This is a genomic window from Rhizobium sp. NLR22b (assembly GCF_019685295.1).
Classification (GTDB): domain Bacteria; phylum Pseudomonadota; class Alphaproteobacteria; order Rhizobiales; family Rhizobiaceae; genus Rhizobium.
Genome location: NZ_JABDWM010000015.1, coordinates 1 through 55,895, shown reverse-complemented (window position 1 = coordinate 55,895; position 55,895 = coordinate 1). Strand labels below are relative to the sequence as shown.

At 60.5% G+C, this 55,895-nt stretch carries 56 protein-coding genes and 4 pseudogenes (1 of these 60 running past the window's edge); 29 read left to right on the top strand and 31 right to left on the bottom strand.

Annotated elements, in window-relative coordinates; genetic code table 11:
• Both HJC00_RS22940 and HJC00_RS22935 read right to left on the bottom strand, forming a co-directional pair.
• On the bottom strand, window positions 1–28 hold the beginning of the coding sequence (locus HJC00_RS22940; RefSeq protein WP_221164645.1) for an exo-alpha-sialidase. It extends 1,163 nt beyond the left edge of the window; 28 of the gene's 1,191 nt are visible here — the first part of the coding sequence; it begins with the start codon at window positions 26–28; its stop codon lies off the left edge, out of view.
• 11 nt (window positions 29–39) lie between these two features.
• Complete coding sequence (locus HJC00_RS22935; RefSeq protein ID WP_210633711.1) at window positions 40–945, bottom strand: dihydrodipicolinate synthase family protein; 906 nt, start codon at window positions 943–945, stop codon at window positions 40–42.
• 323 nt (window positions 946–1,268) lie between these two features.
• On the opposite strand from HJC00_RS22935, the gene HJC00_RS22930 reads away from it, so the two are divergent.
• The 7 genes from HJC00_RS22930 to HJC00_RS22900 all read left to right on the top strand — a co-directional run bounded on the left by HJC00_RS22930 (window position 1,269) and on the right by HJC00_RS22900 (window position 8,908).
• The gene (locus HJC00_RS22930) at window positions 1,269–2,906 is read left to right on the top strand and encodes an ABC transporter substrate-binding protein (RefSeq protein WP_221164644.1); all 1,638 of its coding nucleotides are present in this window, start codon (window positions 1,269–1,271) and stop codon (window positions 2,904–2,906) included.
• A 130-nt stretch (window positions 2,907–3,036) separates the two neighbouring features.
• The gene (locus HJC00_RS22925) at window positions 3,037–3,993 is read left to right on the top strand and encodes an ABC transporter permease (protein WP_221147551.1); all 957 of its coding nucleotides are present in this window, start codon (window positions 3,037–3,039) and stop codon (window positions 3,991–3,993) included.
• A 2-nt stretch (window positions 3,994–3,995) separates the two neighbouring features.
• Window positions 3,996–4,955 (top strand): ABC transporter permease, encoded by a 960-nt coding sequence (locus HJC00_RS22920; RefSeq protein ID WP_210633716.1) that lies wholly within the window; start codon window positions 3,996–3,998, stop codon window positions 4,953–4,955.
• Entirely contained in the window at window positions 4,952–5,959 is a 1,008-nt protein-coding gene (locus tag HJC00_RS22915) for an ABC transporter ATP-binding protein (protein ID WP_221164643.1), read from the top strand. Before HJC00_RS22920 ends, HJC00_RS22915 begins: the two co-directional genes overlap by 4 nt.
• Window positions 5,959–6,951: an ABC transporter ATP-binding protein gene (locus tag HJC00_RS22910; RefSeq protein ID WP_210633719.1), complete on the top strand. Its 993-nt coding sequence runs from the start codon at window positions 5,959–5,961 to the stop codon at window positions 6,949–6,951. The genes HJC00_RS22915 and HJC00_RS22910 overlap by 1 nt, the downstream gene beginning before the upstream one ends.
• A complete protein-coding gene (locus tag HJC00_RS22905; RefSeq protein WP_221164642.1) occupies window positions 6,948–8,012 on the top strand; it encodes a four-carbon acid sugar kinase family protein in 1,065 nt (354 codons plus the stop codon). The genes HJC00_RS22910 and HJC00_RS22905 overlap by 4 nt, the downstream gene beginning before the upstream one ends.
• Window positions 8,013–8,143: 131 nt before the next feature.
• Complete coding sequence (locus HJC00_RS22900; RefSeq protein WP_210633722.1) at window positions 8,144–8,908, top strand: FadR/GntR family transcriptional regulator; 765 nt, start codon at window positions 8,144–8,146, stop codon at window positions 8,906–8,908.
• Between the two features lie 55 nt (window positions 8,909–8,963).
• Here HJC00_RS22900 and HJC00_RS22895 read toward each other — a convergent pair whose 3' ends face one another.
• The 5 genes and pseudogenes from HJC00_RS22895 to HJC00_RS22880 all read right to left on the bottom strand — a co-directional run bounded on the left by HJC00_RS22895 (window position 8,964) and on the right by HJC00_RS22880 (window position 13,906).
• A complete protein-coding gene (locus HJC00_RS22895) occupies window positions 8,964–10,748 on the bottom strand; it encodes a thiamine pyrophosphate-requiring protein (RefSeq protein ID WP_221164641.1) in 1,785 nt (594 codons plus the stop codon).
• A 111-nt stretch (window positions 10,749–10,859) separates the two neighbouring features.
• Window positions 10,860–11,117, bottom strand: coding sequence for a hypothetical protein (locus HJC00_RS32725; RefSeq protein ID WP_247241827.1), 258 nt, complete (start codon window positions 11,115–11,117; stop codon window positions 10,860–10,862).
• A 42-nt stretch (window positions 11,118–11,159) separates the two neighbouring features.
• A pseudogene (locus tag HJC00_RS32720) lies at window positions 11,160–11,243 on the bottom strand (DUF2934 domain-containing protein); the annotation flags it as partial.
• 51 nt (window positions 11,244–11,294) lie between these two features.
• Window positions 11,295–11,822, bottom strand: a complete 528-nt coding sequence (locus HJC00_RS22885; RefSeq protein ID WP_210633727.1) for a DUF4142 domain-containing protein — start codon at window positions 11,820–11,822, stop codon at window positions 11,295–11,297.
• A gap of 101 nt (window positions 11,823–11,923) precedes the next feature.
• Window positions 11,924–13,906 (bottom strand): protein-L-isoaspartate(D-aspartate) O-methyltransferase, encoded by a 1,983-nt coding sequence (locus tag HJC00_RS22880; protein WP_221164639.1) that lies wholly within the window; start codon window positions 13,904–13,906, stop codon window positions 11,924–11,926.
• A 330-nt stretch (window positions 13,907–14,236) separates the two neighbouring features.
• On the opposite strand from HJC00_RS22880, the gene HJC00_RS22875 reads away from it, so the two are divergent.
• The 3 genes from HJC00_RS22875 to HJC00_RS22865 all read left to right on the top strand — a co-directional run bounded on the left by HJC00_RS22875 (window position 14,237) and on the right by HJC00_RS22865 (window position 16,773).
• On the top strand, window positions 14,237–16,135 hold the full coding sequence (locus tag HJC00_RS22875; protein WP_221158257.1) for an APC family permease: 1,899 nt from the start codon (window positions 14,237–14,239) through the stop codon (window positions 16,133–16,135).
• A 74-nt stretch (window positions 16,136–16,209) separates the two neighbouring features.
• Window positions 16,210–16,455, top strand: coding sequence for a hypothetical protein (locus HJC00_RS22870; protein ID WP_221147558.1), 246 nt, complete (start codon window positions 16,210–16,212; stop codon window positions 16,453–16,455).
• 54 nt (window positions 16,456–16,509) lie between these two features.
• Window positions 16,510–16,773, top strand: a complete 264-nt coding sequence (locus HJC00_RS22865) for a hypothetical protein (protein WP_064712032.1) — start codon at window positions 16,510–16,512, stop codon at window positions 16,771–16,773.
• Between the two features lie 72 nt (window positions 16,774–16,845).
• Here HJC00_RS22865 and HJC00_RS22860 read toward each other — a convergent pair whose 3' ends face one another.
• Entirely contained in the window at window positions 16,846–17,646 is an 801-nt protein-coding gene (locus HJC00_RS22860; protein WP_210633734.1) for an SDR family oxidoreductase, read from the bottom strand.
• Between the two features lie 46 nt (window positions 17,647–17,692).
• On the bottom strand, window positions 17,693–18,862 hold the full coding sequence (locus HJC00_RS22855) for a zinc-dependent alcohol dehydrogenase (protein ID WP_210633736.1): 1,170 nt from the start codon (window positions 18,860–18,862) through the stop codon (window positions 17,693–17,695).
• A 270-nt stretch (window positions 18,863–19,132) separates the two neighbouring features.
• Between HJC00_RS22855 and HJC00_RS22850 the strand changes: the two are divergent.
• Window positions 19,133–19,338 (top strand): annotated as a pseudogene (locus HJC00_RS22850) (hypothetical protein).
• An 18-nt stretch (window positions 19,339–19,356) separates the two neighbouring features.
• Here HJC00_RS22850 and HJC00_RS22845 read toward each other — a convergent pair.
• A complete protein-coding gene (locus tag HJC00_RS22845) occupies window positions 19,357–20,079 on the bottom strand; it encodes a metallophosphoesterase (protein WP_210633740.1) in 723 nt (240 codons plus the stop codon).
• A 10-nt stretch (window positions 20,080–20,089) separates the two neighbouring features.
• On the bottom strand, window positions 20,090–20,896 hold the full coding sequence (locus tag HJC00_RS22840) for a nucleotidyltransferase family protein (protein WP_221147559.1): 807 nt from the start codon (window positions 20,894–20,896) through the stop codon (window positions 20,090–20,092).
• Window positions 20,897–21,094: 198 nt separating this feature from the next.
• On the opposite strand from HJC00_RS22840, the gene HJC00_RS22835 reads away from it, so the two are divergent.
• Window positions 21,095–21,316 (top strand): hypothetical protein, encoded by a 222-nt coding sequence (locus HJC00_RS22835; protein ID WP_210633744.1) that lies wholly within the window; start codon window positions 21,095–21,097, stop codon window positions 21,314–21,316.
• A gap of 190 nt (window positions 21,317–21,506) precedes the next feature.
• Complete coding sequence (locus tag HJC00_RS22830) at window positions 21,507–21,677, top strand: hypothetical protein (protein ID WP_221164638.1); 171 nt, start codon at window positions 21,507–21,509, stop codon at window positions 21,675–21,677.
• 5 nt (window positions 21,678–21,682) lie between these two features.
• On the opposite strand, the gene HJC00_RS22825 is transcribed toward HJC00_RS22830, so the two are convergent.
• Both HJC00_RS22825 and HJC00_RS22820 read right to left on the bottom strand, forming a co-directional pair.
• Window positions 21,683–22,708: a Gfo/Idh/MocA family protein gene (locus HJC00_RS22825; protein WP_221164637.1), complete on the bottom strand. Its 1,026-nt coding sequence runs from the start codon at window positions 22,706–22,708 to the stop codon at window positions 21,683–21,685.
• Window positions 22,705–23,694 carry a zinc-binding dehydrogenase gene (locus HJC00_RS22820; RefSeq protein ID WP_210633748.1) on the bottom strand — a complete coding sequence of 330 codons (990 nt, stop codon included), beginning with the start codon at window positions 23,692–23,694 and terminating at the stop codon, window positions 22,705–22,707. Before HJC00_RS22820 ends, HJC00_RS22825 begins: the two co-directional genes overlap by 4 nt.
• Before the next feature lie 178 nt (window positions 23,695–23,872).
• Between HJC00_RS22820 and HJC00_RS22815 the strand changes: the two genes are divergently transcribed.
• The 10 genes from HJC00_RS22815 (at window position 23,873) to HJC00_RS22770 (ending at window position 35,597) form a co-directional block, all read left to right on the top strand.
• A complete protein-coding gene (locus HJC00_RS22815) occupies window positions 23,873–24,976 on the top strand; it encodes an NAD(P)-dependent oxidoreductase (protein WP_221164636.1) in 1,104 nt (367 codons plus the stop codon).
• Complete coding sequence (locus tag HJC00_RS22810; RefSeq protein ID WP_210633752.1) at window positions 24,973–27,015, top strand: NAD-dependent epimerase/dehydratase family protein; 2,043 nt, start codon at window positions 24,973–24,975, stop codon at window positions 27,013–27,015. The genes HJC00_RS22815 and HJC00_RS22810 overlap by 4 nt, the downstream gene beginning before the upstream one ends.
• A complete protein-coding gene (locus HJC00_RS22805; RefSeq protein WP_247241823.1) occupies window positions 27,012–28,124 on the top strand; it encodes a glycosyltransferase family 4 protein in 1,113 nt (370 codons plus the stop codon). The genes HJC00_RS22810 and HJC00_RS22805 overlap by 4 nt, the downstream gene beginning before the upstream one ends.
• 2 nt (window positions 28,125–28,126) lie before the next feature.
• Window positions 28,127–29,257, top strand: coding sequence for a glycosyltransferase (locus tag HJC00_RS22800; protein WP_221147562.1), 1,131 nt, complete (start codon window positions 28,127–28,129; stop codon window positions 29,255–29,257).
• Window positions 29,254–30,342, top strand: a complete 1,089-nt coding sequence (locus HJC00_RS22795) for a glycosyltransferase (RefSeq protein ID WP_210633755.1) — start codon at window positions 29,254–29,256, stop codon at window positions 30,340–30,342. The genes HJC00_RS22800 and HJC00_RS22795 overlap by 4 nt, the downstream gene beginning before the upstream one ends.
• Window positions 30,339–31,439 carry a glycosyltransferase gene (locus tag HJC00_RS22790; protein WP_221156034.1) on the top strand — a complete coding sequence of 367 codons (1,101 nt, stop codon included), beginning with the start codon at window positions 30,339–30,341 and terminating at the stop codon, window positions 31,437–31,439. The genes HJC00_RS22795 and HJC00_RS22790 overlap by 4 nt, the downstream gene beginning before the upstream one ends.
• A gap of 12 nt (window positions 31,440–31,451) precedes the next feature.
• Entirely contained in the window at window positions 31,452–32,498 is a 1,047-nt protein-coding gene (locus tag HJC00_RS22785; RefSeq protein ID WP_210633759.1) for a UDP-glucuronic acid decarboxylase family protein, read from the top strand.
• A 14-nt stretch (window positions 32,499–32,512) separates the two neighbouring features.
• Window positions 32,513–33,241, top strand: a complete 729-nt coding sequence (locus tag HJC00_RS22780) for a TIGR04290 family methyltransferase (protein ID WP_210633761.1) — start codon at window positions 32,513–32,515, stop codon at window positions 33,239–33,241.
• A gap of 121 nt (window positions 33,242–33,362) precedes the next feature.
• Window positions 33,363–34,277, top strand: coding sequence for a cytochrome c (locus tag HJC00_RS22775; protein WP_210633762.1), 915 nt, complete (start codon window positions 33,363–33,365; stop codon window positions 34,275–34,277).
• Window positions 34,278–34,424: 147 nt separating this feature from the next.
• The gene (locus HJC00_RS22770; protein WP_210633764.1) at window positions 34,425–35,597 is read left to right on the top strand and encodes a helix-turn-helix domain-containing protein; all 1,173 of its coding nucleotides are present in this window, start codon (window positions 34,425–34,427) and stop codon (window positions 35,595–35,597) included.
• A gap of 392 nt (window positions 35,598–35,989) precedes the next feature.
• Here the strand turns inward: HJC00_RS22770 and HJC00_RS22765 are convergent, their stop codons facing one another.
• The 8 genes from HJC00_RS22765 to HJC00_RS22730 form a co-directional block, all read right to left on the bottom strand.
• Window positions 35,990–36,412 (bottom strand): cytochrome c family protein, encoded by a 423-nt coding sequence (locus tag HJC00_RS22765; protein ID WP_221156036.1) that lies wholly within the window; start codon window positions 36,410–36,412, stop codon window positions 35,990–35,992.
• On the bottom strand, window positions 36,387–37,280 hold the full coding sequence (locus HJC00_RS22760) for a cytochrome c oxidase assembly protein (protein WP_221164635.1): 894 nt from the start codon (window positions 37,278–37,280) through the stop codon (window positions 36,387–36,389). Before HJC00_RS22760 ends, HJC00_RS22765 begins: the two co-directional genes overlap by 26 nt.
• The gene (locus HJC00_RS22755; protein WP_210633769.1) at window positions 37,277–37,879 is read right to left on the bottom strand and encodes a cytochrome c oxidase subunit 3; all 603 of its coding nucleotides are present in this window, start codon (window positions 37,877–37,879) and stop codon (window positions 37,277–37,279) included. Before HJC00_RS22755 ends, HJC00_RS22760 begins: the two co-directional genes overlap by 4 nt.
• The gene (gene ctaD / locus HJC00_RS22750) at window positions 37,876–39,789 is read right to left on the bottom strand and encodes a cytochrome c oxidase subunit I (protein WP_210633771.1); all 1,914 of its coding nucleotides are present in this window, start codon (window positions 39,787–39,789) and stop codon (window positions 37,876–37,878) included. Before ctaD ends, HJC00_RS22755 begins: the two co-directional genes overlap by 4 nt.
• Entirely contained in the window at window positions 39,786–40,769 is a 984-nt protein-coding gene (coxB, locus tag HJC00_RS22745) for a cytochrome c oxidase subunit II (protein WP_221164634.1), read from the bottom strand. Before coxB ends, ctaD begins: the two co-directional genes overlap by 4 nt.
• Window positions 40,766–41,323 (bottom strand): cytochrome c, encoded by a 558-nt coding sequence (locus HJC00_RS22740; protein ID WP_210633774.1) that lies wholly within the window; start codon window positions 41,321–41,323, stop codon window positions 40,766–40,768. Before HJC00_RS22740 ends, coxB begins: the two co-directional genes overlap by 4 nt.
• Before the next feature lie 203 nt (window positions 41,324–41,526).
• Window positions 41,527–43,929, bottom strand: coding sequence for an FdhF/YdeP family oxidoreductase (locus HJC00_RS22735; protein WP_221164633.1), 2,403 nt, complete (start codon window positions 43,927–43,929; stop codon window positions 41,527–41,529).
• 164 nt (window positions 43,930–44,093) lie between these two features.
• On the bottom strand, window positions 44,094–44,345 hold the full coding sequence (locus HJC00_RS22730) for a hypothetical protein (RefSeq protein ID WP_210633777.1): 252 nt from the start codon (window positions 44,343–44,345) through the stop codon (window positions 44,094–44,096).
• 214 nt (window positions 44,346–44,559) lie between these two features.
• Between HJC00_RS22730 and HJC00_RS22725 the strand changes: the two genes are divergently transcribed.
• The 3 genes from HJC00_RS22725 to HJC00_RS22715 all read left to right on the top strand — a co-directional run bounded on the left by HJC00_RS22725 (window position 44,560) and on the right by HJC00_RS22715 (window position 46,934).
• Window positions 44,560–44,796, top strand: a complete 237-nt coding sequence (locus HJC00_RS22725) for an antitoxin (protein ID WP_221164632.1) — start codon at window positions 44,560–44,562, stop codon at window positions 44,794–44,796.
• Entirely contained in the window at window positions 44,796–45,197 is a 402-nt protein-coding gene (locus HJC00_RS22720; protein WP_210633779.1) for a type II toxin-antitoxin system VapC family toxin, read from the top strand. Before HJC00_RS22725 ends, HJC00_RS22720 begins: the two co-directional genes overlap by 1 nt.
• Window positions 45,198–45,653: 456 nt before the next feature.
• Entirely contained in the window at window positions 45,654–46,934 is a 1,281-nt protein-coding gene (locus HJC00_RS22715; protein WP_210633799.1) for a DUF3422 domain-containing protein, read from the top strand.
• A 126-nt stretch (window positions 46,935–47,060) separates the two neighbouring features.
• Here HJC00_RS22715 and HJC00_RS22710 read toward each other — a convergent pair whose 3' ends face one another.
• The 10 genes and pseudogenes from HJC00_RS22710 to HJC00_RS22665 form a co-directional block, all read right to left on the bottom strand.
• Entirely contained in the window at window positions 47,061–48,896 is a 1,836-nt protein-coding gene (locus HJC00_RS22710) for a methyl-accepting chemotaxis protein (protein WP_221147568.1), read from the bottom strand.
• 296 nt (window positions 48,897–49,192) lie between these two features.
• Window positions 49,193–49,807, bottom strand: coding sequence for a thiamine phosphate synthase (locus HJC00_RS22705; RefSeq protein WP_210633781.1), 615 nt, complete (start codon window positions 49,805–49,807; stop codon window positions 49,193–49,195).
• Window positions 49,804–49,914 (bottom strand): annotated as a pseudogene (locus tag HJC00_RS22700) (thiazole synthase); the annotation flags it as partial. The gene HJC00_RS22705 and the pseudogene HJC00_RS22700, both read right to left, overlap by 4 nt.
• Window positions 49,907–50,198, bottom strand: a pseudogene (locus HJC00_RS22695) (GSU2403 family nucleotidyltransferase fold protein); the annotation flags it as partial. The pseudogenes HJC00_RS22700 and HJC00_RS22695, both read right to left, overlap by 8 nt.
• A 44-nt stretch (window positions 50,199–50,242) precedes the next feature.
• A complete protein-coding gene (locus HJC00_RS22690) occupies window positions 50,243–50,530 on the bottom strand; it encodes a hypothetical protein (RefSeq protein ID WP_176536298.1) in 288 nt (95 codons plus the stop codon).
• Window positions 50,531–50,592: 62 nt separating this feature from the next.
• On the bottom strand, window positions 50,593–51,657 hold the full coding sequence (locus tag HJC00_RS22685) for a fatty acid desaturase (RefSeq protein ID WP_221164631.1): 1,065 nt from the start codon (window positions 51,655–51,657) through the stop codon (window positions 50,593–50,595).
• Window positions 51,658–51,721: 64 nt separating this feature from the next.
• Entirely contained in the window at window positions 51,722–52,102 is a 381-nt protein-coding gene (locus HJC00_RS22680) for a DUF6481 family protein (protein ID WP_210633783.1), read from the bottom strand.
• Between the two features lie 168 nt (window positions 52,103–52,270).
• Complete coding sequence (locus tag HJC00_RS22675; RefSeq protein ID WP_210633800.1) at window positions 52,271–52,480, bottom strand: cold-shock protein; 210 nt, start codon at window positions 52,478–52,480, stop codon at window positions 52,271–52,273.
• A gap of 200 nt (window positions 52,481–52,680) precedes the next feature.
• Entirely contained in the window at window positions 52,681–52,953 is a 273-nt protein-coding gene (locus tag HJC00_RS22670; protein ID WP_221147815.1) for a hypothetical protein, read from the bottom strand.
• A complete protein-coding gene (locus HJC00_RS22665; protein WP_247241824.1) occupies window positions 52,950–53,216 on the bottom strand; it encodes a hypothetical protein in 267 nt (88 codons plus the stop codon). Before HJC00_RS22665 ends, HJC00_RS22670 begins: the two co-directional genes overlap by 4 nt.
• Window positions 53,217–53,866: 650 nt before the next feature.
• On the opposite strand from HJC00_RS22665, the gene HJC00_RS22660 reads away from it, so the two are divergent.
• From HJC00_RS22660 to HJC00_RS22650, 3 genes are all read left to right on the top strand, one after another.
• Complete coding sequence (locus tag HJC00_RS22660) at window positions 53,867–54,640, top strand: hypothetical protein (RefSeq protein WP_210633785.1); 774 nt, start codon at window positions 53,867–53,869, stop codon at window positions 54,638–54,640.
• 626 nt (window positions 54,641–55,266) lie between these two features.
• Window positions 55,267–55,533, top strand: a complete 267-nt coding sequence (locus HJC00_RS22655; RefSeq protein ID WP_097599671.1) for a DUF1488 domain-containing protein — start codon at window positions 55,267–55,269, stop codon at window positions 55,531–55,533.
• Between the two features lie 39 nt (window positions 55,534–55,572).
• Window positions 55,573–55,839 carry a BON domain-containing protein gene (locus HJC00_RS22650; RefSeq protein ID WP_221164630.1) on the top strand — a complete coding sequence of 89 codons (267 nt, stop codon included), beginning with the start codon at window positions 55,573–55,575 and terminating at the stop codon, window positions 55,837–55,839.
• Window positions 55,840–55,895: the final 56 nt, after the last annotated feature.

Genomic DNA, 55,895 nt, shown 5'->3' with positions numbered 1-55,895 from the left:
CTTCGGGGGGCAGTCCGGTAAAGCGCATGGCGGGTCTCCTCAGGGCAGCTTGGCGTAGCTCTCGGCGAGTGCGGCATAATCCGCTTCGCTGAGCGGCATTAGTGGTGCGCGGGTGCGCCTCCATGCGGGATTGCCCGTCTTCAGCCCGACCATTGCCTTGATGGCCGGGATCTGGACGTAGGAGTTGGAAAGTGTGCGGTAAGCATTGATGCGCGCCTGCGCCGCCTCGACTCCGCTGGCGCGCCTCTCGTCGTGGACATGGTCGTAGACCGTGCGCAGTGAATCTGCCACGAGATTGGAGGTCGCAGTGATGCAGCCCGCGCCGCCGGCCTTCAAGAGCGGCAGCAGCAGGGGATCGGCGCCCGCCAGGACGGAAAAGCCGGGATAGGCAGCGATAATGGCCTGCATGTTGTTGAAATCGCCCGCAGATTCCTTGATGCCTACGACGGTTTCCGGGAAAGCGGCAATCAGCCGGCCGATCAGCGGAATGGAGAGCGGCACACCCGAGACCTGCGGGATATGATAGAGGATGACCTGCAGTCGCGTGTCGGCGACTTTCTCCAGCACCTGCGAATAGGCGGCAAAGAGGCCGTCGTCTGAGACGCCCTTGTAGTAGAAGGGCGGCAGCATCACCACCTTGGTGACGCCGAGCGACAGGGCGTGCCGGGTCAGTTCGACGGTCTCCGGAATGGCGACGACGCCCGTTCCCGGCAACAGCTTGTCGGAAGGAATGCCGGCCTCCAGCGCCGCTTCCAGAATGGCGCGCCGCTCGCCTCCGGAAAAGGAATTGGCCTCACCCGTTGTGCCGAGCAGGGCCACGCCATGACATCCCTCGGCCAGCAGCCGTCGGCAATGATCGGTGAAAAGGCTGAGATCCGGCGTATTGTCCGCGGTCAGCGGCGTTGCGGCCGCGCTGAAAACGCCTGTAATCCTGTGATGGCTCATTCCGCCCTCCCTTCGGCGCGCCTTGTCTTGCCGATCCGTCGAACCGTCCGACAGCACATGCGATTGTCATTTGTCTGTGGCGATGGAGTGCAAAGAACTTTTCCATTGCGGCGCTTTTGTCAAGAAGACAAAATGAGTGACTGCGGAGGCGAAATATTATCTAACTGTAATTATAGTGTTATTTTTATCAGATAATTTTCGTCGGATTAAAATCGCGTTTTTTTGTTGACATATTTACAATAACGAGGGAACGATATGACAGGGATTATGCTGCGCCTGGAGGGTGCAGGGAGAGTGCTGCCGATTAATTGTGGGAGGAATGCATGTCTTTTGATCAATCTGACAAAACCAATCTATCACGTCGCAATGCGTTGAAACTCGGCCTCGCCGCCGGCGTCGGCCTTACCGTCTTCGGGATGAATGCCCGCATCGTGCTGGCGGACGAAGGCCAGGCCCTGAAAGTCGCGCATCCGGCTTTCGACCAGGACTGGTCGCCGCTGCGTGGTGGCGGCAGGACCTTCCGCTGGAACGCGATCTGGTGGGCTTCGCCGATGTATTTCGACAGCCAGGGCAATCTCAAGCCCTATGTCTTCACCAGCTGGGAATCGGCCGACAACATCGTCTGGACCTTCAAGATCGATCCCAAGGCCGTCTTCTCCGACGGCAGCAAGATTACCTCGGCCGACGTCAAGGGGTCGTGGGAAGTCGCCTCGATGCCGAACACCAAGAGCCAGCGCGCCGACCAGGTGCTGAGCAAGGTCAAGGGTTATGCCGAGATCGCCGCCGGCTCCGGCAAAGAGCTGACCGGTGTCGCGACTCCCGACGAAGGAACGGTCGTCGTGACGCTCGCCGGCGCCGATCCGATCTTCTTCATGCGCCTGGCAAACCACATCGCGCCGATCACCAAGGCGTCGCAGTCACGCGGTAGCGACGGCGAGGAGGTCATCGATTGGTACAAGCCCGACAGCAAACCGGTCTTCTCCGGGCCTTTCAAGCTGACGAGCCTCGATATCGACGCCGGCAAGCTTACTTTCGAGCCGAATGAACATTTCTTCGGGCCGAAGCCGAAGCTTGCGCGCATCGAGATCACCTCGATCGAGGACAATGTCACCGCGACCTCGCTGATCAACTCGGGCGAGTTCAACGCCCATACAGAGCTCGTCACCTCGACCATTATTCAGGACCTTGGCCCGGAATTCTCGGCCGGCCCGCTGATCCCGACCAGCCAGCATTTCTGGTTCAATATCTCCCGCGCGCCGATGGACGATCCGAAGGTCCGCCAGGCGCTGATCATGGCGGTCGACCGTGATGGCCTGTTCAAGGCTTCTTATCCCGATGGGCCGCACAAGAAGGCCGACCAGATCCTCAACTCGGTTCCAGGCGCGGAGAATTCCGGCTTTGAACCTTTTCCCTACGACCCGGAAGGCGCCAAGAAGCTGCTCGCCGAATCGAGCTACGGCGGTCCGGAGCGGCTGCCGAAGATCATGTTCGTCGGCATTTCGGCGCCGGCGATTGAGGCGGCGGCCCAGTTCATCGCCGAGCAGTGGCGCCAGAACCTCGGCATTACAGCGGTTGACATGAAGCCGCAGCAGGACGCCTACGCCGGCCCGGACCAGAACTCGGTCCAGATCTTCCGCGACGACGTCGGCACCCGCGTTCCCGATGCCGTTTCCTATCTCACGGGCTGCATCGCCTCGACCTCGTCGAATGCGCAGAACAAGCTCGGCGGATACAAGAACGACAAGGTCGACAGCGCCCTTGCCGAAGCGGCGACCAAGGCTGCGGACGATCCGCAGCGCATCGCTCTCGCCCAGCAGGCGCAGAAGGCCTTCCGCGACGATTGGGCCTTCATTCCGTGGTATTCTCAGGCGATGTCGCGCTGGGCCACCAAGGAGGTCAAAGGCCTCGATAAGAACCTCGACTGGCAGGTTGTCGAACCCTGGAACATCTCCATCGGTTGATCTCGGAAAGCCCTGTTGGAATTGACAATGAGCGCGCGAGGGCCTTGCGGCCTTCGCGCAAGTTTCAAGAAGAGATGCGATCCGTCAGGCTGATGAGGGAAACGCATCGTATAACAGGTGGGAGGTGGCCTTGCTGCGCTACGTGCTAACCCGGTTTGCCATCTGGATTCCGTCCGTTCTCGTGGTCATGCTGGCTGTCTATGCGCTGGCTTTTTACGGCGCCGGCGACCCGATCAAGCTGATCTTCCTGCGCGCGCCGGGCGATGTCGCCTACAATCCGCAGCGCATCGAAGCCATTCGCGAAAGCGCGGGTCTCAACAGGCCCTTCATCGAGCAGTTCGGCCTTTACATCTGGAACCTGCTGCACGGCCAGTTCGGCAACTCGCTGACATCGGGCCGCGCCGTCTGGGCGATGGTCTCGGCCGCTGCGCCTGTCTCCTTTCAGCTTGCCCTCTGTTCCATCATTCTGACCGCCGTCGTCGCGATCCCGCTCGGCATGATCGCCGCGCTGAACCAGAATTCGCGCCTCGACTACGCCATTCTGGGCTCCGCGCTTTTCCTTTGGGCGATCCCAGCCTATGTCGCCGGACCACTGCTGATGGTCGGCCTCATCGTGCTGCTGCCGGGCGTGAAAGTGCCCTATGGCTGGGGCGGCATCCTCGATATCAGAATCCTGCTGCCGCTGATCGTCCTCTCCTTCCAGCCGATCGCGCTCATCGTGCGCCAGACCCGTGCCGCCGTCATCGAGGTGCTGTCGGAGGATTTCGTCAGGACCGCCCGGGCCAAGGGCGTGCCCGAAATCATCGTCGCGCTGCGTCATATTCTGCGGCCGGTGCTGACGCCCGTCGTCACGCAGCTCGGCCTGATCATGATTACGATCGTCAACGGCGCGATCTTCGTCGAACTCGTCTTCGGCCTGCCGGGTCTCGGCCGGCTGACGGTACAGGCGCTGATCAATTCCGATTATCCCGTCATCCTGGCGATCACGCTGATCGGATCGTTCCTGGTGATGGTGTCGAACCTGCTGGTGGACGTGCTCTATCCGCTGCTCGACCCACGCGCCAACGATGCAAGAAGGAGCCGCTGACCATGTCCGCCATCCCTCTTTCCACCGCCGAAACCGTCGACGAGCCGCCGGTCAGCCTGTGGCGCGATGCCTGGCATCGGCTGCGGCGCAACAAGCTCGCCGTCTTCGGCCTCGTCATCGTCCTGATCCTCGCCTTCACGGCGATCCTCGGGCCTTATCTCACGCCCTATGATTATCTCAGCCAGGACCTCAGTGCCCGCAACGCGCTGCCGTCGATGAGCCATCTCTTCGGAACCGACGACCTCGGTCGCGACGTTTTCAGCCGCGTTGTCTTCGGCACGCGGACCGCGTTCCTCGTCGCCGTCATCGTCACCTTCTTCGCGGTGCTGATCGGCTTGACGCTCGGCGCGGTGGCCGGTTTCTTCGGCAATCCTTTCGATCGCGCCATCATGTGGCTGACTGACGTGACGATGTCGGTTCCCAACCTGCTGCTCGTCGTCGTCATCAACGCGTCGCTGAAATCGCCGATCACCCGGTGGATGGAGGCGCGCTACCTCGAGACCCTCAACCCCTTCTACCGCCAGACCATATGGGTGGACTTCATCCTCGTCTTCGGGTCGATGGCGCTGATCTCCTGGCCGCCTTATGCCCGTCTGGTGCGCGCCCAGGTGCTGTCGATCCGCAGTCGGCCCTACATCACCGCGGCCCAGGCGCTCGGCCTGTCGAACTGGATCATCATCAAACGTTATGTCGTGCCGAATGCGCTTGGCCCGCTGATCGTCTCGGTCAGCGCCGGTCTCGGCACAGCGATGGTGCTGGAAAGCGCCTTCAGCTTCTTGGGTGTCGGCGTCAATCCGCCGACGCCGAGCTGGGGCAACATGATCTCGGACGGCCTGCGCGTCTGGCAGCATTATCCGCATCTTCTCGCCGCTCCGGCGGCCGTGCTCGGCCTCGCCTCGGTTGCCTTCAGCTTCCTCGGCGACGGCCTCAACGACGCGCTCAACCCGCGGGGCGGCAAATGATGGATACGAAAAGCACAGAACGCCTGCTCGATGTCAGGGGTCTTACCGTCGAGATCGATGGCCGCAACGGCCCGGCCGTCGTCGTCGACGGCATCGATCTCCACGTTGACAAGGGCGAGACCCTCGGCGTCGTCGGCGAATCCGGCTGCGGCAAGAGCCTTACCATGCTGAGCCTGATGCGGCTCCTGCCGAACAAGATCAAGGTCGCCAGGGGATCGGCGACCTTCGACGGCCGCGACCTGCAGACGATGTCGAACGGCGAGCTGCGCAAGGTGCGCGGCGGCGATATCGGCTTCGTCTTCCAGGACCCGATGACCTCGCTCAATCCCGTCATGCGCGTCGGCGACCAGATCTGCGAGCCGCTGATCTATCACCGCAAGATGAAAAAGGCGCAGGCCCGCGCCCGCGCCGTCGAGCTTCTGCGCCTGGTCGGCATTCCCGGTCCGGAAGAGCGCCTGCAGGCCTTTCCGCACGAACTATCAGGCGGCATGCGCCAGCGCGTGATGATCGCCATCGGCCTTGCCTGCAATCCCAAGCTCCTGATCGCCGATGAGCCGACGACGGCACTCGACGTCACCATCCAGGCCCAGATCGTCGATCTGGTGAAGGATCTGCGCGCCAAGCTCGGCATGTCCGTCGTCTGGATCACCCACGACCTCGCTTTGATTGCCGGTCTCGTCGATCGCGTCGCCGTGCTCTACGCTGGCACCGTCGTGGAAGATGCGCCGGTGAACGAACTCTATGCCCGTCCGAGCCATCCCTATACGCGCGGTCTGCTGTCCTCGATCCCGAAACTGTCGGATCCGCCGGCAAGCCGGCTGCGCTCGATCGGCGGCACCCCACCGGAGCCCGGCCGCCGGCCGAAAGGTTGCCCCTTTGCGCCGCGCTGTCCGCTTGTAGAGGCGGTCTGTCACGAGAAGGTGCCACGGCTCGAACCGCTGAGCGGCAGCAGCAATCATCGCGCCGCCTGTTTCGTCGTCCAGAGAATGCAGGAGGCCGCGTGATGGCTGCTCAACCGCTGCTCAAGATCGAAAATCTGGTCAAGCATTTCCATGTCAAGCTCGGTGCTTTCGGTGAGCGGTCGGCGACGGTCTATGCGCTCGACAATGTCGATCTCGACATCATGGAAGGCGAGACGCTGAGCCTTGTCGGCGAATCCGGCTGCGGCAAATCGACGACCGGTTTCACCATCCTCAATCTCTATAAGGCGACCAGCGGCAAGGTCGTCTACAAAGGCCAGGACCTGGCCACCCTCGACGAGAAGCAGATGCGGCCTTTCCGCCGCGACCTGCAGATCGTCTTCCAGGACCCGTATTCGACGCTCAATCCGCGCATGACCGTGGGCGAAGCGATCGGGGAGCCGATCCTCTTCCATAAGCTCTGCGCCAAGGCCGAGCTGAAGGAGAGGGTGGCGACGCTGCTCACCGATGTCGGCTTGCCCACACGCTTTGCCCAGCGCTATCCGCACGAGCTTTCCGGCGGCCAGCGTCAGCGCGTGGTCATCGCCCGCGCGCTCGCCTGCCAGCCGAAATTCATCGTCTGCGACGAGGCGATCTCAGCACTCGACGTGTCGATCCAGGCGCAGATCATCAACCTTCTGCTCGATCTGCAGGAGAAATACGGGCTGACATACCTCTTCATCGCCCATGATCTCGCTGTCGTGCGCCACATCAGCACCCGCGTCGGCGTCATGTATCTCGGGCGGCTGGCCGAACTCGCCACCCGTGAGGAGCTCTTCGACAATCCGCTGCATCCCTATACCAAGGCGCTGCTGTCGGCCGTTCCGGAGACCGATCCGGAACTGGAGCGCACCCGCCAGCGCCAGATCCTGCAGGGCGACGTGCCGAGCCCGCTGAACCCGCCGTCCGGCTGCCGTTTCCACACGCGCTGCCCGATCGCAATGGATGTCTGCAGCAAGGTCATCCCGGCCTGGAAGGAAGCCAGGCCCGGCCATCTCGTTGCGTGCCACGCCGTCAACACGGAGCAAATCGCATGACGCTGAAGGCTGCGATCATTGCCGACGATTTGACCGGCGCGCTCGATACCGGCACGCCCTTCGTCGAAGCCGGCCTTTCGGTCGTCGTCGCGATTGATATGGAGGCGGCCCGGGAGGCGGTCGCCATCGGTTGCGATGTCGTCGTCGTCAATACCGCCTCCCGCGCGCTGGATGAGCGCGAAGCCGCCGAAAGAGTACACTCGGCGGCGGAGGTCTTTCGTGGCGAGAAGCCGGCGGTCGTCATGAAGAAGATCGATTCCCGGCTGAAGGGCAATGTCGCGGTGGAAAGCATGGCGCTGGCGAAGGCATTCGGCCTTAAGACCGTCGTCGTCGCGCCCGCCATTCCCGATCAGGAGCGTTTGACCTACCGGGGCTGTGTCGTCGGCCGCGGCATCAACCGGCCGCTGCCGATCGCTGAGCTGTTCAAAACTGGCGCGGACCGCATTGTCGTTGCAGATGCCGAGGACGATGTCGATCTTGACCGGATCGCCGAGGGTCATGACTGGCAGACGACCCTTGCGGTCGGCGCACGGGGTCTTGGCGCCGCACTTGCGCGCCACCTCGGCGAGAGAGGTCCATCGACCAAGAGGGAATTTGCAGCAAGCCCGCGGACCCTGTTTGCCTTCGGCTCGCGCGATCCGATCACTGCCGCTCAGATGAACCGGCTTGAAAGCACAGGCGCCTTGCGCATGGTAGTGGACGCGCCGATGGGCGAGATCGAATGTGGAGAGGGTCTGGCGCTGCCGGTGCTGTTGCGTTGCACAGGCGATATGGCGGCCGATGCGCGGCTCGTCGCCCGCAGCTTTGCGGCAGGCGTCAAGGCTGTCATCGACGACACGAGGCCGGATATGCTGATGGTCGGCGGTGGCGATACGGCTCTTGCCGTTTTCCGTATACTGGGTGTGAGGGTATTGACGCCCAAGGGCGAGATCGAGGCGGGCATTCCCTGGTTCGATGTGACGGCCGCCGATGGCCGGCTATTTCGGTGCGCCGTCAAGTCGGGGGGCTTCGGCAAGCCTGATAGTCTGCTAAAACTGGTTCTTCGGAATCAGGCGGCATAGAACAGGATGATTTAGGCCAACCAGCCTAAATCATCCTGTTCTAAATTCTGTAGTGAGAGCATGATGTCATCCGAAAACCGCTCACACTTTTCGGCGTCATGCTCTAGTAAGATACCGTCGGGGAGAATGACGTGGTTGAAGCGAATAGCGAATCTTTGAACGCGGAAGCCGGCCCGCCGGGCAAGCCCGAACGCGGCAAGGCCGTCAAGCTGGTCGATCGTGTCTTCGACCAGCTGCTCGAGCGGATTCGTGGCGGAAACTACCCACCGGATTCACGCCTGCCCGGCGAACATGAACTTGCTGCGATGCTGGGGGTTTCCCGGCCGATCGTCCGCGATGCGCTGGCGCGGTTGCGTGATCAGGGCATGGTCTATGCCCGACAGGGAGCTGGGACCTTCGTCAGCGCGCATGGATCGCCGACGACTCAGCTTGCCTATTCGCCGGTCAAGACGATCGCCGATATTCAGCGCTGCTACGAATTCCGGCTGACCATCGAACCGGCCGCGGCCTATTTCGCCGCCAAACGCCGCAATGAGCAGGCGATCCAGAAGATCGCCAGCGCCCTTGCGGATCTTCGCGAAGCGACCAGCCATCAGCTTCACCGCACCGACGCCGATTTCATCTTTCATCGCGCGGTGACCGAGGCTGCCAACAACCATTATTACACCGCCTCGATCGATGCGCTGAAAGCCCATATCGCCGTCGGCATGCACCTTCATGGTCTTTCCCTGCTCGGCCCCCGCCAGGGGCTGGAACAGGTCTATGAAGAGCATAACGCCATCTACAAGGCGATCGCTGATGGCCGGGCTGATGATGCACAACGGCTGATGAAGGCACATCTCGAAGGCTCCCGGGACCGTCTGTTCGAGGGCAGGGTGCTGGATCTTTCCTTCTGAGACGCCTTCGGGATTGGATCAGACAATTCGTAACGGTGAGAGACAATGTCGTCAGCTACCGTCGCGACAGGATGCCGGCAAAGAGCTGGCGGAAGGTACCGGCAATGACGCCCGTCTCATGCGGATCCCCCGTCATCAACGCCGAGGTGAGATTCCGCATCTGCTCGAAGGTGATGTGCGGCGGCAGCGGCGGCACTTCCGGGTCGGTCTTCACCTCGAGGATGACGGGGCAATCGGAGGTCAGGGCTGCTTCCCATGCGGCGCTGAGCTGAGCCGGCCGATCGACGAAAATGCCGCGCAATCCGATGAGGTCGGCGAACTTGTGATAGGCTATGTCAGGAATGGACTGCGACGCGTCGAATTTCGGATCGCCCTCCATCACCCGCTGCTCCCACGTCACCTGGTTCAGATCCTGGTTATTGAAGACGCAGATGACGAAAGTCGGATCGGCCCAGTCCTTCCAGTATTTGGCAACGGTGATCATCTCGGCGAGATTGTTCATCTGCATGGCGCCGTCGCCGACCAGGCCGACGACGGGGCGATCGGAGTGAGCGAATTTGGCGGCGATCGCATAGGGCACGGCAGCTCCCATCGAGGCCAGTCCGCCGGAAAGCGATCCCTTCATGCCGCGGCGCATCTTCAGGTCCCGGGCATACCAGTTTGCGCAGGAGCCGGAATCGCTGGTGACGACGGCGTTTGCCGGCAGCCGCGGCGACAGCTCGCTGACGACGCGCTGCGGATTGACCGGATTGGCGTCGACGTGGGCGCGCTCGTCCAGGGTCTTCCACCAGGAGGCGACGTCTTTCTCGATCGTTTGCCGCCAGCTGCGATCCGGATTTTCCCGCAAGAGAGGCAACAGCGCCCTGAGCGTTTCGGCCGCATCACCGGTCAGGTTGAGCTCCATCGGATAGCGCAGCGACAGCATGTCGGGATTGATGTCGATCTGCACGCCGCGCGCCCGGCCTTCCTCCGGCAGGAATTCGGAATAGGGAAAACCGGAACCGATCATCAGCAGCGTGTCGCAGTCACGCATCAGGTTCCATGAGGATTCTGTTCCGAGAAGGCCGATCGAACCCGTCACCCATGGCAGGTCATCCGGCAGCGCGGCCTTGCCGAGCAGGGCTTTGGCAGCGCCCGCCTGGAGGCGGTCCGCAACGGCAATGACTTCGTCCGTGGCGTTGAGCGCGCCGGCGCCGACGAGGATCGCCACTTTCTTCCCCGCGTTCAGAATATCGGCCGCAGCCTGAAGATCGTCTCCATGCGGAAAGACCCGCGGCGGGTGGTAACCCGGACCCGAATGCACGGTTCCATGCTTTCGCGCTGGCTCCTCATAGGGCATTTCCTGCAGATCGTTCGGCAAAATGATCGCTGTCACCGTTCGGTTTGCGAGCGCGATGCGAACCGCGCGGTCGATCAGATGGCGCACTTGCGCCGGAGCGGAAGCCTGTTGCACGAAATCGCTCGCGACGTCCTTTAGGAGGGCGGCTAGGTCGAGTTCCTGCTGGTAACGTCCGCCGAGCGCGTGACGCGCCTGTTGGCCGACAATGGCGAGAACCGGCTGATGGTCCATGCGAGCGTCGTAAAGACCGGTGATCAGATGGGTGGCGCCAGGTCCCGAGGTTGCGATGCAGACGCCAAGTTCGCCTGAGAACTTCGCATAGGCGCTGGCCATGAAAGCCGCCATTTCCTCGTGTCGTGCCTGGATGAACTCCATCTTGTCGGATGCGCGATGGAGCGCCCCGAAGACGCCGTTGATGCCGTCGCCGGGATAGCCGAACATACGTCGCACGCCCCATTCGCGAAGCCGTGCCACAAGGAAATCGCCGACTGTTTTCGCCATGGATGCTGTTCTCCCGAGATCGTGTGAGATGCGCTGGAAGCGGATCTACTCCGGATCAAGCCGCAGTTTCAGTGCCGGGCTAATCGATGCGACCCGGTCTGCTTCCGTGGGTTAATAGCTGAGCCGGCCCCAGGAGGGATCCCATTCGACGTCCTCGACAAGTTCGACGAAGACGGGGCTGTTGCTGTTGCCTCTATGGGACTCTGCCAGTTGGAATGCCGCCTCAGGCTCCATTTCCTCGCCGGGATAGACCGTGTCGTCCAGGTCGCTTTCCGCGACCTTGCGAACATATCCCCGGATCTGGTTGCCCGATCGATAGAGTTTGATGATCAGCGACCCTGCCGGCGCCGAGCCATGGGAATATCGGATGTATTCCCGACCATCTTGCGCCGGGTCACCCACTCGATACCAATGTGCGAGGTCCTGACCTTCCGGGCGCCCCTCGCTTTCCCAAATCCGGTAGGCACGGATCCTTCGTGTCTCCTCATCGATCATTCTTGCCTCCCGTCGGGCCTCATGATCACCTTGACCATGCGGTCCTGCCGCTTACTTGTTGAGCTCTTTGGCCATCTGCAGATGATGTTCCAGAGCGGGGCGCGTACTTGCAGCCCATGCCTTCAGTTCGGGATTGTCCCCTTCGTCGCCATAGCGCTTGAAGAGATCGACCGCGTCCTCATGGGCAGATTCCTGGTCGGAGTGATATTGCTTGTTGAAATCGGCTCCTTGCAGGCCGTTCAGCTTGTCGAGCATGCTTTGCTGATCCGACGTCATGGCGCTCGGAAGCGCCGCCTTGACCTTGCCGCTGGAAACCAGTGCCTTGAGTTCCTCGCTGGTCTTCTGGTGGTCGGTGAGCATCTGCTGCGCGAAGGCCTTCGTCGCATCGTCGCCACGCTCGGTCCCAAGCTTGCTGGAGGCGATTTCGAACATGTCGCTTGCGGCTGCTTCCTTGACGAAATCTTCGGTTTTCGGCGGCACACCGATCAGGGAATTGACCCCGCTCTTTTCGGCAGCCGATTGGGCGAAGGCCGGGACAGCAAGCGAGAGGGCGAGCGAGGCGATAACACAGCGTTTCATAAGGATCTCCTGGGTTGGTGATCGCCAAACTTGCGCACAGGCGCAGAGTTCCCGCCTTATCGCGTTGTTGATGATCGCTCTTCGTTCGACACAGCCGGGGCTTAGAGCCCAAAGGGAAAAGTTTCCGGATCCGATGTACCGAACTCCGGTGCCATGAGCGGCGAAAGCGCCCGGGTTTCATCGAACCAAAGATATGCATCATATTGCCGCGACAGTGATGCCGACATGTAATGGCTCAGCCGTTCCGTTTCCGGCCGGTAGATGACGCCGATGAAGCGCTGAAGCCGCTGGTCGACGAGGCTTGCATGCAATTCTTCATCGGCCGCGAGGTCGAGGAGAAATCGCGGCTTTCCGGAATCGTGACAGAGACGCTCGCAGCTTTGCGGCAGGGACGGATTGACTTGCTTCTTCTCGGCCTGTCCATCCCAGTCGCTTGCCGCAATCACCTCGCCGGAATGCGTACCCAGTCCTATGAGGCTTGTCATTCCATCGAAACGCTGCCGACACAGCTGGCCAAGATTCAGTTCGTCGCGGGCGGCTGCCATATCGGTATAGCGGGCATCGCCGATATGCGAGTTGTGCGCCCATATGATGATCTTTGCCGTCGGACCGTGGAAGTCGAGGAGGTGCTCGACGGTATCGGCCATGTAGGTGTCGCGGAGATTCCAGGCCTGAGAACCGCCGTAATACATGATCCGGTAATACCGCTCGGCTGCGGCAAGCAACCGCGCCGACTGGGCGGCGTTCAGAAAGTCATGACTGTCTGAGGCAGCGTCGTCCAGGGATCGCGCCAGGAGCTCCGTGCATTGCTTGAGCACCGCCTCCTCGCATGACCTATAGGCATCGGTGAGCACGGCCCGGCCATAAGTCGCCGGATCGCTCTGCCAGGGGCTGAGGCAGCCATAGCGTTCCCTGGCAATCTCGGCGGTCTCCGGGCTGACATATTCGAGATAGTCGAGGACCGAGCGGATCGATCCCGACATGTTGTAGAGATCCAGGCCGTAGAACCGGATCGGATCGGCGTGTAAAGCCTTGCGACGCTCATTATGCCCCTTCAGCCAGCCGAGGAATCGCGAAAATTCCAGGTTCCGCCACATCCACCTGGGAAAACGGCTGAACGGCCGATCGCCTTTCGACGGCTGGCCGTTTATCCAGCGGTCGACCGCCGCGGCGTCCGGCCAATCCGCTTCGACCGCCACCATATTAAACCCGTGATGTTCGATCAGGTGACGGCTGATGGCCGCGCGTGCCTCGTAGAATTCGGCCGTGCCATGGGTGGATTCACCCAGCAGAACGATGCGGCTTTCGCCAAATCGATCGAAAAGGGCGGCAAAGCTCCGGTCGTCGACCGAGGGAAATTCTTCCGCCATGGTCGCGATGAGTTTGTAAGGCGTTTCCTCCATGCGCGATGACGGGGCTGCCGCCGTGTACATCGGATGTGCGGCAGTCCAGGCATCCTCGCCGATCAGGGGAACGAAGAAGACGCCGCCGAGATCCTCCTCCTCGAAGGTGGTTGCACCGGTGCGCGTGATGCGTTTCAGGCGCTGCTCTTCACCTCGGCCGACCGGGATGACGAGCCGCCCTCCGAGATCCAGCTGCTCCTTCAAGGCGGCCGGCACCTCGGGTGCGCCCGCGGAAACGATAATGGCATCGAAGGGAGCGGCTTTGGCCCAGCCCTTGCTGCCGTCGCCGACTCGGACGTCTATGTTGCGGTATCCAAGCTTCTCGAATCGCTCCCGAGCCTGAACCGCCAGCCTTTCATGCCGTTCGATGGAATAGACGTGCCTTGCGATCCGGCTGATGAGGGCCGAGGCGTAGCCCGAACCGGTTCCGACCTCCAGAACCTTGTCGCCGGCGTCCAGATCGGCTTTTTCGATCATCAGTGCGACAATGTAGGGCTGCGAAATTGTCTGGCCCTCGCCGATCGATAACGGCGCATCCTCATAGGCGAATTCCTCGAAACCAGGATCGACGAATTTTTCGCGCGGCACCATCCGCATCGCCCTGGTAACGCCTCGATCGCGAATGCCGCGACGCATGACATGATGTTCCACCATGTGGTCTCGGATGCGGGTCATATCCATGGGTCACCTCCAGTCTCGGGGAGAACAGCTGAAAGCAGGTGGTTGTTCCCCGGCAGTGCGGCCATGGCCTTGCTAGGGCTTACACTCGTTTGCGGCCATGGCTTGCGGGTTCAACCGGATCGCAGCGCCCGTCAGCACGGCATCGATATCAGGCGCGCGTCGCAGATGGCCAATTGTTCCGCACAGTTCGCGAGTTTTGCAATATGAGCGGATGGGATCGGCGGCAGAGCGACGGCCAGCTGCCTGGGTCCTTCTATGCCCTTGGCTCCGGGAACCCGAGCGGCCGCTGGTTGTTGGTTATCGCCCCAGCCCCCGGATAAGGAATAGAGATTGAACCTCAGTACCCTCCTGTTGGGTCGGCGTCTCGCCAATCGCGAGCACGAAGACAAGAAGATCGGTTGGGTAGAAGCCGTGCCCGCCATGGGGCTGGATGGCCTCGGCTCATCATCCTATGGGCCGGAGGCAGCGCTCACCGTCCTCATTCCACTCGGCGCGCTCGGCCTGGCCCATATCGGCCCGGTGATCTTCTGCATCGTTGCTCTGCTGGGGGTTCTCTATTTCTCCTACCGGCAGACGCTCGCCGCTTACCCGACGAATGGCGGCGCCTATGTGGTGGCGAAGGAGAACCTCGGAGAATATCCGAGCCTGCTTGCCGCCGCAGCGTTGATGATCGATTACGTCCTGAATGTCGCTGTTGGCGTTTCGGCAGGGGTTGGGGCACTCGTCTCGGCGGTGCCGAGCCTTCACCCCTACATTCTGCCCCTCTGCCTTGGCATCGTCCTCCTCGTCATGCTGGCCAATTTGCGAGGAACGGGAGAGGCCGGCTGGCTATTCGCATTGCCGACCTACCTCTTCATCCTCTGTTTCCTTGGCGCCATCGGCTATGGGTTGGTGGGCATCGCTTTGGCGGAGAAGCCCACCACCCTCATTCCGCCGCCTGCCCTGGGCCCAGTCACACAGGGTGCGACCGTCTGGCTCCTCATGCACGCCTTTGCCAGCGGCTGCACGGCCATGACGGGAGTGGAAGCCGTTTCCAACGGGATGGGGTCTTTCAGAGAGCCTGTCATGCGCAACGCTTATTTCACGCTGACGATCATCGTCGTCATTCTCGGTCTGCTTCTTGGTGGTGTCGCTACCATCGCAACCGTCTTCGAGATCGGCGCAATGGATCAGACGAAGGAAGGTTATCAGAGTGTCCTGTCGCAATTGCTTGCCGCCGTCGCCGGCCACGGCGCCTTCTATTATATCGCAATGGCCAGCCTTCTCAGCGTTCTTTGCCTGTCGGCCAATACCAGCTTCGTCGGCTTTCCGCGTCTTTGCCAGATGGTTGCCGCCGACGGCTATCTGCCGAGGGCTTTCGCCCAGCCGGGCCGCCGCCTGGTGTTCACCGTCGGCATCGTGTTTCTTTCCGGCTTCGCCGCACTGCTTTTGATCGTCTTCGGAGGAATAACCGACCATCTCATACCGCTCTTTGCGATCGGCGCCTTCTTGACATTCACGATCTCTCAGGCGGGCATGACGATGCATTGGCGCCGTCAGCCCAAGAGATACACCGCAAAGCTGGCGATGAACGCGGTCGGCGCGGTTTCGACAGGTGCGGCGCTCATCATCATCCTGATCGCCAAGTTTGCGGAGGGCGCGTGGATCACCCTCATCACGGTCCCGGTGACCATTGCCATTCTGAAATCGATCAAGAGCTACTACCGCTCGCTTCAACGCGAACTCAGGACGCCTGGTCCTATCACCGTCGAAGATATTGAGCCGCCGACCGTTCTCGTCGTAACCGAAACATGGAACAGGTTGAGCGAACGCGCCATCAAGTTCGCTCTGACGATCTCGCCCGACGTTGTCGCGGTCCATTTCATCCGTCTCGGTGGGCCTGATCTGGAGGAAAGTGAAAAAGCGCTTCGCGAGGAATGGCGCGTCGAGGTGGAAGAGCCGATCGCCGCCCACGGGCTGAAGCCGCCGCGGCTCATGCTCATCCCAGCGCCTTATCGGCAACTGCATGAGCCGCTTCTGCGGCTGATCGAAAGGCTTGATGCCGATAGTCCGGAGAGGCGGGTCGCGGTTCTGATCCCTGAAACGGTGAAAGACAAATGGTGGCAGAAGCTGCTGCACATGAACAGGGCAGGGCGGCTAAGGGCAAAACTGGTCAAGCTTGGAGGTCCCCGCCTGACGGTGGCGACGGTTCCCTGGCGACTATATCGGGAGGAGCAGGCGGCGACATGAGCGTTTTCTCACCGTGCAGCGGCGGAACTTAGTGTCCGGAGCGAAGTTGGACAGGCACCAGCAAAGAGGCGCCAATGTCCCCGAATCCACTTATATCTGAACCGGTCGAAGAGCTTGCCAGACGCCTCGAGGCGATGACCGACGACGAGTTGTTTCTGACCATGAGTGAACTGGAAACAGCGAGCAACGCTGCCGAGAACGACGCGGCGGCGGAGGTTCTCTCCCGGATCGCTTTGACCGAGGACGAGATCGAGCGGCGTTATCCTGGCCAGGTGCTCGCGCCGTATCGCGACTGGAAGCAAAGGCAGCCGCTGCTGTAACCGCGTGAGCCATGGCAGCACCATCGCTCAAAACCAAGAGGAATGGAGGCTTCAATGAGCAGTTCTGAGACGACGACGGATCACAAGAAAATCCGTAAATGGGCGGAGGAAAGAGACGGCAGGCCGGCAGCTATCCGGACCCGCGGCAAAGGCGGCGTTCTCCGGATCGATTTTGGAGAAAAGGAAGAGGAATTCGACGAGATCGACTGGGACGAATTCTTCAAGATCTTCGACGAAAACAAGCTCGCCTTCCTCTACCAGGACAAGACCAAGGACGGAAAGACGAGCCGCTTTAACAAGTTTGTCGAGCGCGACTGAGCGCTCAACCTTCTTGCCTTCTGGTCGCTGCCGTGATGACGGCGGCGACCGGTCGTTTAGGGAAACTGCCATCTATTTTATGCCCGAACCGGGCTTTGCCATCTTCGAATGCTGGTCGGCGAGCACGCTTGCCGGCGTGACGTTGGCGACGGCCGCCTGAAGCTTGTTCTTCCAGCCGCTGACGACATCACCTTCGCCATCCATCATTGCGTCATAGCCGATGCGCGCGACTTCGCCGGCATCGTCCTTCTTCGCCTGACCGATCGCCGTATCCGTAAGTCCGGCTCGCTTGAAGAATTCAGTTTCCGTCGCGCCGGGCATAAGACAACTGACAGTGACGCCGGAATCCTTCAGTTCCTCACGCAGTGCAAAGGAGAAGCTGTTGATGAAGGCTTTGGTGGCGTTATAGACGGCCTGGTAGGACCCCGGCATGAAGCCTGCGATCGAGCCCGTCAGCAGGATGCGCCCTTCGCCGCGGCTGCGCATCTGATTGCCGATCGCATGAATGAGGTGGATCGTTCCGGTGACATTGGTATCGACGACCCTGCGCGCCGCGGTGAAGTTCTGGTCGAGAAAGGCCTTGCCGAGGCCGCATCCCGCGTTGGCCATCAGCAGGTCCACCGACCGGCCGCTGGCCGTGATCCGTTCCACAAGCCGGTCCACGCCCTCGGGCGTTGAAAGGTCGGCTTCCACGGCATCCACTGCCGTGCCGAATTCCTTCAGCCGGGCCGCCGCCTGGTTGATGCGGTTCTCATCGGCGGCAATGATGAGATCATATCCATCGCGGGCTGCGCATTTCGCCAGTTCGTAGCCGATGCCCGTGGAGGCGCCGGTGACGACGGCGAGGCCCTTGCCTGCTTCCTTATCAGCCATGATCCTTCTCCTTTAGAGCCTTCCGTTCGAAGGAAGCGCAGGAAGTTTAGGGTTTCAGGACGACCTTGATGCATCCATCCTGTTTGTCGCGGAACGTCTTGTAGAGGGCCGGACCGTCTTCCAGCGTGCCGCGATGGGTGATGACGAAGGACGGGTCGATGTCGCCCTTTTCAATACGCTCCATCAGGATGGGCAGATAATGCTGGACAGGCGTCTGGGCCATCTTGAACGTCAGGCCGCGGTTGATTGCCGAACCCATCGGGATCTTGTCGAGAAAACCGCCATAGACGCCGACGATCGAGACCGTTCCGAAGTTGCGGCAGCAGTGGATGGCCTGACGCAGCACATGCGGCCTGTCCGTTCCCATGAACATGGCGACCTTGATGCGGTCGAGGCGCGAATCCCAGCTGGCGGCTGCCTCGGCTTCGGTTCCCACCGCGTCGATGCAGGCATCCGCACCGCGGCCATCGGTCAGTTCCATGATCTGGTCGTAGACGTCCTTGTCCATAAAATCGAGGGTAATGGCGCCGGCCGCTTGCGCAAGCGCCATCCGTTCGGGCACTGCATCGATGGCGATCACCCGTTCGGCGCCGAGCAGGAAGGAAGAGCGTATTGCCATCTGGCCGACCGGGCCGCAGCCCCAGATCGCGATCGTGTCGCCAGGCTGGATGTTGCAGAAATCGGCCGCCATATAACCGGTCGGGAAAATATCGGACAGGAAGAGCACCTGCTCGTCGGAAAGCCCCGCCGGCACCTTGATCGGCCCGACATCGGCATAGGGCACGCGCAGATATTCCGCCTGTCCGCCGGCATAGCCGCCGAGCAGATGCGAGTAGCCGAACAGGCCCGCCGGCGAATTGCCCCAGAGTTTCGCGACCTTGGCTCGATCGGGATTTGAGCGCTCGCAGCCGGAATAGAAGCCGCGCTTGCAGAAGAAACATTCGCCGCAGGAAATGGTAAAGGGCACGACGACGCGGTCGCCGACCTTGAGTTTGGTATTGTCCTTGCCGACTTCCACCACTTCGCCCATCGTCTCATGACCCATGACGTCGCCGCTGTGCATCTCCGGCATGACGCCGTCGTAGAGATGCAGATCCGATCCGCAGATCGCGCAGGCCGTGACCTTGATGATGGCATCGCGCCCGTCCTGGATCTGAGGATCGGGGACGCTGTCACAGCGGATGTCGTGCTTGCCGTGCCACGTCAGAGCTCTCACGGTGGTTCTCCTCGCCGGTCGCCGGCGCATCGGCCCGAAAATCGGAATCGATTTCGGAAAAGCCCGATGCGCGGATTCAAGGTGTTAGAGCGCCTTTGAGCGTCCGAAAGGACGCGCAACGCTCTCATGGCGCTTCAACATCAGCTTCGGAAAAATGTTCCCGGCAATGCAGGGCTTTTCATGGTCACGGGTTCATAGGCTGATTCAGGGGAACCCGGGACTATGCCGTGAGTTCACTCAAAAGGGTCGCAACGTTGCAAGGAGAAGATGATGACCTCCCCCAAACATGCCAAGACCATGAAGCCAAGCGATATTGACCTTACCGACGATCCGGGCATTAGCCGCTCGCGTGGCATCGTCTCGCCGCCGGACGACGAAGCAACGCAGGCCGAAAACACCGTCGAAGGCGACACAGCCAACGATACGAGCCCCAGGGCGGTGTGGATCCGCGCCAGCGTGGACGCACCAACAAGTAGCCGTGACGCTCGGCTCAGTCAGAGCTCAAGCAACGCGTAGGGCTTTCCCGTAGGCTTCTCGATATGGGCCGCGACATTGTAGACGGGGGCGCCGCCCGGCGTCCGGCCCTCATAGGACCCCCGGTGGGCGTGGCCATGCACGACCGCACTGACGCGGAATCGGTCGATTGTTTCCGCCAACCGTGAAGAGCCGAGAAACGGATAGATTTCCAGGGGCTCGCCGGCCACCGTTTCGGCAATGGGCGCGTAGTGCAGCACGACGAGGGAGCGATCGGAGCGGACCTGGCGCATCGCGTTTTCGAGGCGCATCGACTCCTCGACGCTTTCGGCGACCATCGCCTTGATCGCCGCCTCGCCGAACGAGCCGAGCATGTGTCGCCCGAAGCCGCCCGCAAAGCCCTTGACGCCAACGAAACCGACGCCGGCGACTTCGGCCGCCTGACCGTTGAGCAGTTTCACGCCGGCATCGGTCAGGACCCGGCAGACGTCATCGACCTGGCCGCTCTCGTGATCATGGTTGCCGAGGACGGCGACTGTCGGCACCGTGCAATGGCGCAGATCGCTCGCAAGCAGTTCGGCCTCCTTGGGCTTGCCGAGATCGGTGAGGTCGCCGGCGATGACGAGAACGTCGGCCACGGAGGAAATCTCCGCAAACAGATCCTTGTAGGACTTGGCGCCGTCTTCGGTCACATGAAGATCGGCCACCGCCGCAATTCTCACGCTCCTTCGCTGTTCATCCATTATGGTTCTCCTAATCTCCTCGCAATTCGCCTTCGCCGCCGACATCGGCAAAACCCCATTCCTTCACGTCGATTTCGAAATCCACGCGGGAATACATCCGGCCACGGCATATTTTCATTTGCGGCAACGGCAGCTCCTGCTGCGCCTTGAGCCGGTCCAGCAGTTCTTCCAGCAGCCATTGCGGAATCTTGTCTCGCTCGGTCGGGTAGATCCACCGGAAATTGAGGAGATGGATGAGGAGGACTTCCCAGTGAACTTCCAGGTAAGCCAGCAGCTTGCGCCAATCGATGGAATCATGTGCCTTCAAGAGGACGTGCGCGATATCGGCGCCATCATAGCGGTGGCGCAGTTGGACAAAGCACTTCGACCAGACGAGTTCGGTCGGGCTGACGATCCTGACCGTGTGGCCGCACATCTTGACTCTGCGCGCATCCTCGAACCAGTCGTCGCCGACCGGCATCGTTCCGTTGGAGGAGGCAAAGATGACGTCGAAGAAATGGTTGCCCTTGAAGACCTTTCCGAGCCAGCGCTCGTCCTCGACTTCGACCGTGTAACCCTTTGCCTTGAAGTGGCCGAGGATGCGCGCGTAGTCGCCCGCTTTGCAAAAAATGTCGAAGTCCTTCGTCTGGCGCGAAATGCCCGTATAGGCGCAGACAGCATAGGTGCCGGCGACCAGAAACGGGATCTGCGATCCGACGAGTTCTCGGACGGCCTGGGTCACGAACGGCTCGGCGTCGGGATCGATGAGTTCCGGAACCGCCTTCACTTTCATGAGCGAATTGTCGTTTTTGTCTCTTTCGGCACTTCGAGCGGTCATCGTCGATCCCAGCAATTGATACGCAAAGCAACACCTGGATGGCTTCTATGTTCCGCCGAGCCCGTCGGGGCGATGTACACGCGATAATCGCAGGGGGCGACAAAAGCTGCCGAATTATCCGGAACTTCGCTACCGGCGCGTCGTTTGGACCATGACAAGCATCGCAGAAACGTTCCCGAGATCTGAACGGAGGATGTCATGGACAAGCGAGCGAAAATATCCACCGGCACCAATGACAGGCCCAGAAACGAGACTATTGCTGAAAGCGGCCCCGGCATTCCCGATGACAGCGGCCGGATGGTTGAGGTGCCGGATGCGGAAGCAAGGCGCATGAAAGCGTCGCTGCTGCGCGATCGGCTCGACGAACTCAAGGAGAAGCTCGATGAGGAGACGGAGCTTCCGCAACGGGGCGCGCCATGAGCGAGGTGAGGAAAGGCGGCTCTTTTCCTTCAGGAATGAGCCACGATAACTCCCAACCGCCACGGCGCATGCTGATATGCGTGGTCACCATTTTTATGATCGCCTGCCTTGTCGCACTCGCATTCACATGGATGAGGCATCCCGGCAAACCCGGCGAGACATCACCTGCGGCCACGACGGAGCAGACACGATGAGCGAGGGGGATAAAGATCCGGTTCAGCGGCCGTCGTCCTCTTCCGTCGGCAGGCACGCCAGGCTCAATGCCGGCAGAATAGCCCTGATCCTGGTCGGCACGGTCGCCGTTGTCGCATTCACCCTTTATGCGACGATCGTTCTCTATGGCCTCGTCAAAGGCTCCTAGATCGATCACATGCCGGCGCCATAGATGCCGTCGATTGCCTCCGCGACCGCGATGAAATTCTCGCACGCGGGATCGTGGCGCTGGCCTCCGGCGAGCTTTCTTGCCCAATCCACGGCAGCCCGTCCGCCCCATTCATCGGGAGGGAGGGCCAGAGTTTCGCTCGAAGTGCCGGACATCCTGACGGCCGTAAAATCATAGAATGAGCCATCGACATTTCTGAACGAGGCGCCTCCCTCGGTTCCGAAGAAATCAGCGCGGATCTCGGCGTCACAGCCGGCGTTGAGGCGCCAGGAGCATGTCAGACGGATGATTTCGCCGCCTGCAAGCGTCAGCGTTGCGGTCGCAAAATCCTCGACCTGGCCGGTGCTTTCGAGCCTTTTTCCACCCGCTCTCAAAGCGCTCGTAACGTTGGTGACGGAGGGATAATCGAGGCACCATAAAGCCAGGTCGACGAGGTGAACCCCGAGATCGATGACGCAGCCGCCGCCGGACTGGTTCTTGTCGTAGAACCAGGGCTTGTCGGGGCCATAGGCGTTGTGGAAGGTCAGATCGGCCGCAAAGATCTTTCCAAGAGCGTTCGCGCGGATGAGCTGACGGATCTGCTGCATGCCCTGCGTGTGTCGATAGGAAAGGTCGACGCCAAGCAGCCTGTCGGCGGTTCTGGAAGCATCGACGACGGCTCTGACCTCGGATGCCGTTCGGCCAAGCGGCTTTTGGCAGAAGACGGCAAAGCCCGCACCGAGGGCGCGGATGGACTGCTCGGCATGACAGGCGCTTGGCGTGGCGATCACGATGCCGTCGAGCTCCTGCTCCAACAACGCGTCCAGATCGGCGACGATCCTGGCATCCGGGGCGAGCGCCAGGGCCTCACGTGCCATATTTGTGGAGGGGTCGGCGATGGCGCCGGCCTCGGCAACGCCGCTCCCGAGGATCGCTTTCATCCGATGCCGGCCGATCCAGCCTACCCCGAGAAAGCCGAGCTTCAGCCGTCTGGCGGTCGCCGCATGTTCTCCGGAGATCCACGTCTTCATGAATATTGCACCAGAGCCTTGAGGAAACCGTCCGGCCGGTCGCGCGTCGTGTTGAGGGCGTCGTCCAGCCTTTCCAGCGGATAGCTATGGGTGTAGAGCGGCTGCGGATCGATCCGACCTTGGCGCACGGCTTCTATGGCGTCGCGAATGCCTTTGATATAGACGGCCGGCTCGCGCTCATGAGCGTTGATGACATCGAGGCCGCGCCAGTTCCAAAGCTGCATGTTGATTTGGCGGGGCCCATCCTGGTGATAACCGGCGATGATCAGTCGCCCCCGTTCCTTCGTAAGCTCGCCCGCCAGGTCGAGCGGCCATTGTTTGCCGACGGCTTCAATGACGCAATCGCAGAATTTTCCGTCCGTGAGTGCTTTAACCTGTTCGATGATGCGCCAATGATCGTCCATGGGAATAGTCTCGGCCGCTCCCATCTCTCTCGCCACCTCAAGGGAATAGGGGCGGCGCGAGATGGCGATCACCCTTGCGCCCGCAGCCGCGGCAAGCCGGGTGAGGAGGGCGCCCAAGAATCCGATGCCGATGATGGCGACGGATTGGCCGCTCTCGATGTTGCTGCGGCCGAAGATGTTCATGGCGCAGCCGAGCGGTTCGCCCGGAAAGGGCTTGCCATCCAGCTCCTTCGGCAGTGATGCGACCATCGAGGCATCGGCAATGTCGTGCGTGGCGTAGGCATGGTAGGAAAGAGCAGCAACCCGCTCTCCCATCCGGATTCCCGTCACATCGGGGCCTATGGCGTCGACAATGCCCCAGCCCTCGTGACCTAACCCGCCAGCTTCGGTGGGGAACGTCATCCAGTCCGGCCCGGCCCAGGGCGTGAGGTTCGAGGCGCAGACGCCGCATCCTTCCAGTTTCACCCTGACCTGGCCCGGACCGGGTTCCGGCAAGGGGCGGGTATCCACCGAGATACGTCCGGGGCCGGTGACGATGGCCGCCCGCATGAGCCCGGTCTTCTGTGTCGCCGCAATGTCCATAAGATGTCCTCCAATGTGGCATCCCTAGAACAAAAGGCCTCCCGAAGAGTTCCGGTAGAGGTCAAAGAAGCATAGATGATGAAGTCAATAAAGATGTCATTGAAGAAGGAACTTTTCCATTCGCGTTCGGTTCGGCGCCTATCTCCGAAGCCAATTATTCAACCGGACGGATCTCATAATGACGATTTTGATAACTGGAGGATGCGGCTTCATTGGTCGCCACGTTGCTGAAGAACTTCTGAAAAATGGCTACGACGTGCGCATTCTCGATGCGCTGATCGACCAGGTGCATGGCGACGCCGAAGTCAGCCTGCCTGATGGAGCCGAGATCATCCAAGGCGATGTCAGAGACAAGGACGCCGTGCGCGCGGCGCTTGCCGGTGTGAACGGCGTCATCCATCTCGCCGCCGAAGTCGGCGTCGGACAGTCGATGTACGAAATTGCCCGCTACGTCGGCTGCAACGATCTCGGCACCGCGGTGCTCCTGGAAGCCATGATCGGCCTTCCCGTCAAGACGATCGTCGTCGCCTCATCGATGAGTGTCTATGGAGAAGGGCTCTATCGGACGGTCGATGGAAAGCGGCTCGGCTATGTCAGGCGGCGCATGCAGCATGTCAAGCAGGGCCGGTGGGATCCGCTTGACCAGGACAACCGGCCGCTGACACCGGTCGCCACCGACGAGGAGAAACCGGTCGATCTTGCGTCCATCTACGCTTTGACGAAATACGCCCAGGAGAGGCAGGTTCTGATTTTCGGTGAAGCCTACGGGCTTGATGCCGTCGCCCTGCGTCTCTTCAACGTTTTCGGCGCGGGCCAGGCGCTTTCCAATCCTTACACCGGCGTGCTCGCCAATTTCGGTTCGCGTCTGGCCAACGGTCAGCCGCCGATGATCTTCGAGGATGGCAGGCAGCGGCGCGATTTTGTCCATGTCCGCGACGTGGCGACAGCTTTCCGCCTGGCTCTGGAAAAACCCGCAGCCGCCGGTCACGTGCTCAATATCGGCAGCGGCCAGGCCTATTCGATCGCCGATGTCGCAACGCTTCTCGCCGATGCCATGGGCGTGCCCGAGATTGGCCCGGACATCATGAACAAGGCGCGTTCGGGAGACATCCGCAATTGCTTCGCCGACATTTCCAAGGCGCGCGAACTGCTCGGCTTCGAACCGAAATATCGTCTCGAAAATGCCCTCGCTCCCTTCGCCGAATGGGTGCGGCAGACCGGGGCGGTCGACCGTGGCGCCGAAATGAAGCGGCAACTGGAAGAGCGGGGGCTGGTTTCATGAACAAGGCCGGTTCTCGAGCATCCGATCACCAGGAGACGAGGCAGTTCGGTTTCGTCGAATGGTTCCGGCCCGGAGAATATGAGCGGGCTGAGGTCGCGCTGCCGGATATTCTGGAAAGTGGCGCCAGTTATCTCCGCACGCATCTTTCCTGGGCGGAATATCTGGCGCCCGGCGGCCAGCAATGGTTCGATTGGCTGATCCCGCGTATCGGCAGTGAAATCGATCTTCTGCCGTGCATACACTATACCCCGCCTTCCCTGTCCCGGACGGGCAGGTCTTCGGGCCCGCCGATCGATCTCAAATCCTATGCCGACTTCGTTGATCATGTCCTGACGCGCTATGGCCGCTATATCAGCCATATCGAGCTCTGGAACGAACCGAACAACCTGCTTGACTGGGACTGGCGCCACGACAGCGACTTCCTGCTTTTCTGCGAAATGGTCGGAGGCGCCGCCTACTGGGCGAAGCAGAGGGGCTACAAACCGGTGCTTGGCGGCCCGTGCCCCTTCGATCCCTATTGGCTCAATCTGATGGGTACGCGCGGCGTGCTCGGCGTGGTCGATGCGGTCGGCTTCCATGGCTTTCCCGGAACCTGGGACAGCGAGGAGGCAAGCTGGGGCGGCTGGGACATGCATCTCGGAGAGATGCGTGGGATTATCGATCGTTATAATGCCGATGCGGAAATATGGATCACCGAAACCGGCTACTCCACCTGGCGCAATGACGAGATCGAACAGGCGCGGCGCTTCATCAAGGCGCTGAACGTGCCGGCCGATCGCATGTACTGGTATTCCTGGTGCGACGTGCCGCCGGATGTTCCGGTTCAGGAAGGCCTGTGGTTTGATCCCAGGCATTATCATCTGGGGGCTGTCAGCCACGACAACAAGCCGAAGCTGCTTGCCCGCCTTCTCACGGAAGGAGGCGTCAAGAGGCTGGAGGAGGTCGCGGCCCTTGCCGCTCCCAACATCGCCTCCGGCGCCGCGCCGATCGTCGTCACGGGCGGCAGCGGGTTTGTCGGTTGCAATCTCGCCGACAGCCTGCTCAGCGACGGCGAGGACGTCATCATTCTCGACAGTCTGGCACGATCGGGAGTCGATCAGAATCTTTCATGGCTGAAGGAGCGGCATGGCGGACGGGTGCATCCGGTGCTCGCCGACGTTCGCGATCTGCTGGGCATCGAGGCAGCCTTCAGGGATGCCAAGGCCGTGTTCCACTACGCTGCACAGACGGCGGTGACCACCAGCCTCGTCGACCCGCTCGAGGATTTCGAAACGAACGCGCGCGGTACCCTCAATGTGCTGGAATCGGTGCGCAGGGCAGGCAAACGGGCTCCGGTCATCTTTGCCAGCACCAACAAGGTCTATGGTGCTCTCGACGATCTCGGCCTGGTCGAACTCGGCGATCGTTATCTTCCCGAAGACGAGACCGTCAGGACGCAAGGAATCGGCGAGGATCGGCCGCTTGATTTCTGCACGCCTTACGGATGTTCGAAGGGTGTGGCCGATCAGTATATCCTCGACTACGCGAAATCCTACGGCATCCCTGCCGCCGTCCTGCGGATGAGCTGTATCTATGGGCCGCGCCAGTTCGGCACCGAGGACCAGGGCTGGGTGGCGCATTTCCTGATCCGGGCGCTCGGCGGGGAACCCATTTCAATCTACGGAGACGGCAAGCAGGTGCGGGACATTCTGCATGTCGATGATGCCGTCGCTGCCTATCGGGCGCTGCTTTCCAATATCGAGCGGGTTAGCGGCAAAGCATTCAACCTCGGTGGCGGACCGCGCAACGCCGTCAGCGTGCTCTCGGTGCTGCGCGAGATCGAAGTGTTTGCGGGTCGGCCTGTCGAAACCAGCTTTGGCCCATGGCGCGCCGGCGACCAGTTCTATTTCGTGGCCGACACGACGAGACTTGAACAGGAAACCGGCTGGCAAGCCGGAATCGGATGGCGTCATGGTTTGCGGCACCTCGCCGAATGGCTGATCGCCCATCGTTTCGGCGGCCGGCAGATCCGCAGGGAAAAGCGGAAGGTGTCGGCATGAGCGGACACGACCGGAGCAACAGGCACCGCCGCGTGCTGATGACGGTCGACGCCATCGGCGGCGTCTGGCGTTACGCCATGGACTTGGGCGCAGCCCTGAAATCGAACAACATCGAGGTTGTCTTTGCCGGGCTGGGGCCTTTCCCTGCAGACGACAAGGTCGCCGAGGCCGGCCGGGTCGGCAAGCTCGTCTGGCTGGATGCGCCGCTCGACTGGACGGCCCAGACTGAAGAGGCCGTTGCCGAAGTTCCGCGGCTGATCGCCGATCTCGCGCGCCGCGAACAGGCCGATCTTCTGCATCTCAATCTGCCGTCGCAAGCGGCGGGCATGCAAACAAACCTGCCGATTGCGGTGGTTTGCCATTCCTGTGTCGTCACATGGTTTGCCGCTGTCCGCGGACGCGAAGTGCCGCCGGACTGGCAGTGGCAGTACCGGCTGAACCAGGAGGGCTTTGCATGCGCGGACACGGTCATCGCGCCAAGCCACAGCCATGCGAGAGCGATGGAAGCGGCCTATGGAACGATCGGAAATCTCCAGGTCGTTCACAACGCCAGCGCCCTTGCGGTTTCCGACGAACCCAAGCAGGACTTTGTTCTTGCCGCCGGGCGCTGGTGGGACGACGGCAAGAACGGGGCCGTGCTGGATGATGCTGCAGCGATGACGCGCTGGACGGTGGCGGCGGCCGGCGCGACCACCGGTCCCAATGGGCAGAACATGCGATTTCGCCATGCCGATCACCGCGGCGAGCTTTCGCATGAGCGGATGAGCGCCTTGACGCGGCAGGCGGCCATCGTCGCCTCGCCGTCGCTCTACGAGCCTTTCGGTCTAGCCGCTCTCGAAGCGGCGCGGGCGGGCGCGGCCTTGGTGCTTTCTGATATTCCCACCTATCGCGAGATCTGGGACGGAGCCGCTCTCTTTGCCGATCCGCATCGCCCCGATGTCTTCGCCGATGCTTTCAATTCTCTTGCCGGCGATCCGCAGCAGCGCGCCGCGCTCGGACGAAAAGCGCGTGCTCGCTCTGCCGGCTTCAGTGTCAAGGCTCAGGCAGAGGCGATGCGCTCGATCTATTCCGGCATGTGCGCCCGCGGTTTTTCAACAGCAGCGGAGTGACCATGAAGTTCCTTTTTTACACTCATTCACTGGTCTCCGACTGGAATCACGGCAATGCCCATTTTCTTCGCGGCATCATGCGCGATCTCCAGCGGCGCGACCATGAGACGCTGGCGCTGGAGCCGCAGGATGCCTGGAGCCGGGCCAATCTGGTGAGGGACCAGGGGCCGGCTGCGGTCGAGGCATTTCACCAGGCATTTCCGCAGCACCGTTCGCGAACGTATGGTGTCGAATTCGACCATGAAGCAGCGCTTGCCGATGCCGACGTCGTCATCGTCCACGAGTGGACGGAACCGCAATTGGTCGAGAGGCTCGGCCGCATCCGGCGCAATGGCGCAACCTTCACCCTGCTTTTCCACGATACGCATCATCGGGCCGTCTCCGCCGAGGGCGATATCGCAGGGCTGGCGCTTGACGACTATGATGGGGTGCTGGCCTTCGGACAGACGCTGCGCGAACGTTATCTCAGAGCCGGCTGGGGGAAATCCGTCTTCACTTGGCACGAGGCGGCCGACGACACGCTGTTTCGACCGTTGCCGGAGATCGAGAAAGCCGGAGACCTCATCTGGATCGGCAACTGGGGCGACGATGAACGGTCCGCCGAAATCGGCGAATTCCTGGTCCGCCCCGCAAAAGATCTCGGCTTGAACACGGTCGTACGCGGCGTCCGCTATCCCGGCCATGCATTGGACGAGCTTCGCGAGGCCGGCATCGCCTATGACGGCTGGATCGCCAATGCCGATGTGCCCATGGCCTTTGCCCGTCACAAAGCAACGATTCACATTCCGCGGCGGCCCTATATCGAACATCTGCCGGGGATTCCGACCATCCGCGTCTTCGAGGCGCTCGCCTGCGGAATACCCCTGATCTCGGCGCCCTGGAATGACGCTGAACATCTCTTCGAACCTGGCAGGGACTATTTGGTCGTCGGTGATGGCGAGGAGATGAAGAAAAGTCTGCGTGACGTCCTCGCCGATACCGATCTGGCTGCGAACCTTGCCGCTGCCGGCCTCGAAACGATCAAGGCTCGTCACACCTGCCGCCACCGCGTCGACGAGCTTTTTGCCATCCTGGCGCGCTGCGGCACGCATAGGGTCACCGCAAACCTGCAATCCAGGGAGGCTGCCGAATGAAGATCGCCTTTTACGGATCGAGTCTCGTCTCCGCCTATTGGAACGGCGCCGCCACTTATTATCGCGGCCTTCTGCGAGCGCTGGCGGAGAAAGGTTACGACATCACCTTCTACGAGCCCGATGTCTATGATCGGCAGAAGAACCGCGACATGGATCCGCCGGACTGGTGCAGGGTCGTCGTCTACGAAGGGACGATCGACGCCCTCAAGGCCGTCACCAGCGAGGCGTCCGAAGCTGATATCGTCGTCAAGGCGAGTGGTGTCGGCTTCGAGGACGATCGGTTGCTGGAAGAGGTGCTTCGCAACGCACGGCCGCACGCGCTGAAGATCTTCTGGGACGTGGACGCGCCGGCGACGCTTGCCGAACTCAGGACCAACCCCGATCATCCGTTGCGCCGCGCGCTCGCCGGGCTTGATCTCGTGCTGACCTATGGCGGCGGCGACCCCGTCGTGAACGCATATCGTTCCGTCGGAGCGGCCGAATGCGTGCCGATCTACAATGCGCTGGACCCGCAAACGCATCATCCGGTGCCGCAGGATGACCGCTTCGCCGCCGACCTCGGGTTCCTTGGCAACCGCCTGCCGGACCGCGAGGCGAGGGTCGAGCATTTCTTCCTGGAAACGGCGTCGCGTCTGCCGAACCGAACGTTCCTGCTTGGCGGTTCCGGCTGGCAGGGCAAGCCGATCTCGTCAAACGTCCGCTATATCGGTCATGTGCCGACGCGCGATCACAACGCTTTCAACGTGACGCCGATGGCGGTCCTCAACATATCGCGCGCCAGTATGGCGGAGAATGGTTTTTCCCCTGCGACACGGGTCTTCGAGGCGGCCGGCGCCGGGGCTTGCCTCATCACCGACTACTGGGAAGGCATCGATGTCTTTCTGAAGCCCGGGGAGGAGGTCCTGGTCGCGCGCGACGGACAGGACGTGGCTGCCTTGCTCAGCGGCCTGTCGCACCAAGCCGCACGGGAAATTGGGGAAAGGGCGCGCCGGCGCGTTCTGGCCGAACACACCTATGTCAATCGCGCCGAAACGGCAGACGAGATTTTTCGCGCCCGTCTTGGCGCGCGGGAGGCGGCTGAATGACGAGATCGCTCGATATCGTTTTCCTCGGACTCTCCCTTTCCTCTTCCTGGGGGAACGGTCACGCCACGACCTATCGCGCCCTGATCAAGGGGCTTCGGCAGGACGGCCATCGGGTCCTGTTCCTGGAGCGGGACGTGCCCTGGTATGCCAGCCACCGGGACCTGCCATCGCCGGGCTTCTGCGAGCTTGCCTATTATTCCGATATCGGCGCAATGATCGAGCGTCACGGTGAAAGGCTCGGCAAGGCCGATGCCGTCATCGTCGGATCCTACGTCCCCGATGGTGTGCCGCTCATCGACAGGCTCGAGGCGCTGGAGCCGAAACGCCTCTGCTTCTATGACATTGACACGCCGGTCACCCTCGCCAAGCTCGATCGCGGTGACGAGGAATATCTGGCGCTGCGCCAGATTCCTTTATTTGACACCTACTTCTCCTTCTCCGGAGGAAGGGTGTTGACGCGGCTCGAACAGAGATATGGCGCGCGCAGGGCCATCGCGCTCTATTGTTCGGTCGACGAGGGCCGCTATGCCGATACCGGCGAGCCCACTTGCTGGGATCTCGGCTACCTCGGAACCTATAGCCCCGACCGCCAACCGACACTGGAGCGGCTTCTGCTGGAGCCGGCGCGCCGCCTGCCGTCGATGCGCTTCGTTGTCGCCGGGCCGCAATATCCCGCCGGGATCGAATGGCCGGCCAATGTCGAGCGCATCGAGCATCTGCCGCCTGCCGATCACGCAAGCTTTTACAGCCGGCAGCGGTTCACGCTGAACGTGACCCGCAGCGATATGATTGCCGCGGGCTGGTCTCCCAGCGTGCGGTTGTTCGAGGCTGCCGCCTGCGGTGCGCCGATCATCAGCGATTTATGGCAGGGTCTCGACGAGCTGCTGCCGGACGGTAAGGCCTTGTTCGTTGCGCGCGCGCCGGAGGATGTCGTGGCGCTGCTGACGGAGCTTCCCGACAGCGACCGCCTGGCCGCCGCCGCAGCAGCGAGAAAGCTGGTGATGAGCAGTCATACCGGTGTCGCACGTGCCGGCGAGCTCGTCCGGGCTCTTTCCGATCGGCCCGCCAAGCGAGCTTTCGACCGTATCTCAGCGTGAAGGAGAGTATCGATGCTTCAAGCCAATCGTCGCGGAAAAGGCAAGACTGTTCTGGTGGCAGGAGGCGCCGGCTTTGTCGGCTCGCATCTATGCGATGCTCTGCTCGGCCGTGGCGACAGCGTCATTTGCGTCGACAGCTATATTACCGGCTCGCGGGACAATGTCAGGCCGTTGATGAACCATCCGGGCTTCCGGCTCATCGAACAGGATATCTGCAAATTCATTGAAATCGGCGAACCACTCGACCAGATCTATAATCTGGCCTGCGCCGCGTCCCCGCCGCAATACCAGGCGGATCCCGTTCACACGATGATGACGTGCGTCGCCGGCACGGGCAATCTGCTGGCGCTTGCCGAGCGGCACCGAGCCGCCTTTCTCCAGGCCTCGACGAGCGAGGTCTATGGCGATCCCGCCGAGCATCCGCAAACGGAAGACTATCGCGGAAATGTCAGCTGCATAGGACCGCGCGCTTGCTATGACGAGGGAAAGCGCGCCGCCGAAGCTCTTTGCTTCGATATGCTGCGCGCGGGCCGCGTCGATGTGCGGGTCGCCCGCATCTTCAACACCTATGGGCCGCGAATGCAGGCAAATGACGGCCGGATCGTCTCCAACCTGATCGTGCAGGCCCTCTCGGGGAAACCGCTCACTATCTACGGAAGCGGCATGCAGACCCGATCCTTCTGCTACGTCAGCGATCTTGTCGGCGGCCTCAAGGCGCTGATGGATGTGCGGCCGAACCCTGGCGTGCCCGTCAACCTCGGCAATCCCGGGGAGTTCACCATCAACGAGCTTGCGCAGATGATTCGATCGATGGTGCCGGTGCGAACGGCTGTGGCCTACCGACCTTTGCCGAAGGATGATCCTCAACGCCGCCGGCCCGATATTTCCCGCGCGACAGAACTTCTCGATTGGCAGCCGACGGTGCCCCTTGCCGAGGGGCTCAGATATACGATCGACTGGTTTGCCGCCAATTTGGACGATCGTCCCCGTAAACGCGTCGCTGCGCCTCGCCGTCATCGCGCCGCGGCTGCCTCGCAGGCCGCCCCCTTGGACAACTGACGCGGATGCACACGATGGTGAACCTGCAACAGCGTATCAATGAACTGGGCCCCTGGTTTCAGAATATGCGGTTCGGAGAGATCGAAACCGCGCCGGACCATTTTCTCGGCGACTATCCGGCGTTCAAATGGGAAGGCTTCAAACATGTCGTGCCCAAGGATCTGGAAGGACGCAGCGTTCTCGATATCGGCTGCAATGCAGGCTTTTATGCGCTCGAAATGAAGCGCCGCAACGCCGGGCGGGTGTTAGGCATCGACAGCGATCCACGTTATCTCGAGCAGGCCCGCTTCGCCGCCGATCATTTCGGCCTCGATATCGAGTTCAGGCAGATGTCGGTTTACGAGGTGTCGAAACTTGGCGAGAGGTTCGATCTTGTGATCTTCATGGGCGTGCTTTACCACCTGCGCCATCCGTTGCTGGCACTGGATCTGCTCCACGAACATGTGGCTGCAGACCTCATGCTGTTCCAATGCCTGCAGCGTGGTGAAGAGCGGATTGCCACGCTGGAAGAGGATTACGACTTTTCGGAATGGAAGGTTTTTGACCGGCCGGATTTTCCGAAGCTGTTCTTTGTCGAAGAGCGTTATGCTGCCGATCCCACCAATTGGTTCATTCCCAACAAGGCGGCGGTCGAAGCGATGCTGCGCAGCTCGGGTTTTGTCATCGAGGCCAATCCCGAGCGAGAAGTTTATCTCTGCCGCCTGGGGCGGCGGCCATATATGGTCGAGCCGCCGCCCGGTTGAGGTGTTCATCCAGAGCGATTGAGCTTTTCACGGAAATGCGAAACCGCTCTAAGTTGTCGTTCGCAACTCCGGACGGAAAACTGTTTCATAGTTTTCCCGGAATTGCTCTAGCGGGTCCAGAATGGTGAAAGGTGCCCGATTGTTTTCGACCGCTGTCGCCGCGGTCCTCCTTGTCTGCCTCGCAACCTGGCTGCTGACGAGGCCGCATCCACGCTTCGCTGCCGGCGATCCCACGCTGACGCCGGGGGATGCCGAGCGCGGCAGAGTGGTCTTTGCTGCAGGCGGCTGCTCCTCCTGTCATGCTTCCCCCGGTCAGCCGGACCGCTTAAGGCTCGGAGGAGATCTTGCCCTGGCCTCACCCTATGGAACCTTCAGAGTTCCCAATATCTCGTCCGACCCAGAGGCCGGTATCGGATCGTGGTCGGTTGCCGATCTCGCCAACGCGCTGATTTCAGGGGTCTCTCCCTCAGGGCAGCATTATTACCCGGTATTCCCCTATCCCAGCTACACGGGGATGACTCTCGGCGACGTCAGAGATCTATACGCCTTTCTGCATACGCTTTCGCCCGTGCCGGAGCGCCCGCAGCCACACGATATTTCCCCCTTGTTTCGCATCCGCCGCTTCGTCGGCTTCTGGAAGCTTCTGTTCTTCCACGAAGGCAGATCGGAAGCAGCGCTGAGCGGCGATCCCGTGCATGATCGCGGTGCCTATCTCGTGGAGACGCTCGGTCATTGCGCCGAGTGCCACTCATCCCGCAACATATTCGGCGCGTTAAAGCCAAAAACCAGGTTCGCCGGCGGAGTGAGTTCTGAAGGTGTCGGCTTCAACCCTAACATCACGCCGACAGGTATCAGCTCGTGGTCGGAGCAGGATGTCGCCGAAATGCTTCACAGCGGCAGGACGCCGGGTCACGGCTATGTCGGCTGGTCCATGGCGGATGTGGTCGAGAATACGGCGGAGCTCCCGGAGGCCGACCGGATGGCTATCGCCCGATACCTGAAGTCGCTGCCGCCGCGCCCGACGTCCCATCCTTGATGCGTATCGCCGATCGAGTGATATTGAAGAACGCGAGAACGGGGGGATTAAGCTATTATTGATGCAACGTCATCAGGTTGGGCGACGGAACAGTGCAATGGCCGCAACGTTTTGAGTGAACAGGTATAATGTGAGAGGCAGATCGTCATGAATACGGCTTTTGACGAACTCGCGCAAAAGGCTGTCCTGGTCGTCGAGGACGATTACGCTCTCGCCAGCGAACTCGCATCGAAGCTGACAGCAACCGGAATCAAGATAGTCGGGCCTGCACCGAGCGTCGAACGAGCGTTGCAATATATCGAAGATTCCCAAATTGAAGTGGCCATTCTGGACATCAATCTCGGTGGAACGATGGTGTTCCCTGTCGCCGATGCGCTGGCTAAGCGCAATATCCCGTTCTTCTTCGCAACCGGCTACAGCCGTGATGTCGTGCCTCCCCGCTTTGCGGATCGGATTTTCGTGGAAAAACCGCTGGACACGAGCGCGATTTATACTGCCCTTTCCGAGTGCCGAGGTTCGACGGCGAGGTCATCAGGCGGTCAGAAGAATCTCGTTCTTTCCGCTCTTTCTCCGCGAGAAGATGATCTTATCCGGCCGCTTCTCAAGCAGGTTCAGCTGGTTCAAGGCGAGGTTCTTGAAAGGCAGTTTGGAGAGATCACGACGGTTTCCTTCATTGAAAGCGGGACGGTCTCGCTGGTCGCCTCGTCGCTGGATGACTCACAGGTAGAGGTTGGCCTTATCGGGCGTGAAGGGGTAACCGGCACGGGGTTGTTGGAGGGCGATTGGCGCACTCCCTACAAGCTTGTGGTGCAGACCGAAGGAACCGCGCAGCGCACCGACGTCGACAGCTTCCTTCGTCTGACGCAGAGGGCACCGCAGTTGCGATCGCTTTCATCAACGTTTTCAAGGACGCTCGCAATTCAAATTGGTTATACGGCCCTCGCCAACAGCCGATATTCCATCGAACAGAGACTGGCCCGTTTGCTGCTTATGCTCGATGATCGATCGGAAGGCCAGGTGCTGCTTCTGACCCACGAGCATATATCTTCGATGCTCGGCGTCCGGCGTTCAGGAGTTACGGGCGTACTTCCAATTCTAGAAGGCGAAAAACTCATCCGGTCGGTACGAGGAAAGGTAATCGTCCTCGATCGCGAGGGCCTCATTCTCAAGGCCAGTGGTTCTTATGGCATTCCGGAGGCGGAATACGAGCGGTTGATGGGGTTTTCATTGCGGGGTGGCGAGAATGTTAGAAGGGCGCATGACCAATCACGTCCTCACTTCTACAACCCCCAAATACCGGGTAGGAATAGCCGCTCCTAAATCACAGTGGCGAAAATTGCTGAATTTCGTCACAGACGGGGATCCCATTGGAGGGCAAGTTTTGCACGCCGCAATCGTTCGACCCCAACCCCGTTTTTGGGACGCGCAAAGACTTTTGCAGCGGATGCTGTCGCTAAGAGATCGACGTAAAGTTCTCGCCCCGTCGCAGCGCGGATCCGCCGGCCTGTTGCTTCTCGTCACATTCTAGCAACTCTGCCTTAAGCCTCTCAAGGTGCGCCACATGCATGTCCTGCGACTCCTCGAAATTGGTCAAAAGCCGTATCGCCTTCACGTCGGCGCCGCGGTTGGTCAGCTCAGCGACAATCTCGCGCTGTCGAGCGCCGTGATGATCCGAGCAACTTCAAAGGCGGGTTGATCGGAAACCCAGATTTCTAACGAGCATAGAGATAGGCTGCCAGATCGCGGGCCTCCTGTTCGGATATCCCGGTGGCCGGCATCGCCGTCTTTGGCGAATGGGCCTGCGGCGCGACGATCCAGCCGACGAGGTTGTCGGCGGAATTGTTGAGCACGCCGGCAATGTAGACCCGCTCGCGCAGACCGGAAAGATCGCCGCCGACCTTGCCGTCAGCCCCCTCGATATCCGGAATGGTGTGACATCCGGCGCAGCCATATCGGCGAAAAATCGCCGGCGCCCGCGCCGGATCGCCTTTCGTCATGGCGACGGCAACAGCCTGCCTTTCGGATCGCTGCCGGTAGATGTCGGTCAAGGTCAATGCCGCCGTCAGGCTCACCACGCAGGCGGCGATCACCAAGGCGGGGCGAAGGGAATTATGGGGCGACGATGCGTGTTCCATCTGCGCCTCCCTTTCCGGAAGCCCTGATCCACAAAGCCGTCAGCGCCAGCGCAACAGCGGCGTAGACGATGGCGGCAGGAACCCACATTACCAGGCCTGCCATCTGCTGGTCTTCGAGCGGCGACAGCCCCCAAACCCCGGATGAGCGTGTCTGCACGACGTAGAGCACGTTGGGTGACAGGGCGATGAGGGCCCCGAGAATGCTCATATGCAGCATCGTCAGGAAAAGGTGCCAGGCCGCCAGCCCCCTGTTCGTCTTCCAGATGACGGACCACCAGAACAGGACGGCACTTACAAAAAAGGAAAGATGCTGCAGCCGGTGGAGCGGCGTGCTTTCAATCGCGGCGTCGAACAGGACAGGCGCATGCCATGCCCAGATTGCCGCCCCATGCAGCAGCGTCGCGACAGTGCCGTTGCTGAGCAACCTCCAGGTCTTGCGAACCATGCGCGAGGCGAGCACCTGTCCTGTCCGGCGCCTGACGATCCTTGGCAGCCCCCAGAGCAGCACGGCCGACGGCCGTGCCGATACGATGAGCGGCGCGGCAACCGCCATGAGCAGTTCATGTTCGATCATATGGAAGGTGAAAAGTTGTTCTCCAAGCCAATGCAGGGGAGAGACAAGCGCGCCGGCAAGCACCAGCCAGCCGGCCCAATAGGCCAAAAGCCGGTGCGCGAAGACGCGCCGGCCAGCGGATGATCGCGACATCAAGCGAAGGCTTCCACTTGCATAGAGGGCTGCGCAAACTGCGAGCGGCGCGATTATCCAGGGATCGGCCGTCCATGTGAAGGAATTCGAATGGGCATGGCCTTCATGTGCCAGTCCCGGTGTCGCCATGAGAAGAAAAGCGATTGTCGTTGCTGTTCTCATAGCCGCGGCACCCAATAGATGCATCCGTAGAGCGGAAGCCAGGCGAGCACGACAAAGTTCCAGTAGAGCGCGTTATCTTCGACATCGCCGTAGCGCCGCGCATTGTCACCATGCTTCGAAAACATCAGGCAGGCGAGGACGACGGTATCGACGAGATCGGTGATGATGTGGGTCGCGTGCAGGCCGAGCATTGTCCAGACGATCGATCCGTAGGCGTCGTCGTCCCAGCCTATGTGGAGGGCAGGAAATTCGTAGGCGCGGGGTATGAGGGGTGCCGCTCCGAGAAGCGCCATGATGATCAGTCCCGCGCGCACCTTGCGGAGATCCCTCTGCTTCGCCCACCGCGCGACGAGCATATTCGGCACGATGCTGACGAGAAGCAGCAGGGTCAGGATCGTGCCGGGAAGGAGATCCGGGGCAGGGGCTTCGATCGGCCAATGCGGCGCCAGGCTCATGAGATAGAAGTAGACGACGATCGCCAGAGCGAATCCCATGCCTTCAATCAGCATGAAGGCGCTGGTGCCCCAGAAGGTCAGGCTGGCGGTGCCCAGGCCGTGCAAGGGAAGCTTCGAGAGATCGGTGACCACGCGCTCCTTCATGTCTCGTCCTCCGGTGTTTGCTTGGGCCAGAACCATCCTGTCAGAGTGATCGCCACCGGAACGGCTCCCCAGACGACGGCCCACGGGCTGAAGATCGAGCCGATCAGCATGATGCTGGTGGCAATGGCGGCCAGAAACGGCCAGATGGAATCGGCTGGCGAGGCCTCCCGCGCCTCCGGCTCGCCTGATGTGACGCTGCTGACGATCAGTTCCCGCCGATCGAGCCGAAGTCCCGTCGCCACCGCCAATGTCTCGCCCGACATCCAGAGCGGCTCGCGCGATTCGACCACCGGAATATGCCGAAAATTATAGGGGGGAGGGGGCGAAGGCACGGCCCATTCCAATGTTGACGCATTCCAGGGATTGCGGCCGGCCGGCGGGCCATGGCGGAAGCTGCGCAGGGCATCGATGAAGAAGACCAGGAAGCCGGCGGCCAGGATAAAGGCGCTGAGGCTGACGAACAGGTTCAAACCGGCCCAGGGCAGCTCGGGCGGATAGGTGTAGACGCGCCGCGGCATGCCCTGGAGCCCCAGGATGTGCATTGGGAAGAAAGTCAGGTGGAAGCCTGTGAAGATCAGGCCGAAGGCCCACCGTCCGAGCCTTTCGCTCATCATCCGCCCGGTCATCTTTGGAAACCAGTAGTAGATCGCGCCGATCAGCGGGAAGACGGAGCCGCCGATCAGGACATAGTGGAAATGGGCGACGACGAAATAGGTGTCGTGGACCTGAGTATCGAGGGGCACCGACGCCACCATCACGCCGGTCAGGCCGCCGATGACGAAGGTGATGAGGAAGCCGATGATGAAAAGCAGCGGTGTCTTGAACACCGGACGGCCATCCCACAGCGTTGCCAGCCAGCAGAAGATCTGGGTTCCGGCGGGAATGGCGATCGCCATGCTCGAGGCGGTGAAAAAGCTGCTCCCCAGCCGCGGCAGGCCGGCCACGAACATGTGGTGCACCCATAGGCCGAAGGAGAGAATTCCGGTGGCGATCATCGCCAGCACCAGCGGCATATAGCCGAAGACCGGACGCTGTGTGAAGGTGGAGATCATGGCGGAGACGATGCCGACGGCCGGCAGGAAGATGATGTAGACTTCGGGATGGCCGAAGAACCAGAACAGGTGCTGCCAGAGGAGGACGTCGCCCCCTTCCGCAGGATTATAGAACTGGGTGCCGACCAGCCGGTCGAGAATGAGCGATGAGCTGGCGAACATGATCGCCGGCATGGCCAGGATGACCAGAAAGGCGGTGACCAGCATCGACCAGACGAAGACGGGTATCCGATCGAGCGACATGCCGGGCGCGCGCAGCTTGAAGACCGTCACGACGATCTCGACGGCAACGGCAAGGGCGGACACCTCGGTGAAGGTGATCATCTGTGCCCAGAGGTCCGCCCGTTTCCCCGCGCCATATTGCGGGCCGGACAGAGGCACGTAGGAGAACCAGCCGACATCGGGGGCGGTATCGAGGGCAAGCGAGATCCACAGCAGCAGCCCTCCGGCGAGATAGATCCAGTAGGAGAAGGCGTTCAGCCTGGGAAAGGCGATGTTGCGGGTTCCGACCATCAGAGGAACGAGATAGACCGCCATTGCCTCCATGACCGGCACCGCAAACAGGAACATCATGTTGCTGCCGTGCACGGTGAAGATCTGATTGTACCGGTCCGCGCTGACGAAGCGGGCCTCGGGGAAGGCGAGCTGGATACGCATCACAAGCGCCAGCACGCCGCCGAGAATGAGAAAGACAAAGGCTGTCGCGATATAGCGCCGACCGATGATCTTGTGATCGACCGTGGAGAGCGCTGCCAGCAATCCGGAAGGAGTCGACCATGTGCGCCTGAGGAAGGCTTCCGCCTCTTCATTGCCGGCAGCCAGATCGGCTGGGGAAGGGGTTCTGCCGGTGCCGGTCATCGCAGACCACTCATGTAGGCGCTCAACTGTCTCAGCTCTTCGCCGGTGAGGGGGACCAACGGCATGTTGTTGCCCGGCTTCAGCGTTTGCGGGTCGGCAATCCATGCCGCAACCGATCCCCGCGTATTCTCCAGCCGCCCCGCCGCAATCATGCTGCGGCTGCCGACATGGGTGAGGTCAGGTCCGGAGGTGCCCGACGCCTCGGTGCCGCGGATGGTGTGGCAGGCGGCGCAAGGCTTGCTCATGAAGACGAGCTCTCCCGCCGCGGCATCACCATCGGTCGGTGCGGCTGCCGTTTCTCTCTGCGACTCCAGCCATCTGGCATAGTCCTCCGGCTCCTCGGCGATCACCAACAGTGCCATGTGGCTGTGCTGCAGGCCGCAGAATTCGGCGCATTGGCCGCGATAGATGCCGGCTTTGGTGGCATGCAGCGTCAGACGGTTATCGCGGCCGGGGACCAGATCCTGCTTTCCCGTCAGGTTCGGCACCCAGAACGAATGAATGACATCAGTCGCGTCCAGGCGCAGCCGGACATCGGTTCCCACCGGGATATGCAGCTCGTTGGCGGTCTGGAATGTCTTGGCGGGATCCGCATCGAGATAGGTAAACTGCCACCACCACTGCTGCCCGCGAACGGCGATGGTCGGCTGATCGTCCCGGCCGCGGTCGACGCCATTGGTTGCGTAAAAACTGGTGATTGTCAGGAAGCTTATGACCAGGAAAGTCATCACGATCGCGCCGTTAACGACCCTGCCCATGGAACGCTCGGACTGCGGTTCACCGGGGGCCTGGTTTTTCCTGCGAACCAGCGCCCATGCCATGACGCTCATGACTAGCACGAAGACAACGCCGCAGACGGCGACAAACAGGAGTATCAAGCTTCTGAGTTCCGAAGCGGCAGGTCCGTCCGCATTCAGCGCCGATTGCGTCCCGGCAGCGCAGCCGGACAGAAACAAGGTGCATGCCGCGGCGATCTTCAAGGCCGGACACCTCGATCGGAGCGGACGCCTACCGGGCCTTCCTCGAAAAGAGTTGCGGCCGGCGCCCGGTTCTCGGCCGGTCTCGTATGCTTGTCGTCGTTGCGGCTCGGCGCGGTATAGAGGGCGGAATAGGCGCCGATCGTCCTGACATAGCCGGCGAGCTGCCAGATCTGGTCGCTCGTCATTTTGTTCGCGAAGGCAGGCATGCCGTGAGGCCGTCCGTCGCGTATGGATGCCACGACCGATACCATTTCCGAGCCATAAAACCACCAGCCGTCAAGAAACGAAGGGCCGGTCCCGCCTCGTCCGTCTCCATGGCAACTAGCGCAGCCGAACCAGGAATAAAGGCGCTTGCCCTGGCTCAGATCATAGGCGGTCACCTCATAAGGCTTGCCAAGCGCGAAATACACGTGGGGTGGTGTGCCGCCGATCCCGCCCGGCATCAGCAGGAACTGATCGAGAGATGATGTGACCGGCGGATCGGCGCGATATTGCCTTGGATGTCTAGCCCAGCCCATCGCGGCTCCGATCACGAACACAAAGAGCAGCAACATCAAGACCAACCAGATGCCCTCCTTCTTGACTGTGCTATCGGCAAGCAAAGGGAACCGATCGGGACCGGACGCGACGGCGGTATCGGCGCGACGCAAGCGTGGACGGGTTGCCCAAGCAACGGCGGCCAAGACGCCGGCCATTGTGAGAAACGATACTGCCGCCGACCAGGCATGCTTGCTTTCGCGCATCGCCGGGACCTGGGTTAGGGTCGCGACGACAGAGCCGAGAGACTGAGCCGCACCGGCAACATCTTGTAGGACGGGGTCTTGGCTTTGGCGTCGTGATGCGCCAGCGGAAAGAGCGGGTTCGCCTCAGGGTAATAGGCCGCACAGCACCCGGTTGGAATCGCGTGCCTGGCAATCTTGAAGCCGGCGACTCGGCGCAATGTGGCGACGTCGATGGCAGTCGTCAGATCGACGAAATCGCCTTCTTTGAAGCCCAGTCTGTCAATATCCTCATCGTTCATGAAGACCACCTTTCGCGATCCCTTCACGCCGCGGTAGCGATCGCTGTAACCGTAGATGGTCGTGTTGAACTGGTCGTTGGAGCGTAATGTGGCGAGGTTGAGAACCTCAGTGTCGCCCGGACCGATGTCGAGTTCGGGGAAGAGCCGCGGCGGCGTGATGAAATTGGCTTTCTGGTTGGGCGTCGTCCATTTGCGCTCCCTGGCCGGCACCGGTCTCGGAATGCCGCCCGGCTGAAACATGCGTTTGTTGAAATCCCTGAACGTCTCGGGATAGGTCGCTTCGACCGCATCGCGGATCTTCGAATAATCGCCGACCCATTCGTCCCACGGGACTCGGCCCTTCGCCAGCGTCGCCTTGGCGATTCCGGCGATGATGGCGGGCTCCGACAGAAGCTCCTGACTTGCTGGCTTCGCCTTTCCGCGCGAACCATGGAAATGCGCCACGGAACTTTCGATGGAGACGGCTTGCGGACCGCTCGCCTGTTCATCGATCTCAATGCGGCCGAGACAGGGAAGGAGATAGGCGATTTCCCCATGGATGACGTGGCTGCGATTGAGCTTCGTCGCAATTTGTACGGTCAGGCGGAGTTTGCGCCAGGCCTCCTCCATCGCTTCCGTTTCCGGGACAGCGCGCAGGAAATTGCCACCGAGGCTGACGAAGGCCTTGGCTTCGCCATCCATGATCGCCTTGCAGGTGTCAACGGTCGCGCGACCTTCCCACTGTGGCGGCTCGAACTGGTAGAGCTCCTTTAGCTTGTCGAGCGGCACGAGGTCCGGCTTTTCCGTTATCCCGACCGTGCGCTGGCCCTGCACGTTCGAGTGGCCGCGCACGGCGCAGATATTGGCGCCCGGCTTGCCGATATTGCCGCGCAGTAGCGCGAGATTGGCGACCATATGAACGTTCTGGACACCCATCACATGCTGCGTGAGACCCATGCCGTAGATCATCAGCACCGCCTCCGAATGGGCGTAGGTGCGGGCTGCCTGAATCATCTGCTCGCGGGTCAAGCCGGAAACACTCTCCAGCTCGGCCCAGTCATATCGGCGGGCCGCTTCGGCGAATTCCTCGAAACCCGACGTATGCGTGCTGATGAAATCGTGGTCGAGAACATGCTTTTTGTCGGCGGCGGCAATCGAAGCGGCGAAGGCGACCGCCGCAGCATTATCCGGTTTATGGGGCAGGGCATCGGAGCCTGAAACCTTGCTCATGCCCAGTGCCTTCATCGCATCGTCGGCTTCGATCAAGGCTTTGCAGACCCCGAAGAGGGCCGCGATGTCGCCTCCGTTCTTCACCTGGTAATATTCCGACGAAATCGGCGTCGACCGGCCGGTCAGCATCTGGCTCGGCATTTGCGGGTTGATGAAACGTTCGAGACCCGGTTCGCGCAAGAGATTGAAGGTGACGATTTTCACGCCCCGGTCGACGGCGTCCTGAAGGTCATGCAGCATCCGCGGAGAAGAGGTGGCGACGTTCTGTGCCATGTAGAAAATGCAATCGCAGTTCTGGAAATCGGACAGGATTGCCGTGCCGACGGAGGCTCCGATGCTTTCCGGCAGACCGACCGAGGAGCTTTCGTGACACATGTTGGAAGAGTCGGGCAGGTTGTTGCTGCCGAAGATGCGGGCAAAAAGCTGATACATGTAGGAGGTCTCGAGGGATGCGCGCCCAGAGGTGTAGAAATCGACCTCACGCGGAGGAATTGACCGCAGCTCCTCGCCGATCTCCGCGAATGCATCGCTCCAGTCTACCGGTTCGTATTTGTCGGTCGAGCGGTTCCACCGCATCGGATGGGTCAGGCGACCTTGCTCTTCGAGATCGTGATCGCTCCACTGCTCCAGCTCATGCAATGTATGGGCGGCGAAGAAGGCGCGGTCGGCGCGGCGGGAAGTGACCTCCCAGGCGGTCGCCTTTGCGCCGCTTTCGCAAAATTCCATCGCATGCGGTTTTGCAGGCTTGGCCCAGGCGCAACTGACACACATGTAGCCGTCTGGTTTGTTGTGATGGGAAAGCAGCGACGGCCCCGATCGGGGGACGTGTTCGCGCAGAAGAATTTCTCCAAGAGATCTCGCCGCCGCCCATCCGCCAGCCGCAGGCGTGTTCTCACCAATTGTTGGCGGATGTTTCGATCGCGCTGACATTTTTGCCTCCCGACATTGTCGAAGGAAATCCCTGGCAGATATTTTGCGACCCGAACTCTTGGAGAAACAAACTGTTCCAGACGACATGGCAAAGTGACCTGTCGACAGCCGGTGACGGGAGAGGAGTGGCAATAATCTGGTCTTCTCGGCTGCGTCGCATGTCCTCAGAGGTGCGTCGGAGCATCGGCCTCCACCTCGGCATAGAGCTGACCGCACATTGTCAGCGACCGCCGCATCGCGGCGACGCGATCCTCGGCGTCCTTGCATGAATAGGCCCAGATGTCGGTCGCCCAGCTCTTGCCATCCATCTCGTACTGCAGGGCAAACTTATAGAGCCGTCGCTCATCCGCGTCGGTGCTCACCAAAGCGCGATCGGGATCATCGCGGCGCTGCCGTGGAAAACATACAACATTCACAACGTGCTCCTCGGGTTCACCTTGCCAGGGTACGAAATGCCGCTTTGCTTGGACTAACCTGAACGCGCGGATTTCGTTCCCTGCGCTCCGGGCCTGAGCAGGCCTACTCGCGGTCCGGCCTTTTCCTTCCCGCAACTTGCATCGCCGCGACAAATCCATTATGTACACACGGATGATGTACACGGGCGAGTTCGACTTCGGAAAGCAGGATGTCATGCATACGACAAAAGTATTCAAGAACGGCAACTCTCAAGCCGTGAGAATTCCCGCCGATTTGGCTTACAGCCAGACCGAGATGGAGCTTGAAATCGAGCGCATTGGTGACGAGCTCCGCATCCGCCCGCTAAATCCGTCCCTGGAGGGCGTACTGGCGCGTTTCGCAAGATTTGACGACTCGTTCATGGCGGAGGGGCGCGGTGATCAGGAGCAGGCCGAACGGGATAGGCTGTAATGCCGCTCTACATGCTTGACACAAACATGTGCATCTATCTGATGAAGGAGCAGCCGCCGCAAGTCGCACGACGTTTTGCTCAATGCCGCGTTGGCGATGTCGTCATGTCTGCCATTACGTTCGCGGAACTCGAATATGGCGTTTCTGCCTCGAAGGATGCAGAAAGGGAACGGTCGAACCTAGAGTATCTGATCGAGGCAATCCCTGTCGCCCCGTTCGATAGTGATGCGGCACGGGCCTACGGACCTCTCAGGTTCGCGACACGTGACCGGAAAAAGGATCACTTGGACAAACTGATAGCCGCTCATGCGGTTTCGCTCAAGGCTGTCCTCGTGACGAATAATGTGCGGGACTTTACGGTTTACCAGGACTTGCGCGTCGAAAACTGGCTGTTCCCATGAGTGCTGGTGATGGGATGGTTGCGCGTATAGTTCAATGCAACCTCAGGTGGCGAGTCTGGCGTAAGCTGAATTATGGAACAGCCGTCCAGGGTCAGCGGGCCGGCATGGCATTTTGCGTTGATGCGCACGGACGACATCCACCCCGCACCCAAAAGGCCATGCATATGGCTGCGTGAGCAAGCGTGCGAACCGCTTGACCGCGCGGGATACACAGCACGCCAAGTCGTAAGAGGTCCCCCAGGGGATGCGCGATGGTGAGGTCAACGAAGCGGGCAGCGCCTTCTCAGGTTCTTTACTCCCGCAATCGCGGCGATAGCGGCAGCGATGAGTAGGGAAGCCGATCGACCGGGTAACAGTTCCAGGCCGCTTGATGAGCAGGCAGCAGGGCTTTCAAGTTGATCGCGTTCGGTTCATATAAGTTGGCCGGTGGCGTTTGGTGGGACGGGGAAGATGGATTTGAGTTCGAATCGCGCAGAGGAAGCAGTTTCAACCACGACGTCTGCTTCTGCGCAGCACGTCGCCAGCCCAGCGACTGTCGGACTGCAAACAGCAGATTTCAACTCCGAGCTTCACGCTCGTCCGTCCATTTATTTTACCGGCCCGGCGATCGTCGAGCACATTGCGTTCATGCCCTTGGATGGGGCGATCAAAGAGTTCCACGATAGCCTGGAAGTCGATGGTGAGATTTCAGTCAGGGTCGAACGGCATACTGAATTCGTCACGGTCACACGCCTGCGGAAATTGCACTCGGAGCCCGGGCGTTGGCCGGAATCTGATCTTGCGGAAGGTGATTTTGCGCGGCTGGCAGGGTTGACCGCTCCTCGCCTTGTTTGCCACGTTGCTATCCTTGTGCTGGGCAACCCTCCTGACGAGCTGGGACCGGTTTTAAAATCCTTCGATTTCGGGGATACAGCGGCGTCCTCGATTGGTGGTGGGTCGGCGCAAGTCTGCTCCGATTTTAGGGTCAGACCGGACAATTCAAGCAGGATCATCCTGTTCAACAGGGACCTGAACGCACATCGCCTGGGGCGCATGGTGCGCCGCATCTGCGAGATAGAAACCTACAGATCAATGGCGCTGCTCGGATTGCCGGAGGCGCGACGTCTGGCACCGCTTCTCGGTCAGTATGATGCGGAGCTCGTTCAACTGACCAATCGCAACTTGAGTACTCCTGCACATCAGCACAAGCAGCTGCTGGACGAGATCACGGTTCTTTCGTCCCATATCATCTCGGCCACCGCGGAAACCAGAAACAGGTTCGGAGCGACCGCCGCCTACGCGAAAATCGTTGAAGAGAGAATCGCGCTTCTACGGGAAACCCATGTCCCCGGCTTCCAGCGCTTTGGCACTTTCGTCGAGCGGCGGTTCAAGCCGGCGGTTCGTACTTGCGAGGCAAGTGCATTGAGGCTTGAGCAGCTGTCGAGAGCGACGATGCACCTGCTCGATCTGCTACAGACTCGAATTCAGGTCGAGATTGAGTTCCAGAATGCTACGCAGATTCAAGCAATGGCGGATCGAGCTGCGACGCAGGTCAAGATCCAGCGCGCGGTCGAAGGCTTTTCGATCATTGCGATTAGCTATTATTTGCTGAGCTTGGTGAAGTTCATATATGAGACGGCAGACCACGCTGGGTTCCATTTCGATCCGGTGATCATGCTTGTTGCCGTTCCGGTGGTTGTGGGAACCGTTGCGATCACTATCCTCCGCGTCAAGCATGCTCTGCGAGAAGGGTCCTGAAGCTGGAAATCGCGCGTCAGAACACTTTGCACTCTTCTTGATCCACCCCTCAAAGAGTTGCCGGCGGCGAGAGCAAGGCTGTTGGTTCTTCTACCCGGTGACCTCAGGACAAGTACCTGATCGTCATCACGCCGCCATGGTGCGGACGCTATGTCTAGGCTTAGCGGCCTGAGCGGGGTCACGGTCGAGGGTGAACTGATTGACCAGTTCGCGCAGCCTGCTCGCCTCAGCCGACAATGACGCGGCCGCTGCGGTGGATTGCTCGACCATCGCCGCATTCTGCTGAGTCGACTGGTCCATCTGATTGACGGCCGTATTGATTTCGGCAAGTCCGGTGGACTGTTCACGCGCAGAGGTCGCGATCGCTTCCATCAACCGGTTGATCTGAGACACTTGCTCGCTGATTTCGTTCAACGACTGGCCAGTCTCGAGAACCAGTCTTACGCCGGTGCCGACTTCGGTGGAGGACTTTTGGATAAGGCCCTTGATTTCCTTCGCCGCCGTCGCTGCCCGCTGGGCAAGCTCGCGAACCTCCTGAGCGACAACGGCAAAACCTTTGCCGGCTTCGCCGGCCCGTGCTGCCTCGACGCCGGCATTCAGGGCAAGAAGATTGGTCTGGAAAGCGATGTCGTCGATGACGCCGATAATGCTCGATATTCGTTCGGAGCTTTCCTCTATCCGCCGCATCGCCTGTTCGGCATGAGATACAACGGAAGCAGAACGTTCTGCACTGACGTTAGCCGCCTGGGCGACATTGCGAGCCTCCTCGGTTCGCTTCGAGGCGGTCGTCACATTGGCAGTAATCTCATCGAGGGCTGCCGCAGTCTCCTCCAGGGAGGCTGCCTGCTGTTCGGTCCGCTTGGACAGATCTTGCGCACCGGAGGCGATTTCGCATGTTCCGGTGTCGATGCTGTGCACCGTCTGCAGTACAGCGCCAATGGTTGTGCCGAGTTGCCTAAGCGAAGCATTGAAATCCCCACGCAACCTCTCGTATTCCGGAGCGAACGGCTCCGCCAACTGGAAAGAAACGTCACCGCCCGCAAGGCGTCTCAATCCATCGCCAAGCGTCGTTGTCGCAAAGCGCAACTGCTGCGCTTCCCGTTCGGCGCGCTCCTGTGCGGCAGCGCGCTCCGCCTCCGACTGGCTTCGCGATATCGCTGCTTCCTGCTCCAATCGAAGAACGTTGATCGCGTTCTGTCGAAACACTTCCACTGCTCCTGCCATCGCCCCGATTTCGTCGGCGCGGCCAGCATAGGGGATTTCGCTCTGCAGATCGCCGTCGGAAAGGGTCTTCATGGCGGAGGCGATCCATCGGATCGGATTGGCGATGCCGAAAACGGCAAACAGTGCTCCAGCCGAAGTGACCAGAATCGAAAGGGCGGCAATTAATGCCGTGGTCGTGAACGCGTAGCTCGCCGTCGCGTTGCTTGTGGTCACATATGTTTCGGTCTGTCCGAGAATGAACGCCACCAGGTCAGCAATCTCCTGGTTCACCAGATCAGATTGTGCCTCCATACTCTCCCGAAAGAGGCCGACCGCCTCGGCGGCCTTGCCGTTGTCGTGCAGTTGGACCATTTGCTGCGCAAACTCGCTATATTTCTTGAGCCCTGTCTCGACGTCTTTGATCAGCTCGCGGCCTTTCTCCGTGCGGACGCCCGCCACATATTCTCGGATTGCTCGCTCGACCGCGGCGTTCGCCTCGTCGATCAGCTTCGCCTCGGCGGCTTGCTTCTCAGGCGAGGCCTCCAGCAAGTACCGCGCATAGGCCAGCTTCAGATCAGAGAAGTTTCCCTTGATATCCCGGGCGGTGATCATCCGCTTCATCCAGAAGCCGCCAATCTGCTGAGCACTGTCGTTCAGTGTCGAAATTGTACTGAGAGAATTGTACGACAAGGCAATCAGGAAGGCACAGATGACAGACAAAACGGCAATCAGGGTCTGCTTGACGGTCGGGCGTTTCATACAATTCTCCAGTCCTCTAGGGCGGGCTGTACAGCTCAGATAACCGCAAGAATTCGCGCGACTGGCTAATTTAGGATTAACTTCAATTGGTTTCGCCGTCGCTCTCTGAATAATTTATGTCGCTTACAAACGAGGCGTAGCAAAGTTCTCATCCCTGCTATCATCGGTATGTTATTGACGACTTAGGATGAGATCGAAAGTCTCGGCCGCCAAGCGGCATCATGCCTGGCCGTCGAGCCCGCCTCCGTCGCCGCGCAGTTTTACGGCTTCGGTATCAAGAGGTCACCGGTGATACCTCACTTTGCGGATCGCCATGGCGCGGTCGCGGCCAGCCACTGCCGCGTGCGGGCCTCGGGATCCGGGTTGCGGGTGATATCGGTGACCACGGCGGCACTATCAGCGCCTCTTTCCAGCACCACCGGCGCCCGTTCGGCGGTGATCCCGCCGATGGCGACGAGCGGTATCGCGCCGACACGCTGGCGCCAGTCGGAAAGACGTTCAACGCCTTGCGGCGCCCATTTCAGCTGTTTGAGGATCGTCGGCCAGACCGGCCCGAGCGCAACATAATCCGGCTCGGCCGCCAGCGCCGTCTCCAGCTCCGCTGTGTCGTGGGTGGAAAGGCCGAGCTTCAGGCCGGCGCGACGAATGGCATTCCTGTCGGCGGCCATCAGGTCTTCCTGGCCGAGATGAACGAAATCGCATCCTTCATCGATCGCCAGTTTCCAGTAGTCGTTGACGACCAATTGGCAACCCGCGGCCGCGCAGGCAGCCCTCGATCGCCGGATCTGCTCGCGAAGCACGGAGTCCGGGCAATCCTTGATGCGCAGCTGGACGAGTTTGACGCCGAGTGGCGCGAGACGCTCGACCCATTCGGCGTTGTCGACGATGAGATAGAAGGGGTCTAGCTTCATGAAAAGACTGCCTTGCCGATGACGGGAGTGGATGGGACGGCGACGTCGCGTGGCTCCAGCGGTATGGCCCCATGCGCCAGGCGGCCGGCATCGATGGCAAGCGCGAAGCCGCACGGCATCTTTTGCCGCCAGCATTCCTACCCGGGCTCGAATATTTTGTTGCCACGCAAGACCGCGCTCCGATGCTTCGTTGTAGACGAGCGCCAAGTCGGCAGATCGCCTTGTCTGCTGCAGGGCTTCAAGGAGCAGCGCAGGTTGACGAACGTCCTTCTCGCGCTCGCCACCCCTGCCCGTCAGTGTGTCGGCGGCTGGCGACTATGAGCTTGTGGACCGCATGCCGGAGTGGATCAGGGACGACGACTGGGACACCGCTCCGGTGGAGCAGCATTGTCCCCTGACGGTTTCTGCTGTCGCGGGCGCTGCAACTGACCGGATTTATTTATGCTTCAGCAGCCACATCTTTCCGGCCATCGTGATGCCGTGCGGCGAGATGGCTGGGTCGGCGTCGGGATCGAGGGTCTTGAGAAGACCGCTGATTCTCAATTCGCCTACCGTCGCCGTTGTTGCGAACTTGATTGCGATCGGCCGCTCCTGAAAGCGATCGGCTTTGGCGAAGGTAATCGTCGCATTGAGATGCGTCCACTTCTTGCTCTCCTGAAGGTACAGGTCCCCATCCCTTGCAAGTTTCAAGCCTCTGATCTGGGGAGGCGTCAAAGTGACCATCAAAGCGGCCGTATTGGGACTTGTTTTGGCGGTCGTACTCATCTTGGATCCTAACATGCTATTCAAACGATCCGCATAAAGCGGTCAGATATCGATGGGCCGAGGCTCTCGGCCTCTCGGAAGGAGATGAGCCTGCCGCTCTCTTCATCCCACAAAGCAAGCCGGACACATTCGAGGCTTTGCCGAAGGGTGACGCGGCCGATAGCCACCAACTCGGGGTGATTGCGCAGGACTTCCGGAAGCCGGTAATACGGAATGCGGCTTGAAAGGTGGTGGATGTGGTGGATACCGATATTCCCGGTCAGCCATCGAAGCACGAGCGGAAGATCATAATGTGACGCGCCGTGAAGAGCGGCCCGCGGAAATTTCCATTCTCCGGTCTTCGACCAGTGCGTTTCCTCGAACTGATGTTGGACATAAAATAGCCAGACGCCGGCTGCCCCTGCCAGCAAAACGATCGGCAGATGCACCAGCAGGAGGGGGATAGGCCCAATCGTCCACATTAACAGGCCGACTACGATCGCGATCGCTACATTCGTGGCCATCGTGGAAACCCAAGGCAAGGCTCCCGCCTGCATCATCCCGATCGGCAGGCGTTGCTTGAAGATAAAGAGCCAGGCGGGTCCAATGCCGAACATGACGATCGGATGCCTGTAAAGTCGGTAGGCGAGTCGTCCGGTTCGAGAACGGGCGCGATATTCCTCGAGCGTCAAGGTCGTGATGTCGCCGATGCCACGTTTATCAAGATTGCCCGCAGATGCATGATGTTCCGCATGTGTTTGCCGCCAATAATCGTACGGCGTTAGGGTCAAAACGCCGATTGCCCGTCCTGTCCACGTATCCAGCTTTCGCCGGGCGAAGAATGAACCGTGCCCGCAATCGTGCTGGATCATGAATAACCGGAGCAGGAAGGCGGCGGCTGGCAGGATCAGTATGTAGCCGGGCCAAAAGTCTTGCAGCAAAGAGGCATATGCGCCGACCCATAGCAGCGCGAAGGGGACAGCTGTCACAGACAACTCGAACGCGCTGCGCCAAAAGCTCGGTTGCCGGTATTTCGCGAGGATCTTCAGCCACGCACCGGCGGAGTCTTCAAACGGCTCGTGCAACTGGCCGGCTTGGCTTCTCATCGATTTTCTGATCCCCTTCGGACGCGACGCAAATTGGCAGGAGCCACGGTCGGATGTTCATCCGTCAAGCGCGACGAGCCTTACGTGCGGCATAGCGCCGGTCGCGCTCGGCCTTGCGTGCCGCTTCATCGGCGACGACACGTGCGATTCGGTTATTGGCTTCCAATTGGCGAGCCTCCGCCTCTGCTCTTTGATGAGCCTCGGCAACATCGGCTAATGCGGCAGCTTCCTGAAGGAGGCGGTCATTTTCCGCCGCCTTCATTGCGTCGCGCTCGGCGCGACGCGCGGTCCTGGCCGAAGCAATTGCTTCGCGCGCCGCCAACCGTTCTTGCATTACAGGGTCGGTCGGCTTCGGAGCCGACTCAAATTTTGCAATCAGCTGACGTCTGGCGCTTTCGGCGGACTTACGACGTTCTGAAAAGCTGTTGTCGCTTGGGTGTTTCAATCGATGTCCTTGCCCAACAGGATAGCCTAGGCCGCTACGCTTCAAGTCGTACGAGCGGTCGGGCGCTGTTCACTTGTTGAATGAAAAAGGCCAGACATCTGCCTGGCCTTCAACTATCCTTGCCAGCCACGCCAGTACATCCGTGGTCGCAGCGGCTATAGGAGCTTTTTAGGCCGGTTGGAGCTGGCCTGCAGACATTTTGCCGGACTTGCGGTCATGCTCCAATTGAAAGCCGAGCTTCTGGCCTTCAGCGATTGAACTCATTCCCGCGCGTTCAACGGCAGAGATGTGAACGAAGACGTCGGCGCTCCCGTCGTCAGGCTGGATGAAGCCAAAGCCTTTGGTGGCGTTGAACCACTTTACTGTGCCAGTGGTCATGATTAACCCTTTCATCGGCATAAATTTGACGGCCCGCCGAGCGACGCGCGGCGGTGTTTTCGACTTTTGAAGGGAGAGTTGATCAAGAGGCGCAGAGCGCAGCCAAACAAATATCGGCAAACAAAGTATCGATGTGTGCAGGGATAGACTGGAGATCCTTCCCAGTCAACCTTTTGTTTTCAGCTTCTCGCCATTTCCACTTAGGCGGGCAATTCCGCGTGATACGTTTCAGGTCGACGGCGCGTCAGCGGATAAGCCTCGGCTTCATAGAGTTTGCGCATCTGCAAACCATCGAAGCGCGCCTCCTCGACTTCGAGCACGGATCCACCGAGGAGAGAGGCCGGCATGTCCTCGATCGCAAAGCGAAGAGCCTCGGCGACGGAATCGAACCTCTTGTAGCCGAGGCGGCCTCTTCTGTTGATTGTCTTGCACGGGTAAAGCCCCGCGCCGGCACTATAGTCGAAAACGGTCATAACCTAATCCTTGCGGCTTGAGCGATCGCCGAGAACAGTCGTTCTTTGCCGTCCCATGTTGCGGTATTAACGGAAGAAGAAGTCAGTCCAACCGGTCCAGCACTCCGTTTTTCGAGACGCTGCTGCATCTCGGCAAGCTTCGTCGCGCGCCTCCGGAGAGCTTGCCTGCTGAGGAAATCCTGCAGCTTTGCTGCATCCGATCCTTGTTCTGGCTTGGAGCGCTTGAACATGCTTTCGGCGGCATGGCGGGTGGTGTTGGTCATTATGGCATCCTCAGTGCGGCTGCGGGACGAATACATCCGGAACAAACCGCTCCAGCCAGTATGGCGGAGTTCGCAACGTTCGCAAAATCAGGGTTTGCCAAGCAACCGACGCAGCCGGGAGGATCAGGTAGCCGAAAGGCTGAAAACGTGCCCTGTATGTAAGGTTTCAATCAGCCTCATTCAAGGCACCACATGAATAGCAAAAGCTTGCTTGCCAAAGGCGGAAATGAAGTCCAGGGTGCGATGTCGGCTGCAACTGGTCAGGGCGCTGCCGCCTGAGGGACAAGAGCGCGCCCTAGCCCCGACAAGAGGAGGACGCGATGACGTCCCGATCCTCGCATGCCTGCTTCCTGCTCTACTTCCAGAAAATGCTCCTGAACGCCAACGGCGAAAGCAAGCGCAAACCAGGCAATCGGAAAGTGCATAGGACCTTTCCCATGGTCCGCAACAGAGGACAGCTTCATGGCTCGTCACCTGTCGGTCGCGGGATGTGGGCCGGCGCGCCCATTTTTCCTGAGAAAGCTCCCGAGAAAAAGCCAAGGCTCTGGTAGCGTCGCACGGTATCTGTCCTTCCCTCTTTACTGCCCTTCAGCGTTATATCTTGGAATTACGACCAGGAGATCGCAGATGCAGGCCTTTGGAGACAACTTATGCGCCAATCATATTACAGGGCGCTGGCCCTGATGATGACCATCCCCCTGCATTCTGCATCGGGACTCAGCTCCTCGGCGCTCGGCCAGACCTCAAGGTCGGTGCCTGAAAATGCCCAGGCAAGCCGCTATGGCCTCGGCTGGGAATGCAATCGTGGTTTTCGAAGGCAGGATGACGCCTGCTTTAAGGTGAAGCTTCCCGACAACGCGTTTCTGACGAACTCCTCCTTTGGCAAGGGCTGGGATTGCCATTACGGCTTTCTGGAGAAGGGGAACCAGTGCCTCACCGTCCAAATTCCGGACAATGCATATCTCGACCCATATTTCGGCGATCGCTGGAGATGCCTGCGTGGATACCGTCAAACCAATGTGGGTTGCGACCCTATCAAAGTCCCGGAGAAAGCATTCCTGTCCGATAATACCACAGGATCCGGCTGGGAATGCGAAAGAGGTTATCGCGCGCTACAACAAGCATGTCTCAAGCTCGAACTCCCCGCCCACTCATATCTGACATCCGCCGGAAATGAGTGGAGGTGTGATAGAGGCTTTGAAAACAAGGATCAGACGTGTGTCGCTGTCGAGGTTCCGGAGAATGCCATCTTCGTCGACGCGCCCCACGGACTGAAATGGAAGTGCGACCGCGGCTTCGAGCCGAGGGGCAATCAATGCCTGCAGCTCAAGCTTCCCGAAAACGCACATCTTAACTCGACGGGCAACGGATGGGACTGTAATCGTCCGTACCAGCTTCGCGGTGGTGCCTGCATGATCGAATGACAATCAGCTGAAGTCTACCTCGGTGCCTCCCTCGCCGTCTAAATAGCTGATGATTTTTCACTCTGCTTGTTTTTTCTATCGGAAAGCAAACGGCTGGGCGCCTAAGACGGAAACTCCAGAAGAGCGACGAGATTACTGTCAGCGCGTAAATGAAAACTTCCAATTCCGACACTATATCGTCATCATAACAGCGGGTATCACGATGAACCGTCTGCAGGAGTTTTCGATCAGACCAAATGGGGATCGATGGTGCGAAACGCGGACGCCGTAGAAAGGTTTCATAACCTGCCCCGTTCGGCCCGAACGCGATGCTCTCGTCGCAGCCCTCCTCAAGCGCAGACGACAGATTCCAGCCAGCCACGAACTCTCCTCTGACCCTACATTGCAATTCGAGGGCCGCGCCCCATATTTCTTAGGACCGGAGCTGCGAAGGAGCAGCCGTCGTTCCGGGATTCCGGCACCCCGACAGCAGGAAGCCGGACAGGAGGAAGGTCTCCTGCATCTGTAGCACAGCGGCAACCTGACCAGCCCTGCCGCGCCTCAGCGAGCCCGGCGGAAGTTCAATGGCATACTTTGCGACAGTCCAGTTTGACTTGGCATGACCAACCCCTCCGGGAGAGAAATGCGTGACACTGACCTTTCCCAATAGAAGCCGCAGTTTCGACGAGAGCCGCAATGCCGTTCGCTTCTCCGGATATGACGGCATGTTCGAGGTGCGGTTTTTGATTGAAGCCAATGCCTTGCGGACCGCAAGCCAGGCCGCCCGCTCCGAAGACGAGTGCTTGAGAGCCTTTGATATGGCGCGCGAGGCCATTCTGGATGCGGCCACCCATGCCTACGGCCGCGGCTGCAAGGACCGACATACCCTGACGGCGCGGGATATCCGCCGATAGCCTATTACACCCGAAAAGGGCCGCGCAGGAGGCGAAACGATGTCAGTCGACAGAAAACATCTCAGCGTCGCGAGCCGCGTAGCAACCCGCCATCCCGACCAGGACGATCTTGAATCGGCGGTCTACAGCGCGCTTGCCGATTCCAGCGATCTCGACTCCAGCTATATCTTCGTCACCGCATGCGGCAGCGATATCACGCTGGCCGGGTGGGTGCATGTGCAAGCGGAGGTGTTGTGGGCGGAGGAGATTACGCTGAGAACGAAGGGTGTGCACAAGGTTCATAATGAGCTGTCGCCGGATTTGTGAGGCGAACCCATGGCACTATTTCCATCGGCGCGCATCCGCGCCGTGTTCCCGCCCTG

Coding starts and splice junctions, on each gene's coding strand:
- HJC00_RS22935 (WP_210633711.1), bottom strand. CDS start 945: ATGAGCCATCACAGGATTACAGGCGTTTTCAGCGCGGCCGCAACGCCG.
- HJC00_RS22930 (WP_221164644.1), top strand. CDS start 1,269: ATGTCTTTTGATCAATCTGACAAAACCAATCTATCACGTCGCAATGCG.
- HJC00_RS22920 (WP_210633716.1), top strand. CDS start 3,996: ATGTCCGCCATCCCTCTTTCCACCGCCGAAACCGTCGACGAGCCGCCG.
- HJC00_RS22915 (WP_221164643.1), top strand. CDS start 4,952: ATGATGGATACGAAAAGCACAGAACGCCTGCTCGATGTCAGGGGTCTT.
- HJC00_RS22910 (WP_210633719.1), top strand. CDS start 5,959: ATGGCTGCTCAACCGCTGCTCAAGATCGAAAATCTGGTCAAGCATTTC.
- HJC00_RS22905 (WP_221164642.1), top strand. CDS start 6,948: ATGACGCTGAAGGCTGCGATCATTGCCGACGATTTGACCGGCGCGCTC.
- HJC00_RS22895 (WP_221164641.1), bottom strand. CDS start 10,748: ATGGCGAAAACAGTCGGCGATTTCCTTGTGGCACGGCTTCGCGAATGG.
- HJC00_RS22885 (WP_210633727.1), bottom strand. CDS start 11,822: ATGAAACGCTGTGTTATCGCCTCGCTCGCCCTCTCGCTTGCTGTCCCG.
- HJC00_RS22880 (WP_221164639.1), bottom strand. CDS start 13,906: ATGGATATGACCCGCATCCGAGACCACATGGTGGAACATCATGTCATG.
- HJC00_RS22870 (WP_221147558.1), top strand. CDS start 16,210: ATGTCCCCGAATCCACTTATATCTGAACCGGTCGAAGAGCTTGCCAGA.
- HJC00_RS22865 (WP_064712032.1), top strand. CDS start 16,510: ATGAGCAGTTCTGAGACGACGACGGATCACAAGAAAATCCGTAAATGG.
- HJC00_RS22860 (WP_210633734.1), bottom strand. CDS start 17,646: ATGGCTGATAAGGAAGCAGGCAAGGGCCTCGCCGTCGTCACCGGCGCC.
- HJC00_RS22845 (WP_210633740.1), bottom strand. CDS start 20,079: ATGGATGAACAGCGAAGGAGCGTGAGAATTGCGGCGGTGGCCGATCTT.
- HJC00_RS22840 (WP_221147559.1), bottom strand. CDS start 20,896: ATGACCGCTCGAAGTGCCGAAAGAGACAAAAACGACAATTCGCTCATG.
- HJC00_RS22835 (WP_210633744.1), top strand. CDS start 21,095: ATGGACAAGCGAGCGAAAATATCCACCGGCACCAATGACAGGCCCAGA.
- HJC00_RS22830 (WP_221164638.1), top strand. CDS start 21,507: ATGAGCGAGGGGGATAAAGATCCGGTTCAGCGGCCGTCGTCCTCTTCC.
- HJC00_RS22825 (WP_221164637.1), bottom strand. CDS start 22,708: ATGAAGACGTGGATCTCCGGAGAACATGCGGCGACCGCCAGACGGCTG.
- HJC00_RS22820 (WP_210633748.1), bottom strand. CDS start 23,694: ATGGACATTGCGGCGACACAGAAGACCGGGCTCATGCGGGCGGCCATC.
- HJC00_RS22815 (WP_221164636.1), top strand. CDS start 23,873: ATGACGATTTTGATAACTGGAGGATGCGGCTTCATTGGTCGCCACGTT.
- HJC00_RS22810 (WP_210633752.1), top strand. CDS start 24,973: ATGAACAAGGCCGGTTCTCGAGCATCCGATCACCAGGAGACGAGGCAG.
- HJC00_RS22805 (WP_247241823.1), top strand. CDS start 27,012: ATGAGCGGACACGACCGGAGCAACAGGCACCGCCGCGTGCTGATGACG.
- HJC00_RS22800 (WP_221147562.1), top strand. CDS start 28,127: ATGAAGTTCCTTTTTTACACTCATTCACTGGTCTCCGACTGGAATCAC.
- HJC00_RS22795 (WP_210633755.1), top strand. CDS start 29,254: ATGAAGATCGCCTTTTACGGATCGAGTCTCGTCTCCGCCTATTGGAAC.
- HJC00_RS22790 (WP_221156034.1), top strand. CDS start 30,339: ATGACGAGATCGCTCGATATCGTTTTCCTCGGACTCTCCCTTTCCTCT.
- HJC00_RS22785 (WP_210633759.1), top strand. CDS start 31,452: ATGCTTCAAGCCAATCGTCGCGGAAAAGGCAAGACTGTTCTGGTGGCA.
- HJC00_RS22780 (WP_210633761.1), top strand. CDS start 32,513: ATGGTGAACCTGCAACAGCGTATCAATGAACTGGGCCCCTGGTTTCAG.
- HJC00_RS22775 (WP_210633762.1), top strand. CDS start 33,363: ATGGTGAAAGGTGCCCGATTGTTTTCGACCGCTGTCGCCGCGGTCCTC.
- HJC00_RS22770 (WP_210633764.1), top strand. CDS start 34,425: ATGAATACGGCTTTTGACGAACTCGCGCAAAAGGCTGTCCTGGTCGTC.
- HJC00_RS22765 (WP_221156036.1), bottom strand. CDS start 36,412: ATGGAACACGCATCGTCGCCCCATAATTCCCTTCGCCCCGCCTTGGTG.
- HJC00_RS22760 (WP_221164635.1), bottom strand. CDS start 37,280: ATGAGAACAGCAACGACAATCGCTTTTCTTCTCATGGCGACACCGGGA.
- HJC00_RS22755 (WP_210633769.1), bottom strand. CDS start 37,879: ATGAAGGAGCGCGTGGTCACCGATCTCTCGAAGCTTCCCTTGCACGGC.
- ctaD (WP_210633771.1), bottom strand. CDS start 39,789: ATGACCGGCACCGGCAGAACCCCTTCCCCAGCCGATCTGGCTGCCGGC.
- HJC00_RS22740 (WP_210633774.1), bottom strand. CDS start 41,323: ATGTTGCTGCTCTTTGTGTTCGTGATCGGAGCCGCGATGGGCTGGGCT.
- HJC00_RS22735 (WP_221164633.1), bottom strand. CDS start 43,929: ATGTCAGCGCGATCGAAACATCCGCCAACAATTGGTGAGAACACGCCT.
- HJC00_RS22725 (WP_221164632.1), top strand. CDS start 44,560: ATGCATACGACAAAAGTATTCAAGAACGGCAACTCTCAAGCCGTGAGA.
- HJC00_RS22720 (WP_210633779.1), top strand. CDS start 44,796: ATGCCGCTCTACATGCTTGACACAAACATGTGCATCTATCTGATGAAG.
- HJC00_RS22710 (WP_221147568.1), bottom strand. CDS start 48,896: ATGAAACGCCCGACCGTCAAGCAGACCCTGATTGCCGTTTTGTCTGTC.
- HJC00_RS22705 (WP_210633781.1), bottom strand. CDS start 49,807: ATGAAGCTAGACCCCTTCTATCTCATCGTCGACAACGCCGAATGGGTC.
- HJC00_RS22690 (WP_176536298.1), bottom strand. CDS start 50,530: ATGGTCACTTTGACGCCTCCCCAGATCAGAGGCTTGAAACTTGCAAGG.
- HJC00_RS22685 (WP_221164631.1), bottom strand. CDS start 51,657: ATGAGAAGCCAAGCCGGCCAGTTGCACGAGCCGTTTGAAGACTCCGCC.
- HJC00_RS22675 (WP_210633800.1), bottom strand. CDS start 52,480: ATGACCACTGGCACAGTAAAGTGGTTCAACGCCACCAAAGGCTTTGGC.
- HJC00_RS22670 (WP_221147815.1), bottom strand. CDS start 52,953: ATGACCGTTTTCGACTATAGTGCCGGCGCGGGGCTTTACCCGTGCAAG.
- HJC00_RS22665 (WP_247241824.1), bottom strand. CDS start 53,216: ATGACCAACACCACCCGCCATGCCGCCGAAAGCATGTTCAAGCGCTCC.
- HJC00_RS22660 (WP_210633785.1), top strand. CDS start 53,867: ATGCGCCAATCATATTACAGGGCGCTGGCCCTGATGATGACCATCCCC.
- HJC00_RS22650 (WP_221164630.1), top strand. CDS start 55,573: ATGTCAGTCGACAGAAAACATCTCAGCGTCGCGAGCCGCGTAGCAACC.